Source organism: Kitasatospora sp. NPDC056184 (assembly GCF_042268405.1).
GTDB lineage: Bacteria > Actinomycetota > Actinomycetes > Streptomycetales > Streptomycetaceae > Kitasatospora.
In genome coordinates this window covers 1-42,070 of the sequence record NZ_JBHJUI010000043.1, presented here as the reverse complement: position 1 = coordinate 42,070, position 42,070 = coordinate 1, and the positions used below count along the sequence as shown (strand labels likewise).

The following is a 42,070-nucleotide window of genomic DNA, read 5'->3' as shown; positions in this document are numbered from 1 at the left end:
TGGCCTTACCGTCCAGCGGTACGCCCACGCCGAGGCGCCGCTGCACCTCAGAAATCTCTGGGATGGAAGCGCGGCGCGCTGCGATGTCGGCGAGCAGGTCGCCGACGCGCCGCTGTTCCTCCACGTCGTCTCCCGGTAGGGAGAGGATGGCTTGCAGGCGGGACAGGTCGCCTTGGGCCTCGGCCACGCTGCCGTAGCCGGTCCTGCGAAATGTGCGTCTCTTGCCCTCGGCGTCCGGCGGCAGCTCCTGACGGAGACCGACAGAGCCGTGGGCCCTCTTCTTCAGCTGTGGGCACGCGTTACCCAACAGCTTGCCGTCGCCCCCGCGGCACTCACATCGGCGGTAGACGCTCCCCGCGCGGCGCGCTGACGGCATGGCCTACTCCTTTCATTCGGGAGGCTCGGACGGCCCGGCGTCCAGACGCACCAGCCCCACCCCCACTACATGGTCCGCGACCTCGTTGAGCCGGTCGAGCATCGACTGGTCCATGCCTGCATTGGGGCGCACGGCGACCGCCAATCCGTGTTCGGTCCTGATCGGTACGAGCAGTTCACCGTCGGGCACGTCGTCCGAAAAGACATACCAGACCCGTGGACGCGCTGACGCCATGCAGTCCTCCCCCACCCATCGCTCATGCGTTCGAATGTGGTCGCATACCTGCACCTTATGGTCAGTAGATGCGGTACCCGCATGATCGCATCACAGGTCCCACAGGTCTACTGTCGGTTCACGCCTGCCACCCAGAGTGATGCAATGCGGAATGCATTCCTCATTCGGGGGAATGCGGGGGAGCCAAGGTGTCGATGAGCCGCAGGAGTCGCTCCCGCTGGTCTGTCGGCAGCTGGTCCAGCTTGCGCACGTAGGCCTTGGCCTCTGATGAGCCGCCGATGAGTGGGTCGACGCCGAAAAACTGGCTGCCGGCCGCGTCCTGGAGGGTCTCCACGGGCAGCTCGCAGGCCGCAGCGAGAGCGCGCAGCTCCTCATACTGGGGGGGCGTGATCGTCTCGCCCGTCTCCAGGCGGTAGATCCAGCCGCGCGTCACCCGAGTGCCCGTGGTCGCGTCAACCGCCTTGGCGGCGAAGGCGGACAGCCCCTCATTCAGCTCCGCGCGCCGCCGCCGGATCAGGTCGGCGAACTGTGTCCGCCGTTCAGGCGCTGGCGTGGTTCCAGCGGGAGACGTGTCGTTGGGGGCCATGGGGCTCATCCTGCCACTCCTGCGGTCAGAGGTATTCACGGGCCGTTCAGGGTCTGCACTGTCCAGAGAGACGTACGGGCAGGTCGCTTGGGCCGTTCATTCCATGCACTGGACGGATTGTTCAGCACATCGGCCGATCACGCCAGATCGCAGAGAGTCATTGACCAATTACATACCTGCGCCCGCGCACGTTCGATCGACTAGACAAAGCGTTCAGCGCATGGAATGCTCACGTCCATCGCCGTTCAGTGCGATGAACAGACCGTCCCGTGAGGTGAACGTGAGCGATACCCCCACCCCGCCCACCATGTACGCGGTCGTCAGTGGCGACCGACTCAAGACGTTCATGGAGCGCACCGGCACCGGTGAGGCAGTCACCAGCCGCGAACTCGCCGCCCTGGCCGGAGTGGCGCACGGCACGATCGGCGCCCTCATGTCCGGCACCCAGCGCCTGGTCCCCGAAGACAAGGCCAAGGCGATAACCCGCGCCATCGGCATCGACCTCTTGGTCCTCTTCATCCCGATGGAGCGCGCAGGCCGCACCTTCATCCCGGCCCAGCCGCAGAAGGAGGCCGTGTGAGCGTCAAGAAGGTTGAGCCACTGACCCCGGAGCAGGTCCTGGACCTGCCCGCGATGCCCCCGGTCAAGGCCGCGTTCGCCGCCCTGAACATCAGCGAAGGCAACGGCTACCAGCTGATCCGCCAGGGCGCATTCCCCATCGAGGTGCTCGAGTTCGGCCGCGCCAAGCGCGTGCGGAAGGCCGACCTGGTCGGCTTCCTCGGCCTCTCCCTGCTCGCTACTGCCGGGGTCCAGTCGGCAGCAGCCGCTCACAGCGACGGCGCCACCGGGGTCCAGCCGGTGACGCCGTCCGAGCAGCCCGCCCTCACCAGCAAGTAGAGAAACGGAGCAGCCCATGCAGCAGCTTCCCGCATTCAAGGCTGCGCGCGCCATCGCAGCCGCCCAGGCCGCCGCCGACGCCACCGACCCCGCCCTGGCCGAGTGCCTCGGCGCCATCGGTGAACTGGTCGAACGCACCGGCGACCCGGAGGCCGTCTACGCCTGGATCCACCGTGTCTTCAGCCGCGAGGACCTGCGGATGGTCGCCGCGCAGCACGGCATCACCGTGCACGAGACCCGCGTGCCGGCGGAAGAGCAGCCGGCCGAGACGATCGTCATCTGGACCGCTACCGGCGGCCTGGCTATCGCTCCGCAGGGACAGCACCCCGCCGACACCCTCACCCAGCTGCGCGCCGCCATCGCCGAGCTCTACGAAGGGCAGCGCCTGACCGCCGAGTCCCAGGCCGCCGCCGCCCAGGCGGCGCGTTGAGCAGCACCGCCGCGCGCACCCGGGACACCCCGGACCGTGCGGCCGCACCCCAGCACGTCCACGGCGCCCTGTTCGTGGACATGGACAACTTCCGCGCCCGCTACGAGTGCACCCGCCCCGGCTGCCCGCAGCCGAAGGAAGGCCCCGTCTGCGCGAACGACCGCCTGGAGGGCAACGACGGCCTCCCGGTCCGCCGCGGCGCCCTCGGTGTCGCGCACTTCATCGCCGGCATCAAGACACACCACCTGAACACGTACCACGGGGGCACCCCTTGACCGACTCACAGACCGCCGATCTCCGGGCCGCCGCCCGCGAGTTGCACGACGCTGGCCTGTGCGTCCTCCCCATCAAGGCGGACGGCAGCAAGCGGCCGGCCGTGTCGTGGATGCAGTACAAGGTGAACCGCAGCACCCCCGCCGAACACGATGCCTGGTTCGACGGCGACCGACCGCGAGGCATCGCCGTGGTCTACGGAGCCGTATCCGGTGCTGTCGAGCTGATCGAGTTCGAGGGCCTCGCCATCCGCGAGGGCCTGCTGAACGACGTCACCGAGATCATGGAGGCCTCCGGCCTCGGCGAGCCCTGGACCGCGATCCTGAACGGCTGGGTGACCGAGTCGCCCAGCGGCGGCCGCCATTACCGCGTCCGCCTCGACGGCGCCGCCGTACCGCCGAACCGCAAGCTGGCCTCCCGACTCGCCGAGGAACACGAGTGGGACGACAACGAGCGTCAGCGGGTCGCTGAGAAGCCCAACACGAAGATTGTCCGCGTCCTCATCGAGACGCGCGGTGAAGGCGGTTACGGCCTGGTCGAGCCGTCCGGCCCCGCCGTCCACGCCTCCGGCCGTCCCTACGTCCGCGTGGCAGGCTCGCCGGCCACGATCCCCGTCCTCGACGCAGACACCATGGGCGCCATCCGGGACATCTGCCGGATGGTCGACCAGATGCCCGTGCCCGAGGCGCCGAAGACGGCCCCCAAGGCGGCGGAGCCGCTGCCCGGCGGAGGCCTGCGGCCCGGCGAGGACTACGAGGCCCGCGCGGACTGGGGCGAGATCCTGCGCGGCACGTTCCGGCCCATCATCACGCGCGGCAACACCACCTACTGGGGCTGGGCCGACGGCGTCGGCAGCGTCAAGGCCACCACTGGCCGCGACCCGGAGAAAGACCGCCTGTGGGTGTTCGCCACCGGCTCGGAGTTCCAGGCCGACACGCCTTACAGCAAGTTCGGCGCCTACACGCTGCTGGAGCACGGCGGCAACTTCAAGGCCGCGGCCGCCGAGCTGCGTCGCCAGGGGTACGGCACCGAGCCGCCCCGCCGGCGCCTGTCCTCCGTGCCCGCGCAGTCGCAGCACTTCGCCGACGGGTCCTCGGCGCTCGACCACGCCCCCGACCCCCAAGAGGGCGGATTCGAGGGCGGCCCCCACCTGCGCTCTGTGTCGTCCCGTCCCGAGCTGGACATCACGAACGAGGCCGACGGCATTGACGGCGTCCTGGCACTCATGGCCGACGGCCGTCTGCCCGACCTGTACAAGCGGTCCGGCGGGCCGTGCTGGGTGTACCGCGACGACAACGACGACCCGGTGGTACAGCAGCTGGGCACCGACAACCTGCGCGCCTACCTCGCCGACCACCTCACCAGCTACACCCTGAAGCGAAACCCGGTCACCGAGCAGCTGGAGGAAGAGCGCGAGCTGCTCATGCCCAAGAGCTGCTCCACGATCCTCGGCCGGAAGGACTGGCCCCTGCCCGTCCTCCGGGGCGTTGTTACCTCGCCGGTCATCCGCCCCGACGGCACGCTGCTCGACTCCCTCGGCTACGACCGGGCGACCGGCCTGTACCTGGAGCCCCGGGTGCCGCTGCGCCGCCTCGCCCCCCAGGTGACGCGGGACAGCCTCGACAGGGCCAAAAGCATCGTCCTCGACCAGGTGCTGAAGGACTTCCCCTGGGTCGCGGCCAGCGACCGCGCGCACTACCTGGGCGCGCTGCTGACGCCGATCTTGCGGCCCTACTTCCACGGGCCGACACCGATGTTCGTGCTCACCGCGACGGCCGCCGGGTCCGGCAAGAGCCTGCTGAAGGACATCTTCCGGCACTGCTACGGCATCGCGGACACGGCCTGGCCCGAGAACGACACCGAGTTGCGGAAGAGCATCACCACGCAGCTGTACGGCACCGGGCAGCCCGTCGTCGTCCTCGACAACCTGCCGAACGGCTGCATCATCAAGTCGCCCGTCCTGTCCGCCCTGCTGACCTCCGAGGTCTGGGGTGACCGGGTCCTGGGCGCCACGTCCAAGGTGACCATGCCGAACGATCGCCTCTGGATCGTCACCGGCAACGCCCTCCGCACCGGCGGGGACAACGGCCGTCGCGTCCTCTGGGTTCGCCTGGACCCCGACTGCCCCGACCCTGACCAGCGCGACAACTTCACCGTCGGCGACCTCCGGCCCTGGCTGCGCCACAACGCTTCCACCTTGGTCGCCGCCCTCGTCACCCTCGTCCGGGCCTGGGTCGCCGCGGGGACGCCCCAGGTCCGCGTCCGCAAAGGCGACTACAGCGAGTGGGCCAGCACCATGGCCGGCCTGCTCGACTTCCTCGGCGTCGAGGGCTGGATGGCCGACCGCAACGAGGCGCGCGACCAGGACGACGAACTGCAGGAGTGGGCGCTCTTCCTGGAGATGTGGCGGCAGAGCTACGGCAGCGAGCCTCTGACCACGGGGGCTGTCATCAAGGGACTGCCCACCCACGTGCCGCGCAAGGGCGACGAGCCGCCGAGCGCGAACCAGTTGGGCATCTGGCTGAAGGCCCGTGCTGGCCGCTACTTCGGCACCCACAAGGTCGTGATGGTCGTCGACAGCCACAGGAAGCAGAACCTGTGGCGCGTCGAGGTCCACGCCGACCGCGGCACCGGCGGGCACGAGTCGTGACCGGCCGTCCTGCGGGGAGTGCGGGGACTTCGCGGGGACCTGTGCGGGGACTTCGCCAGGTCCCCGCATGCGGGGCGACCTGCATGGATGCGGGGATGCGGGGACTTGCGGGGACTCGGCCCGCTCCCCTGTATAGCGCGCGCGTCTCGCATGCATCGCGCATCACATGTGCCGCACGTCGTCGCACGACAGTTCTGAGGGCCTCCGGCATCAAGGGATTTCCCAACTCCCCGCAAGTCCCCGCGTCCCCGCAAAACCGCTGATCAGCGCCACCGCAGGACCGTGCGGGAGTCCCCGCAGGACTCCCGCCAAGTCCCCGCACTCCCCGCAACAGCCCAGCAACCGAACCGAGGTGAACCGTGAGCACCGCCACCGCTACCGCCGTACCGCAGACCTTCACACCCCGGCCCTACCAGGTCGACGCCATCGAGGCCCTGCGCAAGGGCTGGGCCGCCGGCACCAACCGGCTCGCCGTCGTCCTCCCGACCGGCGCCGGAAAGACCGTCGTCTTCTCCCACCTGGCACACCAGATGCTCGACACCCTCAACGGCGGCCGCGTCCTCGTGATCGCGCACCGCGAGGAGCTGATCGAGCAGGCCGCGGCCAAGCTGCTGGCCGTCGACCCGATGCTGCGGGTCGGCATCGTCAAGGCGCAGCGCGACGACCACGCGGACGCCGATGTAATCGTGGCGAGCGTCCAGACCCTGGCCGTGGCCAAGCGTCGCGAGGCCATCCGCGACATCGGCCTGGTCATCGTGGACGAGTGCCACCACGCCGCGGCCCGCACCTACATGGAGGTACTCGAACACTTCGGCGCCTGGCGCGGGGTTCCCGTCGCCGGGTTCACCGCCACGATGACCCGCACCGACGGCGGCCTGGCCGAGGTCTGGGAAGACGTCGTCTTCCGTCTCGACATCCTCGACATGATCGGCGACGGATACCTGTGCGACGTCCGCGGCAAGCGCATCACGGTCGACAGCCTGGACCTGGACAAGGTCCGGACCCGTGGCGGCGACCTGGTCGACGGGCAGCTGGGTAAGGCGCTGGAGGACTCGGGCGCGCTGGACGCCATCGCCAAGGCCTACGTCGACCACGCCGGGGACCGCCCGGGCGTCGTCTTCACGCCGACCGTCGCGACCGCCCAGGCCGCCGCTGCCGCGCTGGAGGCCGCCGGCATCACGGCGGCCCCGGTGTGGGGTGGCATGAGCCGGGACGACCGGCGCGCGACGCTCGCCCGGTACAGCGCCGGGGACGTGCAGGTGCTCACCAACTGCATGGTCTTGACGGAAGGTTTCGACGCCCCGCACACGTCCTGCGCCGTCATCGCCCGCCCCACCAAGAGCCCGGGTCTCTACGTCCAGATGGCCGGCCGCGCCCTGCGCCCGGCACCCGGGAAACGGGATGCCCTGCTGCTCGACGTCATGGGCGCCTCGACCCGCCACAAGCTCGCGTCGATGGTCGACCTGACCGAGCGTGAGATCGGCCAGGCCGAGGAGGGCAAGACGCTCCGCCAGGTCGCCAAGGAGGCCGCGGCCGCCGAGAAGCGCAGGGTCCTGACCGCGCGGGTCGAGGCCGAAGAGTTCAACCTGTTCGGCTCGTCCGCGATCCGCTGGCTGCGCACCCCCGAGGGCACGTGGTTCATCCGCCTGACCGGCGCCATGTTCCTCTTCCTCCAGCGCGACCCCGGCACCCGGCTGTACCGAATGCGCCGCTGGACGGAAGGCACCGGGGTGCAGCCCCCCAAGGACGACACGGCCCGCCCGCTGCCGGAGGCGCTGGCCTGGCTGGAGCAGCAGGCCAAGGTCCTCGCCCCGCACGCGTTCGTCGCACGCCAGGCCCAGTGGCGGTCCGGGAAGCCGACCTCGAAGCAGATGGGCCTCTGCCGGCGCATCGGCATCGACGTGCCGCGCGGCAGCACCGCAGGCGACGTTGCCGACCTCATCGACCAGGACCGCGTCGGCCGCGTCCTCGGCCAGCTCATCCTTCCCGCCGCCGCATAGCGGTCCGGGCCTGTCGCTATCAGGCCCGGACCTCCCCCATCACACCACGGAGGAACGCATGACGAACCGGCAGATCACCCTTGACGCCCCCCGCCGGATCCAGCGCCGCCGCGCCAAGGGGTGGCGCGCACCCGCTGACGCGGTCTACGTCGGCCGCGGCAGCCGCTGGGGCAACGCCTACCCGCTCAACTCCACCCAGGTTCGTATGCCCGCGCTCGACGGCAGCGAGTGGGAGCACGAAGGGCGCCTCGGCAAGGCGTCGGGGCAGCGGCACGCCTTCGTCCACCCCGACGGCGCCGTGACCTGGCACCTGGTGCAGGACGCCACCCCGAAGCAGGTGATCGAGCTGTACCGCCGCTGGCTCGCGGAGCGGCCGGAGCTGGTCGACGTGATGCGGCGGGATCTGGCTGGCCGGGACCTCATGTGCTGGTGCCCGCCCGGCCGACCGTGTCACGCCGACGTCCTGCTGGAGCTCGCTAACAAGTGACCATCGCCGCCCTACACCGCCTGCTTGACGAGATCGACACCCAGGGCGGCCCCGAAGCCGCCCGCCAGAACCGCCTCCACCTCCCCGAGGCCCAGAAGGGACCCGCACCCATGGCCCAGCCCGTACCGCAGCTCTCCTCCATCCCGGACCTGCCCCTCAAGGCACGCGCCGCCGGCGAACCGCAGCCGCTCCCCGTCGGTCAGCTCCTCAAGTGGGGCGACGAACACCCCGACCCCCAGGTCCAGGACCAGGCTGCCCGCGCCCGCGCTGTCCTCGCAGGCCTCCGCAAGCGGTACGCCACCGACCAGGAGCTGACCGCCATCACGACCGAGGCCGAGCAGTTGGAGAAGCGTCTCGTCGAACTCCGTTCGCGTGAGGCCGAGCTGGCGCCGCCGAAGAAGAAGCCGACCAAGCGGAAGCCCGTCGACTACCCCGCGGCCGAAGTCCGCGCCTGGGCCGCAGCGAACGGTGTCGACTGCCCGCCGGTCGGGCGCGTCCCGAAGACCGTCGTCGAGGCCTGGCGCGCCTCCCTGCCGCATTCCGGATGACCACGCCTAACGGCCGCCCCTGCGGGATTCAGGGGCGGCCTCCCGCCCATCACACCACGGAGGAACACAGACCATGACCACCCAGCCCCGTCTCTTTCGTCTCCAACGCGACCACGACGTGAGCGGCGTCTCCGGCACCGGCCACATCGCCGACGGCGTCCTGTGGCCCGATGGGACCGTAACCCTGCGCTGGATAGGCGACCGCCCGTCAACCGTCCACTGGGACCGCCTGAGCGACGCGGTGGCCATCCACGGGCACAACGGCGCGACGCGGATCGTGTGGGCCGACGAGCAGCCGCCAGCCGAGCTGCCGAAGCCCGGCGAGCCGATCGTGCAGGCCTCCAAGTACAGCGTGAACTGCCTGCCCGAGGACGGCATCGACTCCCACGTCTTCGAGATCACCGTCGAATACCGCGGCCATGGCCGGTGGGCCGTCAAGCGGCACTCCCAGTGCCTCGGCTCCGACGGCACTTGGGAGTACGAGATGCGCCCCTCCGAGCGCGAGGACGAGTGGCTGGACGCTCACCGCTTCGACCTCGACACCGCGCTGAAGCTCGCCAGGGATCAGGCGCCCCTCGTCACCGTGAACGGCTTCACCGTCGACGATGCGCTCAAGCGGCTGACCGAGAGGGCTGTCCGGTGAGCCCGCAGCGTCGTCCCACCGCCCGCGAGGTCCTCACCCCTCGGTCGGAGCATCTCCTCGCCACCGTGTACGCGGGGCAGGTGCGGGCGGTGGTCATCGAGCGGGCACTGAAGCGGATGGCCGAAGCCGACGCCAGAGCGCGCCGCGGACAGATGCCCGACAGCAACCTCACTGAGGCCCAGCAGAACGGAGCCCAGCCGTGACCCTCCCCGACCGCGCCCTGCGATGGCTGTACCTGGCCGCCGCCGCCCTCGCCGGCCACTGCTCCGTCACCAGCGCCCGCGCAGACGCCTGGTGGTACGCCATCGGCCTGTTCGGTGTCTCCCTGCTGCTGGCCGTCGCCGCGGGCCGAGAGTACGTCGCCGCCAACGAGCGCCGCGCGGCCGCGGTGCGCGCCGAGCGGGCCGCCCGCCCCTGCGGCCTCCGGCCCATCACGGGCGAGGTGGTCGACGCGGCCCTGGCTGCCGCCTGCTGCGAGCGCTGGTGGACATCCGCCGGCGCCGCCCATGACCACACCTGCAAGAACTACGAGCACCAGCGGAGGACGGCATGAAGCGCCACACCGCCAGCACCACCACCGACGACGCCCTGGACGAGTTGTACGCGAACGCCTCCAAGGGCTGGCGCCGCGGCGACATTTGGAAGGCCAAGGCGAAGGAGATCGAGGTCGACCGCGACCGCCTCGCCGAGGAGCTGGAGCAGGCGCAGGCCACCATCGAGCGCGTCCGCGCGGCCGTCGCCCCGTACGACTGGACGCACGCGCAGGTCCCCGCCGCGCGGGTGCGCGACGCCCTCGCAGAGCCCAAGGAGAGCACCACCCCGTGAACACCTGCGAGCTGTGCGACCGCGCGGCCAGCGGCTACCTGTGCACCCGGCACCGGGAGCAGCTGGCCGCGGGGCTGCAAGAACTACCCGCCCTGTACGCCGAGGTCGGCGAGTGCCTGGTGCCTCGCCGGTCCGGCTGGGGCGAGATCGTCGCCACGAAGAGCGCGGCCGGCCCGCGCTCGCCGGTCAATGAGGACGTGATCGACACGATCACCTGGATCCGCGCGGCCGAGACGATGCGCCTGTGGCGGGTGGACGTGCGGCGCGTGCGCTGGCCCCACCGGGGGGCACCGCCGCCTGGAAGCCTCGCCGCGGACTGCCGATGGCTGGCGCAGGAACTCGACTGGATCGTGGCGCAGTACCCGGCGGCCGGCGACCTCGCCCGCGAGGTGAGGGAGCTGGAGCTCCAGGCCCGGAGCATCGTCGGCGACCCGCTGCCGAGGCCCCAGCGGATCGGCACGTGTGTGGCAGTGACGGACGACCAGGGCACGGTGTGCGGGGCGGTGATCTCCCGCCTGCCAGGCGAGACGACGCTGATATGCCGCTGGTGCGGGACCGCCTACGGGCCTGAGCGCTACCTGGTGCTGCAGGCCTTCCAGCCTGCTGATTCGCCGTGATGCGCACCGGATGCGTTCCATTGGCTGTACAAAGCGTTCAGGCTATGGAACGCTAGAGCACGCAAGAAAGGCCGGGCAGCAGCTCGGGGAGTGGTGTCCCCGGCGCGCGCACCGCCCGGCCTTTCACCGAACTACCTGATACGAGCAGGAGTCGGCATGACCGATCTTTCCCCGCGCCCCAGTGCGCGCGCAAGCTCCCCGCAGGAGCGCGTCGCCAAGCTGCACCAGCTCGCCGACGCGGACTACGCCAGCACGGCCCACCTCCGGCGCCAGAACCCCACCTGGCCCCTCACCGGTGGCGCCGCGCGCCCCGTCCACGACGAGCCGCACGTGCCCAGCGACCTGGACGTCGCCATCGGCGTCGCCCAGCAGCTGCTCGGCAGCGACAGCGTCCTCTCCCTCCGCGAATCCCTGCGCCTGCTGCTGCGCGCCCTCGGCGCCGAGCCGCAGACCGAGGAGGAGCGGGCACGCCACTTCGTCGAGCGGCATTTCCCCCAGATCGCCGCGTTCCTCAACAGCGAGCAGGGTGAGCGCCAGTGAGCACCGAGCCCACCTCCGCCGAGGTCCGCGACCTGCGCGCGCTCCTCACTACCGTCCTCGACGCGATCACCCTCCCCCACGACGACCCCGCCTACGACCGACGGATCCTTGAGCGCGCCAGCTGGGCCCGCACCGTGCGCGAGGCCCTCGACGAGGACCCCGCGGACCTTGCCTGGAACGTCAGCTTCCTGCGGGCCAGGCTCGACGCCGAGGAGAAGAAGGCGGCCGAGCGCAAGGACGGTGGCCAGTGAGCACCCGTTCCCTCACCCGCTGGCAGATGGGCGTCCTTGGGGCCGCTGCCGCGCTGATGCTCGCCGTCGGCGCGGCCGGCGCCTCGGGCACCTACACCAACGTCGTCTCCGAGTTCCACCGGCAGGCCACCGCGGCCGGCGTCGTCGCCGCTGGCGAGGGCCTCACCCTCGTCCTTGCGCTGATCATGCTTGGGCGGACCATGCTCGGCCAGTCGTCCCCCGCGGTCGTCCGGCTCGGCATGTGGCTCGCCCCCGTCTCCGCTTCCTGCATCGGCGTCACCATCGCGAGCAGTCCTCGCGATGCCGCCGTCTATGCCGTGACCCCGCTCGCCATGTCCGGCGCGGCCGAAGGCCTCGGGTTCATCGCTCGGAGCGTCGTCGTCTACACCACCGGCGTGGACGCCGAGGCGCAGCGGCGGAACGCGGATGCCGTGCAGCAGCTCGCCTATCACCAGGCGGTTGCCGCCCGGCACCCGGACGAGAAGCAGCGCGCCAAGGCCCTGCGTAAGAGCTGGGATCTCGCTGAGAAGGTCGGTGTCGGCGACCAGGTCCTCGGCGCCGCTCTCGTCGAGGTGCAGCGCGGCCGCATCACCGAAGGCGCCGATGAAGCGCTCGCCGGCATGTTCAGCGCGGCCGCCCCGGCCGCCGTCGAGCAAGCGCCCACGAAGCCCGGCCTGCCGTCGGCCACCGAAGCGGTCCGTACTCACCTCGCTGGGATGGACCCGGTGGATGCGATCCGCCTCGCGGCTGATGCGCGACCTGATGCGCCGCCCGCCGAGCTGTCATCCGTGCTTGCCTACTACGGGTTCTCCATCGACCCGGCCGCGGTCGCCCTGGTCCTCGGCCAGCGGCCCCCGGAGTACGAGGTGCAGCGCAGCGATACGCCCGCGCATCAGCAGGTCAGCGCCCTGCCGCCCGTGAACCTCCAGGGCGCCGTCGAGGAAGCCGCATCAGCCCTCGGACCGGACGCCAAGGCGAAGGACATCGTCGAGCACATCGCCCGGCACCGGCGCCTGGTCGTCGACGAACCCTACGTGCGCACCGCCCTGTCCCGGGCCGCGAAGAAGCCCCCGGCACCGGTGAAGCGCGACGAGGGGAACGGGGGATACGTGTGATGCGCTGGTCCCTGATCATCCTCGCGCTCGCCCTGGTTCTCACCTTCCCCAACCTGCTCGGTCTCGTCGGGGTCCTGGTGACGGAGCCGATTGTGGTGGCGTTCGGTCTCGGCGTCGCGGCGGCCATCTGGCCGCGGCACCGGGCCGTCGCCCGGATCCGCGGGAGGCGTCGATGAGCAACGACGCCCTGCACAAGGCCCTCGCCGCCGCGAACGAGGCCTCTATCGACTCCCAGCAGCTGGAGCTGGTCAAGGCCGTGCTCACCGCACAGGCCATCAGCCAGGCCATACAGCCCCACACCTGCCAGCACGACCACCAGCAGCCCACGCCATTCGATGCCCGCAAGTGGTGGACCATCGGCGGCCTCGCCTGTGCTGGCGCCTGCGTCGCCTGCGTCCTGGCCCTCGCGTTCGCCATGGCGTTCATCGCCATCGCCATCGCCGCGGCCTGCGCCACCGGCTGCTTCCTCATCCTGCGCGCCCTGTGGCGCGACTACCTCGCCGGCCGCTGACCGGCCGCCACGTCCTGGAGGACACCCCAATGGCGAACACCAAGGCCGCGCCCAGCGGCGCCAACGGATCGCAGGCCAAGGGCACCAAGAACTTCGGTACCTTCGCCCCCGGCTTTACCGTCAACGTCAACGCCAGCAAGAGCACCACCAACGGCGCTCCGGCCCGGCAGGGCGGCGGGCAGCCCAGCGCGCAGAACCTGCTGCCCGCCCCGGAGTTCACCTCTCCGGCCGAGGTCAGGAACTACTGCAACAGCCTTCGGGCTGCCGCCGTGACCCTGTCCATCGAGGTCGCCATGGGCGCCGAGATCCTCAAGGGCGTACTGGCCGCCGTTCCCGACCCGCAGGGCCGCGCGTTCGGCTCCCGCATCCGCGCCCAGAAGGTCGCCCGCAAGCTCAACAAGGCCGCCGACGCCCTCCGGGATGCGGCGAAGAACGCCGCCGCCGCGTACTCCACGTTCCAGCAGGAGTACGAGGAGGAGATCAACCGCGTCCGGCACCGCGCCCGGCGCCCGCAGCAGCCCGTCATCAACTGGTCCCAGCAGTAAGGAGGCACGGCGATGGCCGAGAAGAACACCGACCAGCAGCATGAGGCGCAGCTGCGAGGCGCCTCCGACGCCGGGGGCGTGGGCAAGTACCTGCTGCACCGGGCCAAGCCGCACCTGCCGCCCTGGCTGGGCGTTGCGGGCGTGGGCGTGGCCGGCGCCCTCGGGCACTGGCGATGGGGCGACAGCGCATGGGCCGGTGCTGGCCTCACCCTCGCCTCGGTGGCGCTGACCGGCGCCACCTGGTGGGCGGGTAGGTCGACCAGCGCGCAGCGGCGCCTCCACTCGGCCATCACCGTGGCCGCAGGAACCGCCTGGGTCACCGCGGCCTGCATCTCTGGGCCGACCGCAGGGCCGATCGATGACCTGTACCTGATGGGCGGCCCCGTCATGGCGCTGACCTGGAACGTTCGCATGATCATGCGTCGCAACCCGGATGCTGTCGGGGAGAGCAGCGACAAGGGCCTGCTGGAGAAGGTGGGCTTGGCTCGCACGCAGATCGGAAACGTCAAGGTCGAGCCCAACAAGGTCACCGTGCCCTACGCGCTGCCGGCAGGAGAGGGCACCCACGAGGACGTCTCCAAGGCCCTGCCGCGCATCGCCTCTGCCCTCGACGTCCCGACCAGCGCCGTGCGCAACCGGCCTGACCCCGACTCGGCCCGGCGTGGCACGTTCACCGTGGTGCCCATGGACATGCTGAAGGAGGTCATCTGGTGGCCCGGCCCGTCCTCCCCCGGCGGATCGATCGCTGAGCCGCTGGTCATCGGCGTCTACGACGACGGCCGCCCCCTCGTCCTCACCCTGCCCCAGGCCATCCACCTGCTCATCATGGGCGTGACCGGTGCAGGGAAGACCGAGGGCGCCATGGACGTGCTGTGCGAGGCCCTGACCCGCCGCGACGTCGCCGTCTGGCTGTCCGACCCCAAGCGCGGCCAGGACCTCGGCGAAGCCTTCCCGGCCTGCGACTGGGTAGTGGACACCGGCGACGGCGCAGAAATCATGATCGAGGCCCTCAAGGCCGCCATTCCCGCACGTCAGAAGTGGCTGGGTGACCACGCGTACCGGTCATGGGAGCCTGCGGCCGCCGAGGTCCAGACCGACCCGGCGCACTCCTGCCGCAAGGGCGCGGCCTGCCAGTGCCCCGGTATGCCCTACCTGCTCGCCTGGTTCGAGGAAGCCGCGAACACCCTGCGCGCGACCGACGACGACGTGTTCACCGGCATCGCGCAGGAAGCCCGGAGCGCTGGCGCCAGCCTGGTCATCTCCATGCAGCGCGCCTCCGGCTACCAGATCAGCACCGACACCCGGGCGAGCCTGCCCGCCGCCCTCTGCTTCGGCGTGGACGAGCGGGACGCCGGATTCGCCCTGCCCTCCGAGGTCCTCGACGCCGGCGCCAACCCTGGAGCCTGGGGCAACAAGCGGCCCGGCTACTGCTACCTCTGCTCCGCGGGCGTCGAGGCCGACCTGTGGTCGACCCCGTCCCGGACGTTTCGCAACGACCCGGTGTCCCTGGAGTGGGTGGCCCGCGCGTTCGAGCCGATCCGCATGGGCATCGACCCTGTGACCGCAACCGCGGCCGCCGGTGTCGCTGGCAAGCTGTACACCGACCGTGCGGCTACAGCCAACGACGAGCAGGCGGCCCCGGCCGCCGAGGAAGGGGAGCCCATGACCGGCCCCCTGGTGGACCCGGAAGACATGGACATCGACCCCGAGGCCGAGTTGCCCGAAGCGCAGGATGGCGACGACATCCCTCTGTTCGGGCAGGGGGCCGGCCGTAAGCCCGGCCCTGCGGAAGGTCGGCGCCTGTTCGCTCAGGCCCTGGCGGAGTTCGAGCAGAAGGGACAGATGGTCGTAGGCCCCAAGGACTTCATGGACTGGTGCGAGGCCAACGACCTCTCCCGCCCTTGGGTGTCCGCGCGGCTCAAGGAGGCCGCCCTGGACGGGCGCCTGGAGGCCACCAGCCAGACCGGCCGCTGGCGCATCGTGCCCGCCCTGACACCCGCGTGACACCTGACACCGTCACGGCCGCCTGACACCGCGCCCACCTAGGGAAATGGGTGTCAGACGGCCCCCTGACACCGGCCCCTGACATCACCAGTCAGGGGCCGTTCTGCTGCCGCATCATGGAGGCATGGAGTCGCAGATCATCCGCCCTGGCTACCTCACCGCCCACCAGACCGCGCGCGTGCTCGGCATCGGTCTGGGCGGCGTGCGGCTGCTCGTGCACCGCGGCCAGCTGCACCACGTCGGCGGCAGCCCCCGACAGCGCTGGTTCGCCGTGGACGAGGTCACCGCCCTGGCCGCCAAGCGGGCCAGCAAGGCCGCCGCTTGACCGCAGGTCAGCCGCGTGTAACGATCTCGGTGAACAACTGTGCCCTCAACCGGCACCACAGACGCACGACGAAGCCCCGACCGCACAGGCATCCGGTCGGGGCTTCGTCGTGTCCGGGCCGTGCCTCAGTCTCGATCCCCACGGCGCCACGGCCGGCCACTACCGCCCGGCCGCACCGTCACATCCGGCGCCTGGCCCGACCGCCGCGCCCTGGTCGTCCCCGCGACCGCGCCCACAATCAGGCACGCCGCAGGCAGCAGCAACAGCCACCAGCCCTTGATGACGGCCGCGAACACGAGCAGCAGCCCGACCGCGAACACCCCAAGCGCCCAGTCCGAACGTCCACCAGCCACGGCAACCCCCTCCAGTCGTAGGCCGTCACCGTAGGACAGGAGCGACCGATGCCCAAGTCCCTGCGCTGGCGGGTCTGCTCGGCGCCCGGCTGCCCCGAGTACACCCAGCACGGCAAGTGCGACGACCACCGCCGGCAGGCAGAACAGCGGCGCGGCAGCGCCCGGCAGCGCGGCTACGACCGCGACCACGAACGCCGCTTCCGCCGCCCCGTCCTCGAACGCGACCCGCTGTGCGTGTGCACCGACACCGCACACGGACACGGACAGTCGTGCGGGCAACCGTCCCGGCATGCCGACCACCACCCCACCGACCGGCGCGCCCTCGTCGCCGCCGGCCTGGACCCCAACGACCCGAAGCACGGCCGCGGACTCTGCGGCCCTTGCCACAGCAGCCACACCGCAGCCGAGCAACCCGGAGGATGGCACGCATGAGCGGCACCGAGCGCACTGGCCAGGACGCCCAGCCCGACGGCCACCTACACCTCGGCGACCTCGGCCAGAGCAGCGCCGACGCTACGGCCACAGCCACGGCCCGGCTACGCCGCGCCTCCAGCCCCGGCCAACTGCCTTCGCGATTCGAGCATCAGCCTGCGGTCACGTCTGCTGCTCCTGCTCCTGCTTCGTCTCCTGCTCCTGAGCCTGATGCTGTTGTGGTCAGGCTGCTCCGCCACGATGAGGTCATGGAGCACCGCGAGGCGCTCGCCCAGTGGCTCCAGGGCAACGGCATCGACCCCAAGGCGGTCGCCCTGGACTGGCTCAGCATCGAGCGGGCCGGCGACAAGCAGCTCATCCGCTACCTGACCCACCGGGTCAACGAGGATGGCCGGCGGCTGGTCGACCCGCGCCACCCCAACGAGGCCTGGAAGGACGAACGGGTGACCCCGCTCCTGGTCAATCTGGACATTCCGGCAGGCGGCGACTGTCACGCAAAGTGACCCCGACCCCCTGACGACCCCGGGGGGTTACCCCCAAACAAGATCATCTCAGGACCGCCGGGGAGGTAACTCGCGCTGTGTACGGGTCTCCGACCCTCAAACGATCATGGTGAACGTGACACCGAGTAACCGCCGGGACCGCAACGGCCCGGCCCGATGCCGCAACGGCACACCGAGGTGATCCCCCATGGCAGGCACCGGCCCCCTCCCCAAGGACCCGTCCCAGCGACGCCGGCGCAACGCCGACGCCGTACCCGGAACGTTGCTCCCCGCAGGCGGACCCGCAGGCCCGACCCCCGCCCTTCCGGGCGGCCACGACTACGACACCCGCACCCTGTCCTGGTACGAGACATGGCGGACCAGCCCACAGGCCTCGACGTTCCTGGCGACGGACTGGGGGCGGCTGCACATGCTCGCCCAGCTCGTCGAGCAGTACTGGCAGGAGCCGAAGAAGGAGCTGCTGTCCGAGATCCGGCTGAACGAGGCCGCGCTGGGCGGCACGGCTGCGGACCGCATCCGGCTGCGCTGGACGGTCGCTGACCCGGACGATGGCGCCGACCGCCCCGCCCGGCCCCGGAGCAGGGCCGCAGCCTCCCGCCGCGACCGTGTGCTTCGAGTCGTCGATGACCAGACCGAAGGCTGACCCGGACCGCTTCGTCTCCCTCGGCTTCACCGCTATCGACTGGATCGAGACGTACCTGTGCCACGGGCCCGGCGACGTCCAGGGCCAGCCGCTCGTCATCGACGACGAGATGGCCGCGTTCATCGTCAAGGCCTACCAACTGGACTCTGCGACCGGCCGCCGCAAGGTCAACAGGGCGTTCCTGTCGCGGCCGAAGGGTCGGGCCAAGAGTGAGCTGGCGGGCGCCCTGGTGTGCTTCGAGGCCCTGGGCCCCTGCCGCTTCGACGGCTGGGACGCGGACGGCGAGCCGGTTGGCCGGCCGCAGACGTACCCGTACATCCGGTGCCTGGCGACCGAGGAGAACCAGTCCGGCAACACCTACGACAACGTCACGGCGATGCTCGAGCACCTCCTTGAGCACTTCGGCGACGAGTTCCCCGGTATCGACCTGGGCCGCAGCGCGCAGACGTCCAGTCGGATCTACATCGAGGGCGGCGGGGAGATCGTCCCGTCGACGTCGTCCGGCGCTGCGAAGGACGGCGGCAAGGAGACGTTCGCAGTCTTCGACGAGACGCACCTGTACGTGCTGCCCGAACTTCGGGCGATGCACAAGACGGTACGCCGCAACCTCGTGAAGCGGCGGGCCGCCGAACCGTGGTCGCTGGAGACGTCGACGATGTACGCGGTCGGCGACAACAGCGTGGCGGAGGCGACGCACGAGTACGCCAAGGCCGTGAAGGCGGGCCGGGTGAAGGACGGCGGGCTGCTGTTCGACCACCGGGAGGGCCCGCACGTCGAGGACCTCCACGACGACGCACAGCTCATGCCAGCGCTGGAGCACGTCTACGGGGACGCCGCGAAGTGGATGGACCTGGAGCGCATCGCGTCGGACATGCGGGAGCCGGACACGGACCCGGCCGACGCGCGCCGCTACTTCCTGAACCAGCCGGGCACGGCGTCCGCGAAGGCCTTCGACAAGGCCGAGTGGGTGGCGCTGGCTCGGCCGGACTTCACGGTCCCGGAGGGCGATCCGATCGTCATCGGCTTCGACGGGGCGAAGTGGAAGGACTCCACTGGCTTCGTGGCGACGCACCTGGAGACCGGTTACCAGTGGCCGCTCGGGGTGTGGGAGGCGCCGCTGAACAAGCAGGAGGCCGAGGAGTGGGAGGTTCCGGAGCGCGAGGTAGACCTGTGCCTGGCGTTGGCGTTCGACACGTACAAGGTGGTGCGCGTCTACGCCGATCCGCCCTGGTACGAGCAGGCTGTTGCCCGTTGGCAGGGGAAGTACGGCGAGAAGGTCGTCAACGAGTGGTGGACGCACCGGGACCGGCAGATGGCGTTCGCGCTGCGCGCGTACCGGACGGCGATGTCTGGCGGCGACCTCAGCCACGACGGTGACGAGGCGTTCGCCCGGCACATCGGCCAGGCGGTGAAGCGGCCGGCCCGGGCCAAGGACGACGAGGGCAAGCCCATGTGGACGATCCAGAAGGACCGCCACGACTCGCCGCGAAAGATCGACCTGGCCATGGCCGGGTGCCTGTCCTGGGAGGCCCGGCTCGACGGCATTGCCGCCGGCCTGAACAAGCCCAGGGTGAAGAGTCGCGTCATCGTGATGTGAAGGGGGGTGTGGCCGTGCAGGCGAAGGACCGCAGCCCCGAGGAGTGGGTGGGGCATCTCGCACGCGTACACGAGGGCCTGAAGCCCGGCCTGGAGGAGCTGAACCGGTACTACGAGGGCCAGCAGCCGCTCGCGTACCTGCACCCCGAACTCCTGGAGGAACTCGGCGAGCAGCTGCGGCAAGTGGTCATCAACTGGCCCAGATTGGTCGTCGACGCCCTCGAGGAGCGCCTGGACGTCGAGGGGTTCCGGTACGCGGACAACAAACAGACGGCCGACGATCTGTGGGCGATCTGGCAGGCGAACGGCATGGACGAGCAGTCGCAGATGGGGCACATCGACGCCCTCGCGATGCGCCGCTCGTTCCTCGTGGCCGGCACGAACGAGCAGGACGCTGCCACGCCGCTGGTGACGGTCGAGTCACCTCTGCAGATGCAGGTCGACTGGGACCCGCGCACGCGCGCTGTCCGGGCGGCGCTGAAACGCTGGCATGAGCAGGACCCGCTCACGGACGCCATCACGGACCGGTACGCGGCTCTCTACATCCCTGGGGTGACGCACTACTACGAGCAGACGACGGCGACCTCTTGGAAGGAGGTTGACCGGGACGAGCACGGCCTGGAGGTGCCGCCCGTGGTGCCGCTGGTCAACCGGCCGCGCACCCTGAAGCCAGGCGGTGTCTCCGAGCTGGCGGACGTCATCCCGATCTCGGACGCGGCCTGCAAGGTGGCCACGGACATGATGGTGTCCGCCGAGTACCACGCGATGCCCAGAAGGGTCGCGTTCGGCGTCGACGAGAACGATTTCGTCGACGCGGATGGCAAAAAGGTGTCGGTGTGGTCCCGGCTGGCCGGCCGCATCTGGGCGACGACGAAGGGGAAGGGGGGCGAGGACGGCGCCGACGTGATCCAGTTCCCCGAGGCGAATCTGTCCAACTTCCACAGCACCATCGAGCTGCTCGCCCGCCTGGTGGCTGCGCTGTCCGGGCAGCCCGCCCACTTTTTGGGTTTGGACACGAACAATCCGCCCAGCGCCGACGCGATCCGCAGCGCTGAGACGCGGCTGGTGAAGCGTGCCGAGCGGCGGCAGCGCTGCTTCTCCGGCTCTTACGAGCGGATGAACCAGCTGATCCTGCGGATCCGGGACGGCGAATGGGACCCGCGGGCGACGCGTCTGGAGACGCTGTGGCGGGATCCGTCGACGCCGACGTTCGCGCAGAAGGCGGACGCGGTCACGAAGCTGGTGCAGGTGGGCCTCTTGCCCATCGAGCAGGGCCGCGAGGACCTCGGTTACACGGCGGTGCAGCGGGAGCGGATGCGGCAGATGGACGGCGACGCTCTCCAGCGGGCCCTCGGCGGCGACTTGGCCGCCGGGTACGGGCCGAAGCCGGGGGACGGCGTCCCGCAGCCGGGAGCGTAGGCCGTGGTCGACGCAGCGCTGCGCGCGATCGCGCTGGAGCAGTACCGGCGGCAGCAGGTCATCGTCCGACAGGCCGTCAACCGCGTACAGGCGGTGTGGCGGCAGATCAGCCGGTCGGATATCGGCGGCTCGTGGGAGCAGCTGGCGCCGCTCCTGGTGGGCGCCGTGGCCGATGCGCAGCTCCAGGCGGCGCGGCTGGCGGACCCGTACCTGGACGCCGTCCTGGCCGCCGAGCACGCCGACCCGGAGGCCGCCGGCCGTGTCCGCCCGGGCGCGTTCGCGGGGATCGCCTCCGATGGGCGGCCGCTCGTTTCGCTGCTGTATCAGCCGGTCATCGACTGGCGGGTGCGGCTGGCGGCCGGGCAGTCGATGGAGGACGCGTTTCGCGGGTCGCTGGCGAGCGCGCTGCGGATCACCGCGACGCAGGTCGCTGACGCGGGCCGTGGCGCGACCGGTGTGGCGATGGCGGGCCGTCGGACGATTCAGGGCTATGTGCGAGTGGTGCAGCCTCCGGCGTGCTCACGCTGCATCATCCTGGCGGGCGCTGAGTACGGCTGGAACAAGGGCTTCCAGCGGCATCCGCGGTGTGACTGCATCCATCTGCCGACGACGCTGGTTGCCCGTCAGCAGCACGGCCGGGTGGGATCTGACAGCTTCACCCCGACGACCCGGCCCGGTCGTGGGGCGTCCGGGTTCATCGACCCGAAGGCGTACTTCAACAGCCTGAGCGCTGCCGAGCAGGAGCGCGTGTTTGGGGCGGCTGGCGCCCGTGCGATCCGGGAGGGCGCCGACCCGATCTCAGTGGTGAACGCCCGGCGGGGCATGACCACAGCGGACGCCTACGGTCGCCGCGTGGCCGCCACGACCGAGGGCACCACCCGCCGCGGTGAGTTCTACCGGCGGGAGCGGCAGCGGGCCATCGACCGGGGCCAGGTCGGGCCGTCCGGCCGTGGCTTCCAGATGCGGGCGCCGCGACTGATGCCCGAGGAGATTTACCGGCTCGCTGAGAGCCGGGACGAGGCGCTCGCCATGCTGAAGCGCTTCGGCTACCTGACCTGACCCCGGCGCAATGCCGGCGGTCCCGACTCCTGCAACGGGAGCACCTGATGAGCACACCCACCGAACCGACCACGGATCCGGCTGCGGGCAACCCGCAGGACACCGGAGCCGACCAGGACACCGCCTCGACGCCGCCAGCCACCGAGCCCGGCACGTCCGCGAAGGACGGCGACGGCGACGCGCCCCTCGGCCCGGCCGGGGAGAAGGCCCTCACGGCCTGGAAGCAGCGGGCCAAGGAAGCCGAGGACAAGGCCAGGGAGCAGGCCGCGCGGCTCAAGGAGTACGAGGACCGCGACAAGACCGAGGCCGAGCGGCAGGCGGACGCGCTGAAGGAGGCGCAGACGCGTGCCGAGCAGGCAACCCGGCTGGCCGTGTCGTCCAAGGTCGAGGCGCTGGCCGCCGGGCGTTTCCAGGATCCGCTGGACGCGGTCGACGCGCTCCAGGGCGGCTCCTACGTCACCGACGACGGCGCCGTGGACGGGGACGCCATCACGGCGGCCCTGGACGACCTGCTGACGCGCAAGCCGCACTGGGCCGCGACCGAGCCCGGTCCTCGTGTTCCTCGCCCGGATCCGGCGCAGGGAGCCCGCCCGGGCACCCCGCCGAACCTCGCGCAGCAGATCGGCGAGGCGGAGAAGGCCGGCAACACGAAACTCGCGCTGGCGCTGAAGACGCAGCAGCTGCGCGAGGTGAAGACCCCCAGCAAGTAGGGCAGGCCAGGGGGCCGCCCTCACCCAGAAAGGAGCGGCTCATGGCCGCAGTTACCGGGCAGGGCACGACCTACAACCTGCCGAACTACCACGGGGACCTGTACAAGGTCACGCCGACGGAGACCCCGTTCCTCGCCGCGATCGGCGGCCTGTCCGGCGGCAAGAGGACCAAGAGCACCGAGTTCGAGTGGCAGACGATGGACCGCCGCTCGTCGACGGCGAACAACAGCGCCCTTGAGGGCGCCAACGCCCCGACGGGTGTGGCCCGGTCCCGGTCGGCTGTCTCGAACGTCGTCGAGATCCACCAGTCCGCGGTCGAGGTGTCCTACACCCGCCAGGCCGCGACCGGCATGTACGGCGGCATCAACATCGGCGCCGACGACAACCCGGTCAACGACGAGCTGACGATGCAGATCACCGCCGAACTCGAAGCGATGGCCGTCGACATCGAGATGTCGTTCCTGAACGGCACCTACGCCAAGCCGACCACGAACGCGACCGCGCGGAAGACCCGCGGCCTGCTCAAGGCGATCAGCACCAACGTGAACGCCAACGGCGGCACCGCTCGCGACCTGTCCAAGGCGATCATCGACGCCCAACTGGCCACGATGTTCGGGAACGGCGCCCGGCTGCCGCAGGACACCACCGTCTTCATGACGGGCCCGGGCCAGAAGGTCACCCTGTCGAACCTGTACAGCGCTCCGACCCTGAACCAGCCGACCGCGTCCCGCAACATCGGCGGCGTCGCGGTCGACACGCTGGTCACGGACTTCGGGACTTTCGGGATCATGGTCGACCGGTGGATGCCGGCCGGGCAGATCGCGATCGTCGACCTGTCCGTGTGCGCGCCGGTGTGGCTGGAGATCCCCGGCAAGGGGATGCTGTTCGCCGAGCCGCTCGCCAAGGTCGGCGCCTCGGAGAAGTGGCAGCTGTACGGCGAGGTGGGCCTGGAGTACGGGCCGGAGTCGTACCACGGCCTCATCACGGACCTGAAGTAAGGAGACCGCCGTCATGGCGCAGTTCGAGAGCACGAAGTACCGGGGCCTGGTCCTCCAGGACGACAAGGGCGTCTGGGCGAAGTTCGAGGACGGTCTGTGCGAGACGTCCGACGCCGCAGTCATCAAGCGGCTGCGGGCCCTGCCCGACGAGTACGAGGTCGCCGAGGTGAAGGCACCGGCCAAAACCGACGGTGGCTCGGGCGGCGACGGCAAGTAGGGGGCAGCGGTGGCACTGGCGGAACTGTCTGACATCGCAGACCGGTTGGGCCGTGACCTGACCCCGGAGGAGACCCGCCAGGCGACCGCGCTCCTGGACGACGCCACGGCGATGATCGTGGACCGGTTCCCCCGGTACGCGGCCGAGCCCACGGCGACGTCGAAGGCGGTGTGCCGGGCTATGGTCCTGCGGGTCCTCCAAAACCCGCAGGGCCTGCGGCAGGAGTCCATCGACGACTATCAGGTCACCTACGATGCGGCCCGGTCTGCGGGCGAGCTGTACATCAGCGACGCTGAGGCGGAGATGCTGCGCCCTGTGCTCACCACGGCGTTCAGCATCACGCCCTCGGCGCCGAGGTCCAGGCCGTGAGTGGCATGGACCGGCTGCTGGCGCGGTCCCGGGCCTCGGCCGAGTGGCGGATGCGGGACAGGGTCCGCCTGTTCGCGCAGGCACCGGACGGTTTCGACCGGGAGCCCGGGGCCACGGTGCCGGGCGCGCGGACGACGCTGTACGAGGGCCGGGGCCGGGTGAAGCGGGTCATGCAGGCGGCTGGTGACCACGTGTCGGCGGCTGAGCGGCGGGTGTCCCTGCGGGACTACGAGGTGCACCTGCCGTGGTCCACGCCGCTGCCGCCCGACGTGCTGGTCACGCCGGGCTCCCAAGTCGAGGTGCTGGAGTCGGAGGACGCCCGCATGGTCGGCCTGATCTTGTGGGTGATCGGGGTGGCGTACTCGGACCAGGCCACGGCCTGGCGGCTCAGCACGGAGGACCGGTCATGAGTGCACAGTTCGACATGGGTGAGGTGCGCCGCTTGGAGCGGCACCTGACCCGCAGTATTCCCCGGCTGCGGCGGGAGGCCCGCGCGGTCACGATGCGCGGCGCGATGAACATCAAGAAGGACTGGCGGGCCAACGCAAGGGGGACCGCCGGCAAGCACGCCAGGCTGTACCCGCGGAGTATCAGCTACGACTTCGCTGCCTACGGCCGGGACCTGTTCATGGCCACGATTGGCCCGGACAAGGGCGGCCCGCAGGGCGCGCTCGGCAACCTGCTGGAGTACGGCTCGGTGAAGAACCCGCCGCACAACGACGGCGGCCGCGCCCTGGACGCGGAACTGCCCCGCTTCGAGGCGCAGATGCAGCTGCTCGCCGAGCGCGGCCTGGCCTGGTGGTGACGGATGCCCGCACCCGCCACCCCCGATGCGCTGCCCCACCTGGACGCCGTGCAGAAGGCCCTTGAGGACGTGGGGCTCACGGTCTACGTGGGCGGCACGCCCGCGGGCCGCTGGACGCCCCCGGACAAGTACGCGGTCCTCTACCCGGACCCGGGAATGGCCGGCCGCGAGTCCCTCGCCGACGAGCGCACGGACATCGAGTCGACGATGCAGGTCACCTGCGTCGGCGGCGACGTGGTCCGAGCGCTGTGGGTCGCCGGCCGCGTCCGCCGGGCGCTCGCCGCGCCCCTGCCCGTGGAGGGCCGCACCTGCTGGCCGCCCGAGGACCTGGGCGGGCCGCCCGTGCAGCGGGACGACGACGTCACCCCGCCGCTCTGGTACGTCCCGGTCCAGTACCGCATCCGCTCAACCCCCGCCTAATGGAGGGCACCCCATGGCAACACTCGGAACCCAGGCCATCGCCCTGGCCGGCCTGAACCCCACCTACGCCAACGCCGCCAGCAGCGGCGACAAGTGCGAGGTCGGAGACCGCAACTTCCTGCACGTCAAGAACGGCTCCGCCTCCGCCGTGACCGTGACGCTCACGGCGACCGCGTCCGTGCGCGGGCAGTCCGTCTCCAACGTGACCGTCTCCGTCCCGGCCTCCGGCGAGCGGATGATCGGCCCGCTCCAGCCGGACCTGTTCCAGTCGCCGACGGACAGCCTGTGCGCCATCGGCTACAGCGCCTCGACGACCGTGACCGTCGCCGCGCTGCGCATCTGACCCTCACCCATCCACCGCCAGCCCTGAGCCATCCGGCCGGGGCTTTTCTCATGCCCTGGAGGGCCTCATGGCTGACCTGATCAGCGACGGCAAGACTCGCGTCGTGTGGCTGACCTCCGTCGCGAACATCAACGCGCCGACGGTGTCCGAGCTAAACGCGGGCCTCGACCTCACGAAGCGGATCACCCCGGACGGTCTGAAGATCGACCCGTCCACGGCGGACGTCGACACCTCGTCCCTGGCGAGCACCTTCGACACGAAGACCGTCGGCCGCGTCGGATTCGACAACGAGCTGACGTTCAAGCGGGGCGACACCCCGCAGGAGGACGCCCCGTACTCCACCCTGAAGTACGGCGTCAGCGGCTTCCTGGCCGTGCGCCGCGGCCTGGCCTACTCCGCCGCGTGGGCCTCTGGCCAGAAGCTGGAGGTCTACCCGTCCACCTGCGGCGAGCCGCAGAACTCCAGCCCGGCCGCGAACGAGGTCATGAAGTTCGTGTCGCCGCAGAAGGTGACGGACGCTCCGGCGACCGCCGCGACGGTCGCCTGATGGCGAGCATTGAGGACATCCTCAAGCAGGCGAAGCCCCGGGAGCGCACGGTCATGGTGTGCATCCGGGGCGACCTGGCCGGGGAAGCGGAGCGCCTCACGGACGAGCTGGCCAAGGTCAGTGAGGACTGGGAGCCGAGCGACCTCACCGAGGAGCACCCGGGCCGGACGATCGCGGCGCGGCTCAAGGCGGTGCGGGAGCAGACCCGTGGGGCAGAGGTGCCGTTCACGCTGCGGTACATCGGCGACCGCGCGTACAGCGACCTGCTCGCCGCGCACCCCTCGGGCGACGACAGCCAGGCGTTCAATAGCGACACCTTCCCCAAGGCCCTGGTCGCCGCGTCGTGCGTCGACCCGGTGATGACCGAGGACCAGGCAACCGCCCTGTTCGAGAAGCTCAACCAGGGCGAGATCAAGCGGTTGTTCGACGCCGCGTGGGACGTCCACAACAGCAGCGAGATCGTCCCTTTCTCGCTGGCCGCCTCCGCGCTCCTGGCGGCCCTTGGCGGCGAGAGCTAGAAGCAGCCCGCGCCTGGGGGGTGCCCAGGTCCGTGTTCATGGGCCGCGTGGTCGCCGACGGCGAACCGCTGTGGCTGCCCGAGGACCGGGCCTGGGCGCTCGCCCTGCTCCAAGTCGAGGCGGACGCGTGCCCGGACTGCGGGCAGCCCTGGGGCGAAGCCACCGACAAGGCCAACGAGTTCGCCTACCGGGCTGAGCTGATCCGCTGCCACGCCTGCACCACCTCAGCGTCCGCGGTGCGCGCCTACCAGGACAAGGGCGGGGCCTCCGAGGGCCTGCACGTCCACCTCGAACGAACCACATAGACGACGGGAGGTGCCGTGGCGTCCCGTACCGTCACTGTCCGGCTGCGCGCGGACATCAACCAGTACACCCGTGGCATGCGACAGGCTGCCGACAACACGTCGCGGCTGGCCAAGGTCGGCGCAGGGGTGGGCACGGCTCTGCTCACCGGGTTCGCGGTCGCGGCCGCGTCGGCCGCGAAGTTCGACAAGGAGATGAGCAATGTCCGCGCCGTGACGGGCGCGGCCGGCAAGGAGTACGAGCAGCTGCGCAAGGCGGCTCTGGACGCCAGCAAGACGACGATCTACACGGCCACCCAGGCCGCGGAGGCTGAGGCCGAGCTGGCTCGCGCCGGTATCTCGACCTCGGACATCATCGGCGGCGCGCTGAGTGGGTCGCTGGCGCTGGCGGCGTCCGGGCAAGTCGACCTGGCGGACGCCGCGATCATCAGCGCTCAGGCCATGAACACGTTCGGCCTCGCGGGCAAGGACGTGGGCCACATTGCCGACGTGCTGGCGGCTGGCGCGAACAAGAGCGCGTCGGACGTGAACGGGCTGGCCATCGCCCTGCGGCAGGGCGGCCTCCTCGCCAACCAGACAGGCCTCAGCCTTGAGGAAACGGTCGGCACTCTCAGCGCGTTCGCCGACCATGCCCTGATCGGCTCGGACGCCGGTACGTCGCTGAAAACCATGCTCCAGAGGTTGGTACCTCAAAGCGCCGAAGCGCAGCGCGCCATGGACAAGATCGGTTTTTCGGCCTACGACGCTCAGGGCAACTTCGTTGGCCTGGAAGAAGTCGCTGGCAGGATGAAGGCCAGCTTCAGCAAGCTGACGCCCGAGGCGCGCAACGCCGCCATGGCGACCATCTTCGGCTCGGACGCTGTCCGCTCGGCGACGATCCTGTACGAACTTGGCGCCGAGGGTGTCCGGGAGTACACCAAGGCGGTCGACGACAACGGGGCCGCGGCCCGCATGGCCGCTACTCAGGTCGACAACCTCTCGGGCGACCTGGAGATGCTGCGCGCCGCGATCGAGGTCGCGCTCATCGAGGGCGGCAGCGCCGCGAACGGTGCGCTGCGCACGATGACCCAGTGGGTTACTCGGCTGGTGGCCGCCTACAACGACCTGCCGCCCGAGCTCCAGCACACCGTGACCCTGATGACAGGCATCGGCGGTGCCGCAGGCCTCGCCGTCGCCGGGTTCCTGCTGCTGCTGCCGCGGATCGCTGCCACCCGCACCGCGCTGACTGAGTTGGGCATCACCGCAGCCCGGACCCGGGCGCTCATGATGGGCCTCGGACGGCTGAGCGTTGTGGTCGCTGGCCTGGCCGCCATCTCCTGGGGCGTCGAGAAGCTGGAGGCCCAGTTCCGGGACGCCCCGCCCAACATCACGGCCATGGGTAACGCCCTGCTGAACTTCGCCAAGACGGGGAAGGCAGCGGGCGAGCTGGTCAAGACGTTCGGGCAGGACCTGGACGGGTTCGGCGAGGCCGTCGCACGCATCGCCCACCCGAGCGCCCTCAACCGGATCGGCGACAGCCTCTACACGATCACCCACCTCGGGTCGGACTCTGCCGGCCTGGACGATGCCCGCGACAAGCTGCACGCCGTCGACGAGGCCCTGCGGAGTCTCGTCGACGGTGGTGCGCCGGACGTGGCGGCGCAGGCCTTCAACCGTCTGGCCAAGGAGGCTGAGGCGCAGGGCACGAGCACGGAGAAGCTGCGCACTCTGCTGCCCGGCTACGCGGACGCCCTGACTGCGACCGACACGCAGACCAAGCTGTCGGCCGACTCGCAGGCCGAGTTGGCGAAGCAGCTCGGTATGTCGGCTGACGAGATGGCGGACCAGCGCAGCGAGGCGGAGAAGCTGAGCGACGCCCTCAACAAGCTGAACGGCACGGCGATCTCCACGGCCGAGCGTGAGATCTCCTTCCGGCAGTCGCTGGCCGACCTGACCAAGACGGTCAAGGAGAACGGCAAGTCGCTGGACGTCACCAGCGAGAAGGGCCGGAAGGTAAAGGGCGCATTCCTCGACGCGGCCAAGGCCGCGCAGGAGCACGCCCAGGCTGTCGCCGAGCAGAAGAACAGCCAGGCGGCCGGGCAGAAGGTCCTGGAGAAGGACATCAGCCTGCTCAGGAAGCAGATGGCTGCCGCTGGCTTCAGCTCGGACGCCATCGACAAGCTCACCGCGGCGTACCTGAAGCTGCCCGGCAAGGTGGAGACGAAGGTCGACGCCAAGACTGAGGCGGCGGCCAAGGACCTGGAGACGGTCAAGAAGAAGCTGGCCGAGACCAAGAGCAAGAAGATCACGGTCGACGCTCTGACCAAGGAAGGTCAGAAGCAGCTCGAAGACCTCGGCTTCAAGATCAAGCACACCAAGGGCAAGAAGGTCGAGATCACCGTCCCGACCGGCAGCCAGAAGGCCGCCGTGGACGCCCTGCGCCGGGCCATCGAGGCACTGCACGACAAGTCCGTCACGATCACCACGTACCGGCAGGAGATCGCCAGCAAGAACACGTCCGGTCGCCCCTCCACGGGCGAGGGCGGCGTCTCCAAGTACGCCCGCGGCGGTCTCGCGTTCTTCGCTGGCGGCGCCGAGAACCACATCGCGCAGATCGCCCGGCCGGGCGAGTGGCGGATGTGGGCGGAACCGGAGACTGGCGGCGAGGCGTACATCCCGCTCGCCCGTTCCAAGCGTCCTCGGTCCCGGCAGATCGCCGCTGAGACGGTGAAGAGGCTGGGCGGCTCGGTCCAGTGGTTCGCCTCCGGTGGCATCCCCGGCTTCACGTACACGCCGACCGGTCAGCCTGTCCTCGGTGGGCCGTCGGACGCCAAGGGCCGGTACGACAAGGCCTTGGAAGCGCTGCGCAAGGCGTGGGCTGACCTCGCCGAGGCCCAGAAGAAGGCCGCGGCCGGGTCGAAGGCGTACAAGGAAGCGCAGAAGAAGGAAGCGCAGACCAGGAAGGACTCCGCCCGCAAGGTCGCGCAGGCGGAGAAGCACCTGGCGGATGTCCGCAGGGGCAAGCACACCGCGAAGCAGCTCGCCGCAGCCGAGAAGCAGCTCGCGAATGCCCGGTACAACGCAGCGAAGTCGAACAACGCCGCGGCGGCCCGGACGAAGAAGGCCCAGGACGCGGCTGGGGCCAAGTCCAAGGACGTCGCGGCGGCGCGGAGGAAGGTGTACGAGGCCGACGCGGCTCTGGGGTTGAAGAAGGGCGCCAAGGCACCGACCGCCTTCAACCTGAAGGGCTACGAGCTGCAGCTCAACAAGTCCGTGGCCGCGACGGAGTTGTGGCGGAAGAACCTCGACAAGATCGGCAAGCGGGGCGGCAGGGAACTCCAGGCGATGCTGGAGGGCATGGGCGAGGAAGGCTACGCCCTGGTCAACGCTCTGGCGGGTGCGAGCGACAAGCAGTTCAAGTCGATTGTGTCCAAGCTCCAGAAGACGGGCGAGCTGGCGAAGGCGACCCTGGCTGACTTCACCAAGCAGCTCGGCGCGTCAACCAAGGAGAGCCAGCAATTCGCGGCCGACCTCCAGAAGCTGGCCGCGCAGGGCTTCGGCGATCTCGCCCAGGCCCTCGCCGCGCAGGGCGACGCCAACGCCATGACGCTCGCCCACCAGGCCGCCAGCGACAGCAAGGCCGCTGCGACAGCGAACAAGGCGGTCGGCACGGCGCAGTCCACGCTCACCGGCGAGGACCTCGCGAACGCGCTGACCCTGCTGACCACGCTGCGCGGCGGCAACGGCCGAGGCTTCGCCGACCTGATCGCGGCGGGCCTGGACGTGGCCACCATCCGCGCCCTGGTCCCGAAGATGACCGCCCAGATCAGCAGCCTGCCGTCCGCGAACAAGGACGTCTTCGTCCGGCAGTGGGTGCAGCAGGGCGGGAAGGCCATGGCCGCCGGCGGGATCCTCACCCGGCCCACGATGGTCCTCGGCGGCGAGGCCGGAGACGTCGAGTCGTGGATCCCGTGGAACAGCAGCGCCCGCTCCCGGGCGCTGCTGGCCAAGACGGCGTCCGCGATGGGCTACCAGCTGGTGCCCGCCGGCCGGTACGGGCCGGGACCGTCCACGGCCGCCGCCGCCCGCGAGGCGACGAAGCAGATCACGGTGAACCTGTACGGCGCCAAGCAGTCCACGGCCGAGCAGGCGCACGACGTCGCCCGGCACATGTCGTTCGTCGGCTGAGAAGGAGGCACGGATGCCGAACACGCCGGGCGCCGTCCTGGACGGTCTGCGGGCCACCCTGGGCGGCGTCGACCTGGGCACGGTCGACGGCGACGGGGTGGCCTGGCGCCTGCAGACCCTGGAGGGCTGGGACTCCCCGGACCTCCGCAGCGAGATGACCGACCGCGAGGGCGACCACGGGGCCTGGGCGGGCCCGGTCTACCTCGGCGCCCGACCGATCACCCTCGGCGGGACGATCGTCGCCCCGTCGCAGGCCGCGCTGGAGGAGGCGATGGAGCGGCTGCGGGTGGCGGCCGGGCTGACGGACACGCTGCTGACGGTGTGGGAGACCATCCCGAAGCAGGCCACGGTTCGCCGCTCGGGCAAGCCGCTGATGCAGTACATCACCGACACGCGGGCGACGTACTCGGTGATGGTGACGGCCGCCGACCCGCGCCGCTACTCCACCACGCTGCAGTCGGGCACGGCTGGCCTGCCGTTCACCACGGGCGGCCTGACCCCGCCGCTGACACCACCTCTGACCAGCAACGCGGTCACGGTGTCCGGAGAGATCATGGCTACCAACGCTGGCACGTTCGGCACGCGCCCGGTGTTCGTCATCACCGGCCCAGTGACCGGGCCACAGATCATCACGCAGATGCCCGACGGGTCGGTCCTGCCATTGATCTACTCGCAGGACCTGTACACCGGCGACCAGCTCGTCATCGACACGGACGCCAAGACGTGCCGCATCAACAACAGCGCGTCCCGCCGCCGCTTCCTAACGGTCCCCAGCGGCTGGCCCCTCATCCCCGCCAGGGCCGCCGCTGCTGTCCAGTTCCGGGCCCAGTCCTACAGCGCCAGCGCTCTTCTGACGGCCCGCTGGCGTTCCGCCTGGATATGAAAGGAGGCCGCCCATGGTCGCGGTCAACCCCTCTTGGATCGACGGCCTTCCCGTCGACGCCATGCGTGCGCGTCGCATCGACTCGCTGATGGTGATGAATAACGGCAGCCACCCACTCGGCGCCCGCACGGGCATCCTCCCCGGCTCGGGCGGTTTCACCGTCACGGTGTCCGGTACCACGATCACCGTAGGCACCGGCATTGCGAGCCTCTACTACGCCGAGCAGGGCGTCTACCGGGTCGCCATGACGTCCACGTCCAACCTGACCCTGGACGCGGCGCACGCGACACTGTCCCGCATCGACCTGGTGTACCTGCGCGTGTGGGACAACGCCGTCGACGGATCTGGGCAGGCCAAGGCTGACGTGGTGTACCTGCCGGGCACTCCGTCATCGACGCCGAGCGCGCCGACTCCGTCGGGAACCGTGATCTATATGCGGCTGGCGCACATCACGGTGCCGGCAGTCGGCGGCGGTTCCCCCAGCGTCAACAACACGGTCACGCCGGTGACAGTGGCGGCTGGCGGCATCGTGCCGGACGCCAGTGCCGCCGGCTTCTACGTCGGCCAGTACCGCGACAACGGTACGAACCTGCAACGCTGGACCGGTACGGCGTGGGAGACGATGCAGAAGGTCGACACCGTCGGCTGGACCACTCCAACGCTGGGCACCGGTTACGCGCAGGGCAACGCCACGAACGGGAACGGCAACGGGCCCATCCGGTACCGGACGTACGTCGACCGAGGCACCACGTACATTGAGTGGGACGGCGGCGCCAACCGCACTGCTGGCGCCCAGACCGTGAACATCCTGAATGCGGCCCTGGCTGCGGCGCTGCGGCCCACGTACCGGGCGACCGTCGTCGTCGCCCGCAACGTCACGAGCATCACCGGAGTCTCCAACTCCTCGTCCGTCGTCCACTCCATGCTCGTCAACTTCAACCCGGACGGGACCGTCAGCCTCGGCGGCCAGGACGCAGGCAACACGGAAGCGGTCTGGTTCACCCTGCGCGGCATCCGGTACCCGCTGTCGTGACCGCCGTCGAACTCGCCTGGTACGGCTGTGATCTGCGCACCGGCGGCATCGTGGAGGACCTGCCCTCGCTCAAACCGACCGGGGCCCTGTCCCGCAGGCTGGGAGCGCAGACCACGCTCCAGTTCGAGCTGGCACTGGACGGCGCCCCCGCTGACTGGGAATCGGCGACGGCACCAGGACGGTCTCTGATCGTGGCCGTCGACACCGCCACCGACATTCCCGTATGGGCGGGCGCCGCCCTGCCACGTGACGCCGGAAGCGCCAGCACCGCGCAGCTCGGGGCGGCCACCCTGGAGGCCTACCTCGACGCCCGCTACCCGGGCACGCAGACGATGCTCACCGTCGACCAGGCGACCGTCTGCGCGAACCTGATCACGCCCGCGCTGGCGGGCGGCCCACCCCTCGTCATCGACGCCGTGCCGACCGGCACGGCCATCGACTACCTGACCAGCGACGGCGACGACAAGACCATCCTGTCCTGCCTCACCGAGGTGATGGGCCTGGACGGCGGGCCCGAGTGGACGGTGGATGCCGTCTGGAACAGCAGGCATGACGGGTTCGTGTTCCCCGTCCGGATCCGCTCCACGATCGGCACCCAAGCCGCCGAGCCCGAGGCCGTGTTCGACTACCCGGGAGGCGTGGCCGAGTACACGCTGAGCGAGTCCTACGAGCGGGGCAAGGGCGCGACCCGTGTTATCGCCCGCGGTGAGGGCGAAGGACCGGACCGGCTCACCTCACCGCCGCGGGAAGCGACGCAACTCATCGCGGGCGGCTGGCCGATCTGGGAATACCGCTTCACCCCCGCAACAGGGGTCACCGACCCGGACCAGCTGGACGGCAACGCGGCCAAGGAACTCGCGCTGATGGCGCAGGGCGCGCAGGTGTGGAGCATTCAAGGGGTTGCCTCCGCGTGCCCGCGGCTCGGCAGGGACTGGGCACTGGGCGACTCGATCCGGCTGAGCATCGAGTCCTCAAGGCGACATCCGGCCGGCGCCGACGTGGTGGCCCGCTGCTGGGCGTGGGAGTTGGAGCCGGGCGCGGACCGGGTCCGGCCGATCCTGGTAGAGGAGGGCTGAATGCCACGCCAACTGGACCAGCTACCCGCCGACGCGACGAGTCTGGCCCGCCGGGTCCAGGATCTGGAGCGGCAAGTCAGAGAGTTGCGGGCCGCGCGGCGGCTGTCGTCGGCGGCCGTCGGAACGCTGCGGCTGTACGCCGGGGACGGGACGGTCCTCGCCGAGCTCGGGACGGACGGCGGCGGCGGTGCCGGGCTGTGGACCCGCGGCGGCAGGCAGTCCGCCCGGCTCAGCGACGGCCGCCTCACATTCCGTCCGGTCGAGGACGGCCTGGTGGCGGTCCCGGCGAGCGTCGACTACGACACGGCCCAGTCCTCCGTCCTGACCCTCGCGTCAGGGGCGGTGGAAGCCGGGGACCGCAGGGCCCTGCTTGCCCTGGAGTCCGGCCCCGGTGGCACCAACCCCCGCGCGTCCGTGCAGGGGGTGCTCACGGCCAGCAACATCGTCACCGGCACCGCCACCATCACCCCGTCCGCTGCCAATGCGCCCACGAGCCTCACCGTTGCCGGGCTGAACATCACGGGTACGAACCTGCGGGCCTACGCGACGGCCATCGACTCGTCCGTGGGCACCAACAACCTCAACAACGGCGTCTCTGGCGTCGGCGTCACCGACATCACCAACGCCAGCATCAAACTCTGGATCACCCGCGCGACTGTCACACCGGCCGTGACCGTTCACTGGATGGTCATCGCGTCCTGACCGCCCATTTGGGAGTGCTATGAGTGCCGAGGCGTATGAGACGCCGGACGTCGACTGCCAGCTGGTCTGCCACACCGAGGGCTGCCCCAACAACGGCAGAGTCCTCGTTGCTGGCCTGTCGGTGAACACGGACGGCATCTGGCGTGCCGCGTGCGGGCTGTGCGATCAGCCCATCACCGACATCGTCCCGATCGGCCCGGCCCCAGAGGAACCGGACCCCGCCGGGGACCCGGCCACCGCCTGACCCCCTCTCTTCCCTGCCCGCCCCGAGCCGACCGGCCGGGGCCTTTCTCATGCTCGGAGAACCGATGATGGCTACCCCCCTTACCGCCAGTCAGATGCTGACGGCGCTGATCGCCGAGGGCCTGGACACCAAGGAACGCTCCGGCTGGCGCACACACGACCGCGGCAACCGGGGCGACGGATGGGGCCCCGTGCACGGCGTGATGATCCACCACACGGGCGGCACAGCCCCGTCGGACGGGGAGATCGTGTGGTCGGGCCGCGCCGACCTGCCGGGGCCGTGCGCGCACGCCTACCTGGCCAAGGACGGCACGCTGACCCTGACGAGCGCGGGCCGGGCGAACCACGCCGGGGGAGGCGACCCGGCCGTCCTCTCCGCCGTTATCGCCGAGTCCTACACCACCCGCCCACCGGCCCCGCACAAGCACGACGGCTCGCCGGGCGCGCAGGACGGCAACGCGCGCTTCTACGGGCTGGAGGTGAGCGACCGCGGGACGGGCTCGGCATGGCCGGCCGCCCAGTACGAGGCGGCGGTGCGCTGGGCGACGGCCATCTGCCGGGCCCACGGCTGGACCGCCAAGTCGGTGATCGGCCACAAGGAATGGAGCGATTGGAAGCCGGACCCGGCGGCTTTCGACATGGCCGTCTTCCGTCGGGACGTGCAGGCCAGGCTCGACGCCAGCACCAAGCCCAAGCCGCCGACAGCGTCGGCGCCTGCTCCGGCCAAGCCTGCCGCGCCGCAGTGCGAGCCGTACCCGGGCGAGGCCTTCTTCGTGAAGAACGGCCGGCCCGCCCTCGGCAAGGTCTCGAAGGTCTTCGAGGCGATGGGGAAGCGGCTCGTCGCGGTCGGCTGCGGCCGGTACAAGGTCGGCCCCGGCCCGACGCTCGGTCAGGCCGACGTCGACAGCTACGAAGCCTGGCAAAGGAAGTGCGGGTACAGCGGGGCTGCGGCGGCATGGCCGCCCGGCCCGACCACCTGGAACAAGCTCCAAGTCCCCAAGTCCTGATGGAAGGGAAGCCCATGAACCAGCCGATCCACCTGCCCGGCTCCGAGACCGTCGTGAAGAACGCCGGCACCTACGGCCGCGACCTCCTCGAACGCGTCCTCTCCACGTTCCTCCAGGCGGCCATCGGCGGCATCGTCATCACCCAGCCGCTCGACGGCAGCATGTGGTACGCGGCCGGGGCCGGTGGTGTCGGTGCCGTCCTCGCCCTCGGCAAGGGCCTCGTCGCCCGCGGTCGGGACGTCACCAACAGCGCGTCGCTGGCCAAGGGCGTCTGATGTCGGCCGCGGCGGTCCGGCGGCTCACTCGACGACTGCCGCGGCGCCCTGCTCACCCCTCACTGCACCATCGGAGGTCCTGCGTGGACGCTGCGCAGCTCGGCGCCGTCGGAGCCATCGCCGTCGGGCTCGCATCCGCGGTCGGCGCACTGATTGGGCAGCGGGGCGCGAATAGGGCCTCGCAGTCCGGCGCCGTCCTCGGCGGCTACTCGACACTCGTCGACAACCTGCAAGAGGAACGCGACAAGTTGCGCGACCGGCTCGTCGAAAACGAACGGCAGCTCGCCGCCGCCTACGCCGAACTCGCCAGCGAACGCGCCGACAAGACGGCACTACAGCGGCAGATCACCGAACTCAGCAGTGAGAACACGCGGCTGCGCGCACAGATCGTCGAGCTGGGAGGACACCCCACGTGAACACACGTCGCCACGCGAGGCCGCTCCACGTACAGCGATGGCGATTCCTCGCGGTCGCAGCCGTGCTACTCGTGCTGTCGGGTGCGGTAGTCCTCGTGTGGCTCCGCATCGACGCGGGAGACCGCCGGGCGGATGACCTCGCCGCAGAGGCGGACCTGCGCGGGGACGCCGTGGCCACGCTGGCGACGGATGTGCGGGTGCTGCGCTCGCAGATCAAAGCAGGCGGGGGGACGCCGGCCGCGCCGGACCCGTCGCGAGCGGTAGACGATCTGCCCGCACGCGCCCAGGTGCCTGTGCCGGTCCCTGGCCCGGCTGGGCCTCGCGGTCCGCAGGGCGAGCCGGGACGGCCGGGTGCGACGGGCCCTCCCGGCTCGCCAGGCTCGCCCGGTGCTGCGGGACCGTCCGGCGGGCAAGGCGAGCCCGGCGCTACAGTGACCGGTCCGGCAGGCCCGGCGGGGTCGGTAGGACCGGCAGGCCCAGCAGGCCCAGCAGGACCCGCAGGCCCGGCAGGACCGGCCGGCCCGCCCGGCAAGGACGGCCACGACGGCCACGACGGCCACGACGGCCACGACGGCAAGGACGGCCGGTCCGGGCAGACATGCCCCGACGGGTACAGCCTGCAGGCGCCGTCATGGGATGCCGACGCGCTCGTCTGCAGGCGGGACGGTGCCCCGCCGCCGAACCAGCCCGGCAACAACGGCAACGGCAACACCCCGGAGGCGTTGGGCCTCGACCCGCACCGCCGCCAGTACCCATGACCACGGCCCCGTCCTCCTCCGGGAGGGCGGGGCCGCTTCGTCGTTACCGCAGCCCTTAGCCGGTCGGCCCCGAGGAGTTGACCGTCACCGACGTCGCCGCCACCCAGTACCCGGTCAGGCCGCCCGCTGTGATCTGGAAGCACGGCCTGCCGTTGACGATCGCCCGCCGGTCCGTCGGCGCGTTCGACGGGGTCGCGAAGGACACCGTCCTGATGGTCGCCGTGCCGTCCGCCGCCACCTTGTACGTGTCCACCGAGGTGCCGCCCCCTGGGAACGTCACGGTGCGGGTGGGCCGGTACAGGGTCGTCAGGTACTGCCCGAGCAGGTACGAGTTGGGCCACGCCTCGCCCACCCACCAGCCCTCATATGCGCCAGCGCTGATCCGGTAGTAGATGCCCCGGTTCTGGATCCGGCGCCGCATCGACGCCGGGGCCTGCGTCGCCCGGCTGAACGTCACCGACTTGGTTTCCAGGATCTTGTCCGCCTTGGACTGCGCCCAGGAGCCGTCCGCAGCCGTGTCGTACCGGTACAGGGTGTGCGTGCCGGCCGCGAACTGGACCGTGCCCGTCACGCTGGCCGGGTAGTCGTCGACGAGCCGGTCCGTGTGGTCGGCGAAGTCGGCGCTGCCGGTCTGCCAGTGCAGTTGCCGCAGCAGGTTGATGTGGTGCTGGTGGTAGGCGGGCGCGGGTATGCGGTGCGTCTGGCAGTAGTGCGAGGCCCACTTGGTGTTCCGCAGCAGCGGAAAGTAGCGGGCGATGGTGGTCGCGCACCCGTCGTACAGGGCTGCGGCGTCCTGGCTGCCGGTGGCGACGTAGTAGTCCCACAGCCCGAACATCGCGAAGACCATGCCGTTGTACGTGTAGTCCCCGGCGCCCGGCTGGCTGCCCGGGTACTCCTGAAGCCACACGTAGCCAGCGTCGTCGACGTTGACGGCCCACGGGTAGCCGTCGTCCGCGACCTGCAGGGACGCGAACGCTGCGTCGGCCGCCGCGAGATACCTGGCCCGGTCCTCGCCGCACACCCCGTCGAGCTGGGACAGCTGCACGAGCAGGCTGAGAACCTCGCCCTGCGCCATCCCCGAATACCACGGCGCCGTGTACGAGACACCGGTGTGCACGGCGTGCGTGAAGTCGAACCCGTAAGGGAACCACCAGCTGCCCCGGGCCTCAAGGCGTTTGGCGATGAGCCGGTCCGCCTGCGTCTTCGCCCGCGCCAGGAACACCGCCCGGCGAGCCGGGTCGGTCTCCGCGCGGTAGCTGGAGATGCAGCCCAGCCCGAACTGCGCCTGACCCACGGGGTGGTCGAGTCCGGCGCTGCCGGCGTCCGGGTAGTACAGGTACACGCCGCCAGAGTCGAGGTGATAGGTGCCGGTTGCGGGGGAGACGTTCTCCCACTTGGTCGGCCGGTCACGCCACGGCCGCATCTCCTCCGGCAGATCAGTGACGAGACGGTAGCCAGCCTGCTGAAAGGTAAGTTGCATATTGCAAGTGTCCCCGGCGGCGGCACGGATAGCGAGGGCCTGACGTGGCGTCCGCCGGTACCTGGGCGTGCTCAGCCGTCGAGGGGCGGCTGGTCGGCGACGAAGGTTCCAATCCCGGTCTCGCCGCGCAACCAGCCCTCACGGCGCAGATAGGCGAGCGCCTTCTGGCTCGTCGACGCCGCGACCCCCAGCTCGGTTGCCAGCTCCAGCGTCGAGGGCACTCGGGTCCCGGGCGGATAGGTGCCGTCCTTGATCCGGCCGATGACGATCTGTGCGGCCTGCCTCCATACCGCCCGCGTCCGGTCGAGATCAGCGCTCATACCGGCGACCGTAGGTTCCCGCACCATGCCGCGCGACCGCAGGACCCCTCGGCAACCCTCGGTAAGGCGCGGTATGGTCTGGGTCACAAGAAACCCCCGCGGCCTGGCAGGGCCCGGGGGGTGTGGCCACCGCTACATAGGGAGCAGTGACGCATGGATCGTAGAACACAAGCGCCGCCCCCGGCAGTGCCCGGGTGTTCCGAATGCCGACGACTCCAAGCCGAGGAGGCCAGCGCGAAGAGTGCGGGCGACCTCTCGCGGGCGGTCGACTGCCGGGTGTGGCTCCGCCGTCATCGCGCCACCGCGCACCGGGGCGAGCAGTGAGCGCCGGGCAGGCCGGCAAGGCGCCCATGCGGCTGATGACGATGCGGGTGACCCGTATCCACGACGGCGAGATCATCGAGCGGCGTGACGAGGTGTGCGTGACGGCTGATGAGCCGCTTGACCCGTTCGCGCTGACTTCGGCGTGGCCGCCGTGCCGGTGCCCGCGGTGCCGCCACTGAACTCCCGGACCCGGCAAGAACGCAGGCCGGGCACGGGTAGGGGCCCCGCCCCCGCCCCCGTCGGGGACGGGGCCCCATCACGTAACAACCACCAGAAAGGCAACACATGGACAGCACCACTCTGCCCTGGCACGTGTCGAGCCACAGCACCGGCAACGGTGCCTGCATCGAGGTCGCCCGGACCACCGGCGGCGCGTTCTTCCGGGACACCAAGGACCGCAGCATCCCCGCCGCTGCCGCCTCGTCCGCGCCCTGGGCTGCGTTCGTCGGCGCTGTGAAGGCGGGCGCGCTCGGCGCCTGACCCGTGCACACTGCGGCCCCGGCTGGGATCCACACCGGCCGGGGCCGCTTCTTTCTGCCCCCAGTGATCGGCAGGACTCTCGGGCCAGCTACGGGCCAGCAAGCGATCACGATGCCCGGTCAAAACGGACAGGACCCCAGGTCAGTAAGTCACTGACCTGGGGTCCTTCCGGTAGGCCCTGTGGGACTCGAACCCACAACCAATGGATTAAAAGTCTGATGATCCGCGAAAGCGTCTCACCCCGTGCCGCCCCACCGCGTATCATGCCACCCTGCAAAGCCCAGGTCAGAGGCGTTTATCGATCGTTCATCGGGCGCCCTTCACCCCATCTCACCCCACCGAGAACCACGCCGTTGCGCGGCGTTCGGGCCAGCAGCGGGCCAGCAGGAAGGGCCCCCGACCCGCAGGTCAGAGGCCCTTTGCCTGTCCCTCAATTCTACGCCGACACCTACCAGTTGTCAGTGCTGGCCCGTACCTTGGTAAGCGTCCTATTCAGTGTCTCTTGGCTGCGACGCTGCACTCGGCCCCTGCCGCGGTATAGAGCCCGCGGCAGGGGCCGAGCCACGTCCGCGGCGAGCGCGCGGCACGGCGGCCGCCGCGCGCTCGGTCAGGTCCTGCTCGTACTCCTGGAAAAGGCTCATGTACGTGTCGGCGGTCAGCACGATCGTGGAGTGACGCAGCTTCTTGCTGGCGTCGTCGATGTCGCCGCCGCCGGCCTTCACCAGCGCGGCCGCGCCGTGCCGCAGGTCGCGCAAGTTGATCGGCGGCAGGCCGGCCGTCTCCACGATCCGCTTGAACTCCTTGGACACGGTGTCGGGGTGCAGCCAGCTGCCGCCCTCCGTGGTGAAGACCTTGCCGGTGTCCGTCCACTTCTTCCCGGCCTTTAGGTGCTCGGCGCGCTCGGCGGCCTGGCGGGCGCGGTGCTCCTGCAGCACTGCCACGGTCTCCCGGTCGAGCATCACCGCCGACATGGAGGAGTCAGTTTTGGGGGCCGTCTCGATCGGCGTCCAGCCGTCCACCACGATCTCAGTCAGGACGTCAATGCGCGGCGGCTCGACGTCCAGGTGCACGTTCGCCCAGTCCGCGCCGACACCTTCACCGCGGCGTAGGCCATGGTGAGCGATCAAGTGATAGAAGGCGTACAGCCGATGGTCCTCAGCTTCGTCGAGGAACGCGCCCAGTTGCGCGGGACTCCACACCATCACAGGGCTGGGAACCACGGCGGTCTCACGCCACCGAGCGACGCGCTCGGCCGTCCACAGCAACCCCTTGGGTCGTGCGCTGGAGCCCAACTCGACGTGCGCGGCCGCGTTGAAGGTAATGAGCTGCTGGGCAATGGCCGCGTTCAGTGCCGTGCGCAGGGTGCGGCGGATGGCGTGCCTTGTGGCCGGGCCGTTGGTCTTCCGGTACGGCTTCATCTCGGCCAGCTTCGCGCGCTCAGCGGCCAGACGGTCGCGCTCCTTGGCCGGCGGCCGCCCGGGCCGGGACCACTTCGCCCGCTGCTCCTGCTCTCGGCGGGCCGCATTCTCAGCACGGACCGTGTCCGACTCGTCGGCGATGGCGTCGAACATCTCCTGGACGTGGCCGACGTTCAATCGGTCGAGGCGGTAGTGCCCAACCCGCGGCTTCAGGTGGACCTTGATGTGGGAGCGGTAGCCCGCGTTCGTCGTGGTGCGCGTCTTCTTCCCGGCCATCCACCGGTCGAGCCACTCCCCCACGGTGGCCTTACCGTCCAGCGGTACGCCCACGCCGAGGCGCCGCTGCACCTCAGAAATCTCTGGGATGGAAGCGCGGCGCGCTGCGATGTCGGCGAGC

54 protein-coding genes and 1 pseudogene are annotated in these 42,070 nt (G+C 70.5%); 48 read left to right on the top strand and 7 right to left on the bottom strand.

Annotated elements, in window-relative coordinates; translation table 11 throughout:
- The 3 genes and pseudogenes from ACFC0B_RS39680 to ACFC0B_RS39670 form a co-directional block, all read right to left on the bottom strand.
- Positions 1-376: pseudogene (locus tag ACFC0B_RS39680) on the bottom strand (site-specific integrase); the annotation flags it as partial.
- A 12-nt stretch (positions 377-388) separates the two neighbouring features.
- Positions 389-610, bottom strand: coding sequence for a hypothetical protein (locus ACFC0B_RS39675; protein WP_375847196.1), 222 nt, complete (start codon positions 608-610; stop codon positions 389-391).
- 160 nt (positions 611-770) lie between these two features.
- Positions 771-1,196, bottom strand: coding sequence for a helix-turn-helix domain-containing protein (locus tag ACFC0B_RS39670; RefSeq protein WP_375988985.1), 426 nt, complete (start codon positions 1,194-1,196; stop codon positions 771-773).
- Between the two features lie 280 nt (positions 1,197-1,476).
- Here ACFC0B_RS39670 and ACFC0B_RS39665 point away from each other — a divergent pair, with 280 nt between their 5' ends.
- The 21 genes from ACFC0B_RS39665 (at position 1,477) to ACFC0B_RS39565 (ending at position 15,857) form a co-directional block, all read left to right on the top strand.
- Positions 1,477-1,776 (top strand): helix-turn-helix domain-containing protein, encoded by a 300-nt coding sequence (locus ACFC0B_RS39665; RefSeq protein ID WP_375847198.1) that lies wholly within the window; start codon positions 1,477-1,479, stop codon positions 1,774-1,776.
- The gene (locus ACFC0B_RS39660; protein ID WP_375847199.1) at positions 1,773-2,093 is read left to right on the top strand and encodes a hypothetical protein; all 321 of its coding nucleotides are present in this window, start codon (positions 1,773-1,775) and stop codon (positions 2,091-2,093) included. Before ACFC0B_RS39665 ends, ACFC0B_RS39660 begins: the two co-directional genes overlap by 4 nt.
- A 16-nt stretch (positions 2,094-2,109) precedes the next feature.
- Positions 2,110-2,523, top strand: coding sequence for a hypothetical protein (locus tag ACFC0B_RS39655; protein WP_375847200.1), 414 nt, complete (start codon positions 2,110-2,112; stop codon positions 2,521-2,523).
- Positions 2,520-2,798 carry a hypothetical protein gene (locus ACFC0B_RS39650; RefSeq protein WP_375847201.1) on the top strand — a complete coding sequence of 93 codons (279 nt, stop codon included), beginning with the start codon at positions 2,520-2,522 and terminating at the stop codon, positions 2,796-2,798. Before ACFC0B_RS39655 ends, ACFC0B_RS39650 begins: the two co-directional genes overlap by 4 nt.
- Entirely contained in the window at positions 2,795-5,446 is a 2,652-nt protein-coding gene (locus ACFC0B_RS39645) for a bifunctional DNA primase/polymerase (RefSeq protein ID WP_375847202.1), read from the top strand. The genes ACFC0B_RS39650 and ACFC0B_RS39645 overlap by 4 nt, the downstream gene beginning before the upstream one ends.
- A 359-nt stretch (positions 5,447-5,805) precedes the next feature.
- Positions 5,806-7,446, top strand: a complete 1,641-nt coding sequence (locus tag ACFC0B_RS39640; protein ID WP_375847203.1) for a DEAD/DEAH box helicase — start codon at positions 5,806-5,808, stop codon at positions 7,444-7,446.
- A 58-nt stretch (positions 7,447-7,504) separates the two neighbouring features.
- Complete coding sequence (locus ACFC0B_RS39635; protein WP_375847204.1) at positions 7,505-7,933, top strand: DUF4326 domain-containing protein; 429 nt, start codon at positions 7,505-7,507, stop codon at positions 7,931-7,933.
- Positions 7,930-8,481: a hypothetical protein gene (locus ACFC0B_RS39630; protein WP_375847205.1), complete on the top strand. Its 552-nt coding sequence runs from the start codon at positions 7,930-7,932 to the stop codon at positions 8,479-8,481. The genes ACFC0B_RS39635 and ACFC0B_RS39630 overlap by 4 nt, the downstream gene beginning before the upstream one ends.
- Before the next feature lie 73 nt (positions 8,482-8,554).
- Positions 8,555-9,124 (top strand): hypothetical protein, encoded by a 570-nt coding sequence (locus tag ACFC0B_RS39625; RefSeq protein ID WP_375869839.1) that lies wholly within the window; start codon positions 8,555-8,557, stop codon positions 9,122-9,124.
- On the top strand, positions 9,121-9,327 hold the full coding sequence (locus tag ACFC0B_RS39620) for a hypothetical protein (RefSeq protein WP_375988992.1): 207 nt from the start codon (positions 9,121-9,123) through the stop codon (positions 9,325-9,327). Before ACFC0B_RS39625 ends, ACFC0B_RS39620 begins: the two co-directional genes overlap by 4 nt.
- Positions 9,324-9,677 carry a hypothetical protein gene (locus tag ACFC0B_RS39615; protein ID WP_375988995.1) on the top strand — a complete coding sequence of 118 codons (354 nt, stop codon included), beginning with the start codon at positions 9,324-9,326 and terminating at the stop codon, positions 9,675-9,677. Before ACFC0B_RS39620 ends, ACFC0B_RS39615 begins: the two co-directional genes overlap by 4 nt.
- Positions 9,674-9,949 carry a hypothetical protein gene (locus ACFC0B_RS39610; RefSeq protein WP_375988998.1) on the top strand — a complete coding sequence of 92 codons (276 nt, stop codon included), beginning with the start codon at positions 9,674-9,676 and terminating at the stop codon, positions 9,947-9,949. Before ACFC0B_RS39615 ends, ACFC0B_RS39610 begins: the two co-directional genes overlap by 4 nt.
- The gene (locus tag ACFC0B_RS39605) at positions 9,946-10,566 is read left to right on the top strand and encodes a hypothetical protein (protein ID WP_375989001.1); all 621 of its coding nucleotides are present in this window, start codon (positions 9,946-9,948) and stop codon (positions 10,564-10,566) included. The genes ACFC0B_RS39610 and ACFC0B_RS39605 overlap by 4 nt, the downstream gene beginning before the upstream one ends.
- Before the next feature lie 156 nt (positions 10,567-10,722).
- Positions 10,723-11,106 (top strand): hypothetical protein, encoded by a 384-nt coding sequence (locus tag ACFC0B_RS39600; protein ID WP_375847208.1) that lies wholly within the window; start codon positions 10,723-10,725, stop codon positions 11,104-11,106.
- Positions 11,103-11,357 (top strand): hypothetical protein, encoded by a 255-nt coding sequence (locus tag ACFC0B_RS39595; protein ID WP_375847209.1) that lies wholly within the window; start codon positions 11,103-11,105, stop codon positions 11,355-11,357. Before ACFC0B_RS39600 ends, ACFC0B_RS39595 begins: the two co-directional genes overlap by 4 nt.
- Complete coding sequence (locus ACFC0B_RS39590; RefSeq protein WP_375847210.1) at positions 11,354-12,472, top strand: conjugal transfer protein; 1,119 nt, start codon at positions 11,354-11,356, stop codon at positions 12,470-12,472. The genes ACFC0B_RS39595 and ACFC0B_RS39590 overlap by 4 nt, the downstream gene beginning before the upstream one ends.
- The gene (locus tag ACFC0B_RS39585; RefSeq protein WP_375847211.1) at positions 12,472-12,648 is read left to right on the top strand and encodes a hypothetical protein; all 177 of its coding nucleotides are present in this window, start codon (positions 12,472-12,474) and stop codon (positions 12,646-12,648) included. The genes ACFC0B_RS39590 and ACFC0B_RS39585 overlap by 1 nt, the downstream gene beginning before the upstream one ends.
- Positions 12,645-12,983, top strand: coding sequence for a hypothetical protein (locus ACFC0B_RS39580; protein WP_375847212.1), 339 nt, complete (start codon positions 12,645-12,647; stop codon positions 12,981-12,983). Before ACFC0B_RS39585 ends, ACFC0B_RS39580 begins: the two co-directional genes overlap by 4 nt.
- A gap of 29 nt (positions 12,984-13,012) precedes the next feature.
- Complete coding sequence (traA, locus tag ACFC0B_RS39575; protein ID WP_375847213.1) at positions 13,013-13,528, top strand: plasmid transfer protein TraA; 516 nt, start codon at positions 13,013-13,015, stop codon at positions 13,526-13,528.
- A 12-nt stretch (positions 13,529-13,540) separates the two neighbouring features.
- A complete protein-coding gene (traB, locus tag ACFC0B_RS39570) occupies positions 13,541-15,532 on the top strand; it encodes a plasmid transfer protein TraB (RefSeq protein ID WP_375847214.1) in 1,992 nt (663 codons plus the stop codon).
- A 124-nt stretch (positions 15,533-15,656) separates the two neighbouring features.
- Positions 15,657-15,857: a hypothetical protein gene (locus ACFC0B_RS39565; RefSeq protein ID WP_375847215.1), complete on the top strand. Its 201-nt coding sequence runs from the start codon at positions 15,657-15,659 to the stop codon at positions 15,855-15,857.
- Between the two features lie 125 nt (positions 15,858-15,982).
- Here ACFC0B_RS39565 and ACFC0B_RS39560 read toward each other — a convergent pair whose 3' ends face one another.
- A complete protein-coding gene (locus ACFC0B_RS39560; protein WP_375989008.1) occupies positions 15,983-16,210 on the bottom strand; it encodes a hypothetical protein in 228 nt (75 codons plus the stop codon).
- Positions 16,211-16,258: 48 nt separating this feature from the next.
- On the opposite strand from ACFC0B_RS39560, the gene ACFC0B_RS39555 reads away from it, so the two are divergent.
- From ACFC0B_RS39555 to ACFC0B_RS39430, 26 genes are all read left to right on the top strand, one after another.
- Positions 16,259-16,642, top strand: a complete 384-nt coding sequence (locus ACFC0B_RS39555) for a holin (RefSeq protein ID WP_375989011.1) — start codon at positions 16,259-16,261, stop codon at positions 16,640-16,642.
- Positions 16,639-17,145, top strand: a complete 507-nt coding sequence (locus ACFC0B_RS39550; protein ID WP_375847180.1) for a hypothetical protein — start codon at positions 16,639-16,641, stop codon at positions 17,143-17,145. Before ACFC0B_RS39555 ends, ACFC0B_RS39550 begins: the two co-directional genes overlap by 4 nt.
- A 187-nt stretch (positions 17,146-17,332) precedes the next feature.
- A complete protein-coding gene (locus ACFC0B_RS39545; protein WP_375847179.1) occupies positions 17,333-17,788 on the top strand; it encodes a hypothetical protein in 456 nt (151 codons plus the stop codon).
- Complete coding sequence (locus ACFC0B_RS39540) at positions 17,769-19,385, top strand: hypothetical protein (protein ID WP_375847178.1); 1,617 nt, start codon at positions 17,769-17,771, stop codon at positions 19,383-19,385. Before ACFC0B_RS39545 ends, ACFC0B_RS39540 begins: the two co-directional genes overlap by 20 nt.
- Before the next feature lie 14 nt (positions 19,386-19,399).
- Positions 19,400-20,803: a phage portal protein gene (locus ACFC0B_RS39535; RefSeq protein ID WP_375847177.1), complete on the top strand. Its 1,404-nt coding sequence runs from the start codon at positions 19,400-19,402 to the stop codon at positions 20,801-20,803.
- A gap of 3 nt (positions 20,804-20,806) precedes the next feature.
- Positions 20,807-21,862 carry a hypothetical protein gene (locus tag ACFC0B_RS39530; protein ID WP_375847176.1) on the top strand — a complete coding sequence of 352 codons (1,056 nt, stop codon included), beginning with the start codon at positions 20,807-20,809 and terminating at the stop codon, positions 21,860-21,862.
- A 47-nt stretch (positions 21,863-21,909) separates the two neighbouring features.
- Positions 21,910-22,572: a hypothetical protein gene (locus ACFC0B_RS39525; RefSeq protein WP_375847175.1), complete on the top strand. Its 663-nt coding sequence runs from the start codon at positions 21,910-21,912 to the stop codon at positions 22,570-22,572.
- Positions 22,573-22,613: 41 nt separating this feature from the next.
- A complete protein-coding gene (locus ACFC0B_RS39520) occupies positions 22,614-23,570 on the top strand; it encodes a DUF5309 family protein (protein WP_375847174.1) in 957 nt (318 codons plus the stop codon).
- 13 nt (positions 23,571-23,583) lie between these two features.
- Complete coding sequence (locus ACFC0B_RS39515; RefSeq protein WP_375847173.1) at positions 23,584-23,787, top strand: hypothetical protein; 204 nt, start codon at positions 23,584-23,586, stop codon at positions 23,785-23,787.
- A 9-nt stretch (positions 23,788-23,796) separates the two neighbouring features.
- On the top strand, positions 23,797-24,156 hold the full coding sequence (locus ACFC0B_RS39510) for a Gp19/Gp15/Gp42 family protein (RefSeq protein ID WP_375847172.1): 360 nt from the start codon (positions 23,797-23,799) through the stop codon (positions 24,154-24,156).
- 5 nt (positions 24,157-24,161) lie between these two features.
- Complete coding sequence (locus ACFC0B_RS39505; protein WP_375847171.1) at positions 24,162-24,566, top strand: DUF6093 family protein; 405 nt, start codon at positions 24,162-24,164, stop codon at positions 24,564-24,566.
- Positions 24,563-24,961 (top strand): hypothetical protein, encoded by a 399-nt coding sequence (locus ACFC0B_RS39500; protein WP_375847170.1) that lies wholly within the window; start codon positions 24,563-24,565, stop codon positions 24,959-24,961. Before ACFC0B_RS39505 ends, ACFC0B_RS39500 begins: the two co-directional genes overlap by 4 nt.
- A 3-nt stretch (positions 24,962-24,964) precedes the next feature.
- A complete protein-coding gene (locus ACFC0B_RS39495) occupies positions 24,965-25,381 on the top strand; it encodes a hypothetical protein (RefSeq protein WP_375847169.1) in 417 nt (138 codons plus the stop codon).
- A 13-nt stretch (positions 25,382-25,394) separates the two neighbouring features.
- A complete protein-coding gene (locus tag ACFC0B_RS39490) occupies positions 25,395-25,724 on the top strand; it encodes a hypothetical protein (protein ID WP_375847168.1) in 330 nt (109 codons plus the stop codon).
- Positions 25,725-25,791: 67 nt separating this feature from the next.
- Positions 25,792-26,271 (top strand): hypothetical protein, encoded by a 480-nt coding sequence (locus ACFC0B_RS39485; RefSeq protein ID WP_375847167.1) that lies wholly within the window; start codon positions 25,792-25,794, stop codon positions 26,269-26,271.
- Entirely contained in the window at positions 26,271-26,789 is a 519-nt protein-coding gene (locus ACFC0B_RS39480; protein WP_375847166.1) for a hypothetical protein, read from the top strand. Before ACFC0B_RS39485 ends, ACFC0B_RS39480 begins: the two co-directional genes overlap by 1 nt.
- A gap of 38 nt (positions 26,790-26,827) precedes the next feature.
- Positions 26,828-27,094 carry a hypothetical protein gene (locus ACFC0B_RS39475; RefSeq protein WP_375989023.1) on the top strand — a complete coding sequence of 89 codons (267 nt, stop codon included), beginning with the start codon at positions 26,828-26,830 and terminating at the stop codon, positions 27,092-27,094.
- 15 nt (positions 27,095-27,109) lie between these two features.
- Positions 27,110-31,258: a phage tail tape measure protein gene (locus ACFC0B_RS39470; RefSeq protein WP_375989026.1), complete on the top strand. Its 4,149-nt coding sequence runs from the start codon at positions 27,110-27,112 to the stop codon at positions 31,256-31,258.
- A 13-nt stretch (positions 31,259-31,271) separates the two neighbouring features.
- On the top strand, positions 31,272-32,141 hold the full coding sequence (locus tag ACFC0B_RS39465) for a hypothetical protein (protein ID WP_375989029.1): 870 nt from the start codon (positions 31,272-31,274) through the stop codon (positions 32,139-32,141).
- 13 nt (positions 32,142-32,154) lie between these two features.
- Positions 32,155-33,174, top strand: coding sequence for a hypothetical protein (locus ACFC0B_RS39460; protein ID WP_375989033.1), 1,020 nt, complete (start codon positions 32,155-32,157; stop codon positions 33,172-33,174).
- On the top strand, positions 33,171-34,250 hold the full coding sequence (locus tag ACFC0B_RS39455; protein WP_375989036.1) for a hypothetical protein: 1,080 nt from the start codon (positions 33,171-33,173) through the stop codon (positions 34,248-34,250). The genes ACFC0B_RS39460 and ACFC0B_RS39455 overlap by 4 nt, the downstream gene beginning before the upstream one ends.
- Positions 34,251-34,952: a hypothetical protein gene (locus ACFC0B_RS39450; protein ID WP_375989039.1), complete on the top strand. Its 702-nt coding sequence runs from the start codon at positions 34,251-34,253 to the stop codon at positions 34,950-34,952.
- A gap of 19 nt (positions 34,953-34,971) precedes the next feature.
- Positions 34,972-35,196 (top strand): hypothetical protein, encoded by a 225-nt coding sequence (locus ACFC0B_RS39445; RefSeq protein WP_375847217.1) that lies wholly within the window; start codon positions 34,972-34,974, stop codon positions 35,194-35,196.
- A 67-nt stretch (positions 35,197-35,263) separates the two neighbouring features.
- On the top strand, positions 35,264-36,202 hold the full coding sequence (locus ACFC0B_RS39440) for a peptidoglycan-binding protein (protein ID WP_376085959.1): 939 nt from the start codon (positions 35,264-35,266) through the stop codon (positions 36,200-36,202).
- A 14-nt stretch (positions 36,203-36,216) separates the two neighbouring features.
- Positions 36,217-36,477 (top strand): hypothetical protein, encoded by a 261-nt coding sequence (locus tag ACFC0B_RS39435; RefSeq protein WP_375847219.1) that lies wholly within the window; start codon positions 36,217-36,219, stop codon positions 36,475-36,477.
- Between the two features lie 83 nt (positions 36,478-36,560).
- The gene (locus ACFC0B_RS39430) at positions 36,561-36,893 is read left to right on the top strand and encodes a hypothetical protein (protein WP_375847220.1); all 333 of its coding nucleotides are present in this window, start codon (positions 36,561-36,563) and stop codon (positions 36,891-36,893) included.
- 813 nt (positions 36,894-37,706) lie between these two features.
- Here ACFC0B_RS39430 and ACFC0B_RS39425 read toward each other — a convergent pair.
- Together ACFC0B_RS39425 and ACFC0B_RS39420 are read right to left on the bottom strand one after the other, a co-directional pair.
- On the bottom strand, positions 37,707-39,131 hold the full coding sequence (locus ACFC0B_RS39425) for a D-glucuronyl C5-epimerase family protein (protein ID WP_375847221.1): 1,425 nt from the start codon (positions 39,129-39,131) through the stop codon (positions 37,707-37,709).
- Between the two features lie 71 nt (positions 39,132-39,202).
- Positions 39,203-39,451, bottom strand: a complete 249-nt coding sequence (locus tag ACFC0B_RS39420; protein ID WP_375989050.1) for a GntR family transcriptional regulator — start codon at positions 39,449-39,451, stop codon at positions 39,203-39,205.
- A gap of 609 nt (positions 39,452-40,060) precedes the next feature.
- On the opposite strand from ACFC0B_RS39420, the gene ACFC0B_RS39415 reads away from it, so the two are divergent.
- Positions 40,061-40,255, top strand: a complete 195-nt coding sequence (locus tag ACFC0B_RS39415) for a DUF397 domain-containing protein (RefSeq protein ID WP_375989053.1) — start codon at positions 40,061-40,063, stop codon at positions 40,253-40,255.
- A 488-nt stretch (positions 40,256-40,743) separates the two neighbouring features.
- Here the strand turns inward: ACFC0B_RS39415 and xerC are convergent.
- The coding region (gene xerC, locus ACFC0B_RS39410; RefSeq protein ID WP_376097923.1) for a tyrosine recombinase XerC at positions 40,744-42,070 on the bottom strand (1,327 nt) is incomplete at its 5' end.

Bases quoted from the DNA above. Each gene is read 5' to 3' on its own strand.
- ACFC0B_RS39505 (WP_375847171.1), top strand. From the start codon at position 24,162: ATGGACCGGCTGCTGGCGCGGTCCCGGGCCTCGGCCGAGTGGCGGATG.
- ACFC0B_RS39655 (WP_375847200.1), top strand. From the start codon at position 2,110: ATGCAGCAGCTTCCCGCATTCAAGGCTGCGCGCGCCATCGCAGCCGCC.
- ACFC0B_RS39580 (WP_375847212.1), top strand. From the start codon at position 12,645: ATGAGCAACGACGCCCTGCACAAGGCCCTCGCCGCCGCGAACGAGGCC.
- ACFC0B_RS39525 (WP_375847175.1), top strand. From the start codon at position 21,910: ATGAGCACACCCACCGAACCGACCACGGATCCGGCTGCGGGCAACCCG.
- ACFC0B_RS39565 (WP_375847215.1), top strand. From the start codon at position 15,657: ATGGAGTCGCAGATCATCCGCCCTGGCTACCTCACCGCCCACCAGACC.
- ACFC0B_RS39550 (WP_375847180.1), top strand. From the start codon at position 16,639: ATGAGCGGCACCGAGCGCACTGGCCAGGACGCCCAGCCCGACGGCCAC.
- ACFC0B_RS39585 (WP_375847211.1), top strand. From the start codon at position 12,472: ATGCGCTGGTCCCTGATCATCCTCGCGCTCGCCCTGGTTCTCACCTTC.
- ACFC0B_RS39415 (WP_375989053.1), top strand. From the start codon at position 40,061: ATGGACAGCACCACTCTGCCCTGGCACGTGTCGAGCCACAGCACCGGC.
- ACFC0B_RS39610 (WP_375988998.1), top strand. From the start codon at position 9,674: ATGAAGCGCCACACCGCCAGCACCACCACCGACGACGCCCTGGACGAG.
- ACFC0B_RS39465 (WP_375989029.1), top strand. From the start codon at position 31,272: ATGCCGAACACGCCGGGCGCCGTCCTGGACGGTCTGCGGGCCACCCTG.
- ACFC0B_RS39600 (WP_375847208.1), top strand. From the start codon at position 10,723: ATGACCGATCTTTCCCCGCGCCCCAGTGCGCGCGCAAGCTCCCCGCAG.
- ACFC0B_RS39435 (WP_375847219.1), top strand. From the start codon at position 36,217: ATGAACCAGCCGATCCACCTGCCCGGCTCCGAGACCGTCGTGAAGAAC.
- ACFC0B_RS39545 (WP_375847179.1), top strand. From the start codon at position 17,333: ATGGCAGGCACCGGCCCCCTCCCCAAGGACCCGTCCCAGCGACGCCGG.
- ACFC0B_RS39540 (WP_375847178.1), top strand. From the start codon at position 17,769: ATGACCAGACCGAAGGCTGACCCGGACCGCTTCGTCTCCCTCGGCTTC.
- ACFC0B_RS39490 (WP_375847168.1), top strand. From the start codon at position 25,395: ATGGCAACACTCGGAACCCAGGCCATCGCCCTGGCCGGCCTGAACCCC.
- ACFC0B_RS39520 (WP_375847174.1), top strand. From the start codon at position 22,614: ATGGCCGCAGTTACCGGGCAGGGCACGACCTACAACCTGCCGAACTAC.
- ACFC0B_RS39555 (WP_375989011.1), top strand. From the start codon at position 16,259: ATGCCCAAGTCCCTGCGCTGGCGGGTCTGCTCGGCGCCCGGCTGCCCC.
- ACFC0B_RS39420 (WP_375989050.1), bottom strand. From the start codon at position 39,451: ATGAGCGCTGATCTCGACCGGACGCGGGCGGTATGGAGGCAGGCCGCA.
- ACFC0B_RS39675 (WP_375847196.1), bottom strand. From the start codon at position 610: ATGGCGTCAGCGCGTCCACGGGTCTGGTATGTCTTTTCGGACGACGTG.
- traB (WP_375847214.1), top strand. From the start codon at position 13,541: ATGGCCGAGAAGAACACCGACCAGCAGCATGAGGCGCAGCTGCGAGGC.
- ACFC0B_RS39445 (WP_375847217.1), top strand. From the start codon at position 34,972: ATGAGTGCCGAGGCGTATGAGACGCCGGACGTCGACTGCCAGCTGGTC.
- ACFC0B_RS39495 (WP_375847169.1), top strand. From the start codon at position 24,965: ATGCCCGCACCCGCCACCCCCGATGCGCTGCCCCACCTGGACGCCGTG.
- ACFC0B_RS39500 (WP_375847170.1), top strand. From the start codon at position 24,563: ATGAGTGCACAGTTCGACATGGGTGAGGTGCGCCGCTTGGAGCGGCAC.
- ACFC0B_RS39635 (WP_375847204.1), top strand. From the start codon at position 7,505: ATGACGAACCGGCAGATCACCCTTGACGCCCCCCGCCGGATCCAGCGC.
- ACFC0B_RS39460 (WP_375989033.1), top strand. From the start codon at position 32,155: ATGGTCGCGGTCAACCCCTCTTGGATCGACGGCCTTCCCGTCGACGCC.
- ACFC0B_RS39515 (WP_375847173.1), top strand. From the start codon at position 23,584: ATGGCGCAGTTCGAGAGCACGAAGTACCGGGGCCTGGTCCTCCAGGAC.
- traA (WP_375847213.1), top strand. From the start codon at position 13,013: ATGGCGAACACCAAGGCCGCGCCCAGCGGCGCCAACGGATCGCAGGCC.
- ACFC0B_RS39440 (WP_376085959.1), top strand. From the start codon at position 35,264: ATGGCTACCCCCCTTACCGCCAGTCAGATGCTGACGGCGCTGATCGCC.
- ACFC0B_RS39475 (WP_375989023.1), top strand. From the start codon at position 26,828: ATGGGCCGCGTGGTCGCCGACGGCGAACCGCTGTGGCTGCCCGAGGAC.
- ACFC0B_RS39670 (WP_375988985.1), bottom strand. From the start codon at position 1,196: ATGGCCCCCAACGACACGTCTCCCGCTGGAACCACGCCAGCGCCTGAA.
- ACFC0B_RS39480 (WP_375847166.1), top strand. From the start codon at position 26,271: ATGGCGAGCATTGAGGACATCCTCAAGCAGGCGAAGCCCCGGGAGCGC.
- ACFC0B_RS39485 (WP_375847167.1), top strand. From the start codon at position 25,792: ATGGCTGACCTGATCAGCGACGGCAAGACTCGCGTCGTGTGGCTGACC.
- ACFC0B_RS39625 (WP_375869839.1), top strand. From the start codon at position 8,555: ATGACCACCCAGCCCCGTCTCTTTCGTCTCCAACGCGACCACGACGTG.
- ACFC0B_RS39450 (WP_375989039.1), top strand. From the start codon at position 34,251: ATGCCACGCCAACTGGACCAGCTACCCGCCGACGCGACGAGTCTGGCC.
- ACFC0B_RS39425 (WP_375847221.1), bottom strand. From the start codon at position 39,131: ATGCAACTTACCTTTCAGCAGGCTGGCTACCGTCTCGTCACTGATCTG.